63 protein-coding genes and 1 pseudogene (1 of these 64 cut by a window edge) are annotated in these 55517 nt (G+C 45.0%); 16 read left to right on the forward strand and 48 right to left on the reverse strand.

The annotated features are described in order from the left end of the window. Positions 1-201: 201 nt before the first annotated feature. From J7I83_RS08175 to J7I83_RS08185, 3 genes are read right to left on the reverse strand one after another with little or no spacing between them, the layout of a single operon-like run. On the reverse strand, positions 202-924 hold the full coding sequence (locus J7I83_RS08175; RefSeq protein WP_215100208.1) for an alpha/beta hydrolase: 723 nt from the start codon (positions 922-924) through the stop codon (positions 202-204). A gap of 24 nt (positions 925-948) precedes the next feature. Beyond that, positions 949-1563: an NAD(P)-dependent oxidoreductase gene (locus J7I83_RS08180; RefSeq protein ID WP_215100209.1), complete on the reverse strand. Its 615-nt coding sequence runs from the start codon at positions 1561-1563 to the stop codon at positions 949-951. A gap of 46 nt (positions 1564-1609) precedes the next feature. Continuing rightward, positions 1610-2341, reverse strand: coding sequence for an NADPH-dependent oxidoreductase (locus J7I83_RS08185; protein ID WP_215100210.1), 732 nt, complete (start codon positions 2339-2341; stop codon positions 1610-1612). Positions 2342-2446: 105 nt separating this feature from the next. Here J7I83_RS08185 and J7I83_RS08190 point away from each other — a divergent pair, with 105 nt between their 5' ends. Together J7I83_RS08190 and J7I83_RS08195 are read left to right on the forward strand one after the other, a co-directional pair. Further along, positions 2447-3001 (forward strand): M15 family metallopeptidase, encoded by a 555-nt coding sequence (locus tag J7I83_RS08190; RefSeq protein WP_215100211.1) that lies wholly within the window; start codon positions 2447-2449, stop codon positions 2999-3001. 76 nt (positions 3002-3077) lie between these two features. Next, positions 3078-3653: a hypothetical protein gene (locus J7I83_RS08195; RefSeq protein WP_215100355.1), complete on the forward strand. Its 576-nt coding sequence runs from the start codon at positions 3078-3080 to the stop codon at positions 3651-3653. Positions 3654-3702: 49 nt separating this feature from the next. On the opposite strand, the gene J7I83_RS08200 is transcribed toward J7I83_RS08195, so the two are convergent. The 6 genes from J7I83_RS08200 to J7I83_RS08225 form a co-directional block, all read right to left on the reverse strand. Beyond that, positions 3703-4056, reverse strand: coding sequence for a hypothetical protein (locus J7I83_RS08200; protein ID WP_215100212.1), 354 nt, complete (start codon positions 4054-4056; stop codon positions 3703-3705). Positions 4057-4441: 385 nt separating this feature from the next. After that, positions 4442-6121: a sodium:solute symporter family protein gene (locus J7I83_RS08205; RefSeq protein ID WP_215100213.1), complete on the reverse strand. Its 1680-nt coding sequence runs from the start codon at positions 6119-6121 to the stop codon at positions 4442-4444. 84 nt (positions 6122-6205) lie between these two features. Further along, positions 6206-6478, reverse strand: a complete 273-nt coding sequence (locus J7I83_RS08210) for a DUF4212 domain-containing protein (protein WP_215100214.1) — start codon at positions 6476-6478, stop codon at positions 6206-6208. Positions 6479-6523: 45 nt separating this feature from the next. Further along, complete coding sequence (locus J7I83_RS08215; RefSeq protein WP_215100215.1) at positions 6524-6709, reverse strand: hypothetical protein; 186 nt, start codon at positions 6707-6709, stop codon at positions 6524-6526. Positions 6710-6991: 282 nt separating this feature from the next. Continuing rightward, positions 6992-7984, reverse strand: coding sequence for a GNAT family N-acetyltransferase (locus tag J7I83_RS08220; RefSeq protein ID WP_215100216.1), 993 nt, complete (start codon positions 7982-7984; stop codon positions 6992-6994). 6 nt (positions 7985-7990) lie between these two features. After that, the gene (locus tag J7I83_RS08225) at positions 7991-8653 is read right to left on the reverse strand and encodes a Dph6-related ATP pyrophosphatase (protein ID WP_215100217.1); all 663 of its coding nucleotides are present in this window, start codon (positions 8651-8653) and stop codon (positions 7991-7993) included. A gap of 177 nt (positions 8654-8830) precedes the next feature. Here J7I83_RS08225 and J7I83_RS08230 point away from each other — a divergent pair, with 177 nt between their 5' ends. Further along, positions 8831-8995, forward strand: a complete 165-nt coding sequence (locus J7I83_RS08230) for a hypothetical protein (RefSeq protein WP_215100365.1) — start codon at positions 8831-8833, stop codon at positions 8993-8995. 254 nt (positions 8996-9249) lie between these two features. Here J7I83_RS08230 and fumC read toward each other — a convergent pair whose 3' ends face one another. The 6 genes from fumC to J7I83_RS08260 all read right to left on the reverse strand — a co-directional run bounded on the left by fumC (position 9250) and on the right by J7I83_RS08260 (position 14616). Then, positions 9250-10632, reverse strand: a complete 1383-nt coding sequence (fumC, locus tag J7I83_RS08235) for a class II fumarate hydratase (protein WP_215100218.1) — start codon at positions 10630-10632, stop codon at positions 9250-9252. A gap of 82 nt (positions 10633-10714) precedes the next feature. After that, the gene (locus tag J7I83_RS08240; RefSeq protein ID WP_215100219.1) at positions 10715-12214 is read right to left on the reverse strand and encodes a UDP-N-acetylmuramoyl-L-alanyl-D-glutamate--2,6-diaminopimelate ligase; all 1500 of its coding nucleotides are present in this window, start codon (positions 12212-12214) and stop codon (positions 10715-10717) included. A gap of 70 nt (positions 12215-12284) precedes the next feature. After that, positions 12285-12581, reverse strand: coding sequence for a hypothetical protein (locus J7I83_RS08245; RefSeq protein WP_215100220.1), 297 nt, complete (start codon positions 12579-12581; stop codon positions 12285-12287). A gap of 35 nt (positions 12582-12616) precedes the next feature. Then, on the reverse strand, positions 12617-13153 hold the full coding sequence (locus J7I83_RS08250) for an NfeD family membrane protein (RefSeq protein ID WP_215100221.1): 537 nt from the start codon (positions 13151-13153) through the stop codon (positions 12617-12619). A gap of 109 nt (positions 13154-13262) precedes the next feature. Beyond that, positions 13263-13976, reverse strand: coding sequence for a hypothetical protein (locus tag J7I83_RS08255; RefSeq protein ID WP_215100222.1), 714 nt, complete (start codon positions 13974-13976; stop codon positions 13263-13265). A 100-nt stretch (positions 13977-14076) separates the two neighbouring features. Further along, entirely contained in the window at positions 14077-14616 is a 540-nt protein-coding gene (locus tag J7I83_RS08260) for a P-loop NTPase family protein (protein ID WP_215100223.1), read from the reverse strand. Between the two features lie 237 nt (positions 14617-14853). Here J7I83_RS08260 and J7I83_RS08265 point away from each other — a divergent pair, with 237 nt between their 5' ends. Continuing rightward, the gene (locus J7I83_RS08265) at positions 14854-15054 is read left to right on the forward strand and encodes a cold-shock protein (protein ID WP_006830093.1); all 201 of its coding nucleotides are present in this window, start codon (positions 14854-14856) and stop codon (positions 15052-15054) included. Between the two features lie 326 nt (positions 15055-15380). Here the strand turns inward: J7I83_RS08265 and J7I83_RS08270 are convergent, their stop codons facing one another. The 6 genes from J7I83_RS08270 to J7I83_RS08295 form a co-directional block, all read right to left on the reverse strand. Beyond that, a complete protein-coding gene (locus tag J7I83_RS08270; protein ID WP_215100224.1) occupies positions 15381-17030 on the reverse strand; it encodes a serine hydrolase in 1650 nt (549 codons plus the stop codon). An 88-nt stretch (positions 17031-17118) separates the two neighbouring features. After that, positions 17119-17607 carry a GNAT family N-acetyltransferase gene (locus tag J7I83_RS08275; RefSeq protein WP_215100225.1) on the reverse strand — a complete coding sequence of 163 codons (489 nt, stop codon included), beginning with the start codon at positions 17605-17607 and terminating at the stop codon, positions 17119-17121. Further along, entirely contained in the window at positions 17607-18059 is a 453-nt protein-coding gene (locus tag J7I83_RS08280; protein WP_215100356.1) for a hypothetical protein, read from the reverse strand. Before J7I83_RS08280 ends, J7I83_RS08275 begins: the two co-directional genes overlap by 1 nt. A 304-nt stretch (positions 18060-18363) precedes the next feature. Further along, complete coding sequence (locus tag J7I83_RS08285; protein ID WP_215100226.1) at positions 18364-20982, reverse strand: MMPL family transporter; 2619 nt, start codon at positions 20980-20982, stop codon at positions 18364-18366. A gap of 3 nt (positions 20983-20985) precedes the next feature. Next, the gene (locus J7I83_RS08290; RefSeq protein WP_215100227.1) at positions 20986-21429 is read right to left on the reverse strand and encodes a MarR family winged helix-turn-helix transcriptional regulator; all 444 of its coding nucleotides are present in this window, start codon (positions 21427-21429) and stop codon (positions 20986-20988) included. 112 nt (positions 21430-21541) lie between these two features. After that, the gene (locus tag J7I83_RS08295; protein WP_215100228.1) at positions 21542-22624 is read right to left on the reverse strand and encodes an AI-2E family transporter; all 1083 of its coding nucleotides are present in this window, start codon (positions 22622-22624) and stop codon (positions 21542-21544) included. A 145-nt stretch (positions 22625-22769) separates the two neighbouring features. Between J7I83_RS08295 and J7I83_RS08300 the strand changes: the two genes are divergently transcribed. Next, positions 22770-23600, forward strand: coding sequence for an undecaprenyl-diphosphate phosphatase (locus J7I83_RS08300; protein ID WP_215100229.1), 831 nt, complete (start codon positions 22770-22772; stop codon positions 23598-23600). Between the two features lie 104 nt (positions 23601-23704). On the opposite strand, the gene J7I83_RS08305 is transcribed toward J7I83_RS08300, so the two are convergent. After that, the gene (locus J7I83_RS08305; protein ID WP_215100230.1) at positions 23705-24832 is read right to left on the reverse strand and encodes a CAP domain-containing protein; all 1128 of its coding nucleotides are present in this window, start codon (positions 24830-24832) and stop codon (positions 23705-23707) included. Positions 24833-25108: 276 nt separating this feature from the next. Between J7I83_RS08305 and J7I83_RS08310 the strand changes: the two genes are divergently transcribed. Next, positions 25109-25312: a hypothetical protein gene (locus tag J7I83_RS08310; protein ID WP_215100231.1), complete on the forward strand. Its 204-nt coding sequence runs from the start codon at positions 25109-25111 to the stop codon at positions 25310-25312. Between the two features lie 24 nt (positions 25313-25336). Here J7I83_RS08310 and J7I83_RS08315 read toward each other — a convergent pair whose 3' ends face one another. Both J7I83_RS08315 and J7I83_RS08320 read right to left on the reverse strand, forming a co-directional pair. Next, positions 25337-26170, reverse strand: a complete 834-nt coding sequence (locus J7I83_RS08315; RefSeq protein WP_215100232.1) for a DUF368 domain-containing protein — start codon at positions 26168-26170, stop codon at positions 25337-25339. Between the two features lie 99 nt (positions 26171-26269). Then, positions 26270-27340, reverse strand: coding sequence for an NAD(P)H-dependent flavin oxidoreductase (locus J7I83_RS08320; protein ID WP_215100233.1), 1071 nt, complete (start codon positions 27338-27340; stop codon positions 26270-26272). A 142-nt stretch (positions 27341-27482) separates the two neighbouring features. Between J7I83_RS08320 and J7I83_RS08325 the strand changes: the two genes are divergently transcribed. After that, complete coding sequence (locus J7I83_RS08325) at positions 27483-27743, forward strand: hypothetical protein (protein WP_215100234.1); 261 nt, start codon at positions 27483-27485, stop codon at positions 27741-27743. A gap of 37 nt (positions 27744-27780) precedes the next feature. Here J7I83_RS08325 and J7I83_RS08330 read toward each other — a convergent pair whose 3' ends face one another. Beyond that, positions 27781-28632: a VOC family protein gene (locus J7I83_RS08330; protein WP_215100235.1), complete on the reverse strand. Its 852-nt coding sequence runs from the start codon at positions 28630-28632 to the stop codon at positions 27781-27783. Positions 28633-28762: 130 nt separating this feature from the next. On the opposite strand from J7I83_RS08330, the gene J7I83_RS08335 reads away from it, so the two are divergent. Then, complete coding sequence (locus J7I83_RS08335; protein WP_215100236.1) at positions 28763-29092, forward strand: winged helix-turn-helix transcriptional regulator; 330 nt, start codon at positions 28763-28765, stop codon at positions 29090-29092. 201 nt (positions 29093-29293) lie between these two features. Here the strand turns inward: J7I83_RS08335 and J7I83_RS08340 are convergent, their stop codons facing one another. From J7I83_RS08340 to J7I83_RS08350, 3 genes and pseudogenes are all read right to left on the reverse strand, one after another. Further along, positions 29294-30058, reverse strand: coding sequence for an STAS domain-containing protein (locus J7I83_RS08340; protein ID WP_215100237.1), 765 nt, complete (start codon positions 30056-30058; stop codon positions 29294-29296). Positions 30059-30163: 105 nt separating this feature from the next. Beyond that, positions 30164-31682, reverse strand: a pseudogene (gene abc-f, locus J7I83_RS08345) (ribosomal protection-like ABC-F family protein). 97 nt (positions 31683-31779) lie between these two features. Next, a complete protein-coding gene (locus tag J7I83_RS08350) occupies positions 31780-31917 on the reverse strand; it encodes a hypothetical protein (protein WP_215100238.1) in 138 nt (45 codons plus the stop codon). A gap of 170 nt (positions 31918-32087) precedes the next feature. Between J7I83_RS08350 and J7I83_RS08355 the strand changes: the two genes are divergently transcribed. Next, on the forward strand, positions 32088-32399 hold the full coding sequence (locus J7I83_RS08355; RefSeq protein WP_215100239.1) for a hypothetical protein: 312 nt from the start codon (positions 32088-32090) through the stop codon (positions 32397-32399). A 35-nt stretch (positions 32400-32434) separates the two neighbouring features. Here the strand turns inward: J7I83_RS08355 and J7I83_RS08360 are convergent, their stop codons facing one another. The 10 genes from J7I83_RS08360 to J7I83_RS08405 form a co-directional block, all read right to left on the reverse strand. Beyond that, positions 32435-33376, reverse strand: a complete 942-nt coding sequence (locus J7I83_RS08360) for a magnesium transporter CorA family protein (RefSeq protein WP_215100240.1) — start codon at positions 33374-33376, stop codon at positions 32435-32437. Positions 33377-33434: 58 nt separating this feature from the next. After that, on the reverse strand, positions 33435-33602 hold the full coding sequence (locus J7I83_RS08365; protein ID WP_215100241.1) for a hypothetical protein: 168 nt from the start codon (positions 33600-33602) through the stop codon (positions 33435-33437). A 78-nt stretch (positions 33603-33680) separates the two neighbouring features. Continuing rightward, positions 33681-34094, reverse strand: coding sequence for an NUDIX hydrolase (locus J7I83_RS08370; RefSeq protein WP_215100242.1), 414 nt, complete (start codon positions 34092-34094; stop codon positions 33681-33683). A gap of 173 nt (positions 34095-34267) precedes the next feature. Beyond that, positions 34268-34741: a GNAT family N-acetyltransferase gene (locus J7I83_RS08375; protein ID WP_215100243.1), complete on the reverse strand. Its 474-nt coding sequence runs from the start codon at positions 34739-34741 to the stop codon at positions 34268-34270. Between the two features lie 164 nt (positions 34742-34905). Beyond that, positions 34906-35760, reverse strand: a complete 855-nt coding sequence (tatC, locus tag J7I83_RS08380; protein ID WP_215100244.1) for a twin-arginine translocase subunit TatC — start codon at positions 35758-35760, stop codon at positions 34906-34908. A gap of 10 nt (positions 35761-35770) precedes the next feature. Then, complete coding sequence (gene tatA / locus J7I83_RS08385; protein WP_215100245.1) at positions 35771-35995, reverse strand: twin-arginine translocase TatA/TatE family subunit; 225 nt, start codon at positions 35993-35995, stop codon at positions 35771-35773. Between the two features lie 18 nt (positions 35996-36013). Further along, complete coding sequence (locus J7I83_RS08390; protein ID WP_215100246.1) at positions 36014-37726, reverse strand: GMC family oxidoreductase; 1713 nt, start codon at positions 37724-37726, stop codon at positions 36014-36016. Positions 37727-37746: 20 nt separating this feature from the next. After that, positions 37747-38499: a gluconate 2-dehydrogenase subunit 3 family protein gene (locus J7I83_RS08395; RefSeq protein ID WP_215100247.1), complete on the reverse strand. Its 753-nt coding sequence runs from the start codon at positions 38497-38499 to the stop codon at positions 37747-37749. 219 nt (positions 38500-38718) lie between these two features. Further along, positions 38719-39528 (reverse strand): LysM peptidoglycan-binding domain-containing protein, encoded by an 810-nt coding sequence (locus J7I83_RS08400; protein WP_215100248.1) that lies wholly within the window; start codon positions 39526-39528, stop codon positions 38719-38721. A gap of 397 nt (positions 39529-39925) precedes the next feature. Beyond that, a complete protein-coding gene (locus J7I83_RS08405) occupies positions 39926-40915 on the reverse strand; it encodes an NAD(P)/FAD-dependent oxidoreductase (protein WP_215100249.1) in 990 nt (329 codons plus the stop codon). 159 nt (positions 40916-41074) lie between these two features. Here J7I83_RS08405 and J7I83_RS08410 point away from each other — a divergent pair, with 159 nt between their 5' ends. From J7I83_RS08410 to J7I83_RS08420, 3 genes are all read left to right on the forward strand, one after another. Then, positions 41075-41866, forward strand: a complete 792-nt coding sequence (locus J7I83_RS08410; RefSeq protein ID WP_215100250.1) for an SDR family oxidoreductase — start codon at positions 41075-41077, stop codon at positions 41864-41866. Positions 41867-41944: 78 nt separating this feature from the next. Beyond that, complete coding sequence (locus J7I83_RS08415; protein ID WP_215100251.1) at positions 41945-42385, forward strand: peptidylprolyl isomerase; 441 nt, start codon at positions 41945-41947, stop codon at positions 42383-42385. Positions 42386-42817: 432 nt separating this feature from the next. After that, on the forward strand, positions 42818-43642 hold the full coding sequence (locus J7I83_RS08420; RefSeq protein WP_215100252.1) for a transporter substrate-binding domain-containing protein: 825 nt from the start codon (positions 42818-42820) through the stop codon (positions 43640-43642). 153 nt (positions 43643-43795) lie between these two features. Here J7I83_RS08420 and J7I83_RS08425 read toward each other — a convergent pair whose 3' ends face one another. The 7 genes from J7I83_RS08425 to J7I83_RS08455 all read right to left on the reverse strand — a co-directional run bounded on the left by J7I83_RS08425 (position 43796) and on the right by J7I83_RS08455 (position 49317). Next, on the reverse strand, positions 43796-44524 hold the full coding sequence (locus J7I83_RS08425) for an amino acid ABC transporter ATP-binding protein (protein WP_285228681.1): 729 nt from the start codon (positions 44522-44524) through the stop codon (positions 43796-43798). Beyond that, a complete protein-coding gene (locus tag J7I83_RS08430) occupies positions 44521-45165 on the reverse strand; it encodes an amino acid ABC transporter permease (protein WP_215100253.1) in 645 nt (214 codons plus the stop codon). Before J7I83_RS08430 ends, J7I83_RS08425 begins: the two co-directional genes overlap by 4 nt. A 106-nt stretch (positions 45166-45271) precedes the next feature. Next, positions 45272-46057: a transporter substrate-binding domain-containing protein gene (locus tag J7I83_RS08435; RefSeq protein WP_215100254.1), complete on the reverse strand. Its 786-nt coding sequence runs from the start codon at positions 46055-46057 to the stop codon at positions 45272-45274. Between the two features lie 120 nt (positions 46058-46177). After that, on the reverse strand, positions 46178-47269 hold the full coding sequence (locus J7I83_RS08440) for an AI-2E family transporter (protein WP_215100255.1): 1092 nt from the start codon (positions 47267-47269) through the stop codon (positions 46178-46180). 92 nt (positions 47270-47361) lie between these two features. Beyond that, the gene (locus J7I83_RS08445) at positions 47362-47643 is read right to left on the reverse strand and encodes a hypothetical protein (RefSeq protein ID WP_215100256.1); all 282 of its coding nucleotides are present in this window, start codon (positions 47641-47643) and stop codon (positions 47362-47364) included. 94 nt (positions 47644-47737) lie between these two features. Then, positions 47738-48250 (reverse strand): isoprenylcysteine carboxyl methyltransferase family protein, encoded by a 513-nt coding sequence (locus J7I83_RS08450; RefSeq protein WP_215100257.1) that lies wholly within the window; start codon positions 48248-48250, stop codon positions 47738-47740. Next, positions 48247-49317, reverse strand: a complete 1071-nt coding sequence (locus J7I83_RS08455; protein WP_215100258.1) for a type III polyketide synthase — start codon at positions 49315-49317, stop codon at positions 48247-48249. The genes J7I83_RS08450 and J7I83_RS08455 overlap by 4 nt, the downstream gene beginning before the upstream one ends. A 189-nt stretch (positions 49318-49506) precedes the next feature. Here J7I83_RS08455 and J7I83_RS08460 point away from each other — a divergent pair, with 189 nt between their 5' ends. Beyond that, positions 49507-50394 (forward strand): glycerophosphodiester phosphodiesterase family protein, encoded by an 888-nt coding sequence (locus J7I83_RS08460; protein ID WP_215100259.1) that lies wholly within the window; start codon positions 49507-49509, stop codon positions 50392-50394. Here J7I83_RS08460 and J7I83_RS08465 read toward each other — a convergent pair. Further along, a complete protein-coding gene (locus J7I83_RS08465) occupies positions 50391-51086 on the reverse strand; it encodes a type 1 glutamine amidotransferase domain-containing protein (RefSeq protein ID WP_215100260.1) in 696 nt (231 codons plus the stop codon). The two genes, J7I83_RS08460 and J7I83_RS08465, sit on opposite strands and share 4 nt — an antisense overlap. Positions 51087-51254: 168 nt before the next feature. Here J7I83_RS08465 and J7I83_RS08470 point away from each other — a divergent pair, with 168 nt between their 5' ends. After that, the gene (locus J7I83_RS08470) at positions 51255-52358 is read left to right on the forward strand and encodes an S-layer homology domain-containing protein (protein ID WP_215100261.1); all 1104 of its coding nucleotides are present in this window, start codon (positions 51255-51257) and stop codon (positions 52356-52358) included. Between the two features lie 33 nt (positions 52359-52391). Here the strand turns inward: J7I83_RS08470 and J7I83_RS08475 are convergent, their stop codons facing one another. Together J7I83_RS08475 and J7I83_RS08480 are read right to left on the reverse strand one after the other, a co-directional pair. Beyond that, positions 52392-52856: a YaiI/YqxD family protein gene (locus J7I83_RS08475; RefSeq protein WP_215100262.1), complete on the reverse strand. Its 465-nt coding sequence runs from the start codon at positions 52854-52856 to the stop codon at positions 52392-52394. After that, positions 52856-53428, reverse strand: a complete 573-nt coding sequence (locus J7I83_RS08480; protein ID WP_215100263.1) for a DUF1836 domain-containing protein — start codon at positions 53426-53428, stop codon at positions 52856-52858. The genes J7I83_RS08475 and J7I83_RS08480 overlap by 1 nt, the downstream gene beginning before the upstream one ends. A gap of 141 nt (positions 53429-53569) precedes the next feature. Between J7I83_RS08480 and trhA the strand changes: the two genes are divergently transcribed. Next, on the forward strand, positions 53570-54217 hold the full coding sequence (trhA, locus tag J7I83_RS08485) for a PAQR family membrane homeostasis protein TrhA (RefSeq protein WP_215100264.1): 648 nt from the start codon (positions 53570-53572) through the stop codon (positions 54215-54217). 711 nt (positions 54218-54928) lie between these two features. Then, on the forward strand, positions 54929-55517 hold the 5' portion of the coding sequence (locus J7I83_RS08490) for a 2-keto-4-pentenoate hydratase (RefSeq protein WP_215100265.1). 191 nt of this gene lie beyond the right edge of the window; only the first 589 of its 780 coding nucleotides appear in the window; the start codon lies at positions 54929-54931; its stop codon lies beyond the right edge, outside the window.

A 55517-nucleotide genomic window follows, 5' to 3' on the forward strand; every position in this document is an offset into this window, starting at 1 on the left:
ACAATAAGAAAAGCGGAAGCAGCCGTGTAGATTCGACGGGCATAAGACGCTCTGGCGAAGTGGCATCTTTTCAGCCGCACAGCCAGAGTGGCTTATGACCCTAGAATCTGGCTGCTGGAGTCTGGACAATAAGAAAAGCGGAAGCTTAAAACTGTATTTCCAAAACCATAAAAAAACGAAAACTGGCCCGGAATCTCCGGGTCAGTTTTCGTTTATCCATTCCGTTAATGCCTCTACCACCTGATCCTGCTGTTCAATCGGAGTTATTTCGGCTGGGTTATCGCTCTTTTGTTCACCGTATAAACCAAATTGCGCATGATTTCCGCCTTCAATCTCTACAAAAACGCTGTCATCTGAGAACAGTTCACGGCTCGCTTCAATATCTTCAATCGTGGACAAGCCATCCTGTGATCCATATATCGATAACATCGGCAATCCACTCTCCGAAAAATCACCCGCGGGATAAGCCCCCAGAAAATAAAGTCCCGCAAGCTTCGGCGAAGGGTCTTCTGCGTAAAAAGATGCCGCTACACCACCTAGAGAATGGCCGCCAAGAAACCATTCCTCGACTTCCGGATGTTCTTCTATCACAGCATCCGCTGTTCCAGAACCAAGAATCCCAAAATTCAACGGCAATTGAGGAATTGAAACCACAAAGCCTTGGTCACTCAATGATTGGCCAAGATAGGCATAAGCTTCTTTTTCGACTTTGGCACCCTGATACAGGATCACTCCTTTGCCATTCGGCGATTCCGGCTGGAAGATCAGACCTTCTCCGTCACTTTCAACCGTAGACAAATCCACTTTTTCGGCCAGGGTCTCACTTGGCCCATAATCAAATTGGGCGTAAACAACAAAGCTGATAGCTGCAATCACGATTACCGCAATAATTGCCATTACAATACGGAATAGCCATTTTTTCATTAGTGCACCTTCTGTCCCTGCATGTTAGTAAGCCAAGCCGACACGGCTGTGGATAAATTCCTGCGATTCCAGCTGGTGATAGGAGAACTCTGCCGTATCACCAACTGTGATTTCTTTGCCTTCTTCGGGCAGCAAATCTTTTTCTGCACGGTAATTGCCACGGGCCTCGCCGTCCGGCAAGTATGTAGGGCACACAATGGTCCAGTGGAGATCTGTTTTTTCAAACAACCGATAAACCGCCTCATGCTCTTCTGCAGCAAAAGTCAACTTACGCTTGGAATCTCCACCTTCATAACGAAGCAGGCCCGGGCTTAGGCGGCTGTCCAAAATCCCTGCCGTTCCGATGGTAATCACCCGTTTGATGTCGTGGTTTTCCATCGACTTGATGATCAAAGGTGCAGCTTCAGACAAAGTCGTCGTCCGGTCCGTACCAATGGCACTGAAAACCGCATTGGTTCCTGCAATTGTTTTTTCAATATCTTTCACGTTCCGCACATCCCCCACGATAATCTCCAGGTTCGGATGTGCTTCCAGTTTTTTTGAGCGGACCAGGGCCTTAACATGATGGCCATCTGCCAGTGCACGCTTGAGAATTTCGCCTCCTACACGACCCGTCGCTCCGAATATCGCCAGCTTCATTGCTGTTCCCCCTCATCTTTCGTCTATGAAGAAACTTGCCTTATGATCATTTCAAATGATAGCCTTTTTTCGCCAGCGCTTCTTTTAGGTCTTCGCGACGTGGCTTGCCAAGAAAATCTGCCATCTGTTGTGTCCAAGTCGCTGTTTTCTGATTTGAACCGCGGCTGGTGTAATAGGCTTGAATCGTGTTGTCGTATTCAGGCAACAAGGTTTCGTATTTGGCTTCATCGTATTCATTTTCGTGCAGAATCGCTTCTACAGGCAACCGCGGCTTGACTCCATTTGCTTCATTCGGAACACCTACAGTCAGGCCATAAACCGGGAAGACGCCTTCCGGCAAGCCCACCAGGTCGCTGATCGCTTCCACATTGTTGCGGACACCGCCGATATAACAGATGCCGTACCCTTTTGACTCGGCTGCGAGTGTCAGATTCTGCGCCAGCAACCCAACATCGGTTACGGCAACAATCAGGTTTTCTGCACGGTCAAAGACGATTTCCTGCCCCTGCAGCCTGCCCGCCTGCTGCAGCCGATTATAATCGGCGCACATCAGAAAGACCGCTCCCGCACCTTCCATTTGCTTGGCATTCTTAGACAACTCGCCCAACTTTTTGCGTTTCTCGGAATCTGTTACCCAAACAATCGAGTAGGCTTGGACAAAATGGGACGTCGCTGCATGTTGCGCAGCTTCAACCAGTTCACTGACTTCCTCCCGTGACAATTGCTTTTCTTTGTAATCCCGGACAGATGCATGTGCTTTCATTAACTCGATAACCATTGATTGTATCCCCTCTCTGTTCATTTCTTCTATCGTACCAAATTCTCTGCTGCGATACTCTTTTAGTGATTTTTGCTACAATAGAATCTATAGAGGTGAGTAGCTTTGAAAAATACGAAGACCGCTTTTTCTATCCTTTTCTTATTGGTTCTCGGCGGTTTTTTATTCATATGGCTGGAAAAGGAATTGGCGTTTCGCGAAGAACTCGCACAGCGTCCTTTGCCCTCCGGACTGCATCCCATCGTGCAAGAAAAACGCGACTTGTTGGTTTCACAAGCTGCTGAGATTGGTATCGATATTTTGATTACAGACGGCTACCGATCACCGAAAGAACAGGATGGACTTCACAGCCAGGGCCGCAGCACATCAGGATCTATCGTCACACATGCAGAAGCTGGTGAATCCTATCATAACTATGGGCTGGCCATTGATTACGCACTGCGCCTTAATGATGGCTCGGTGGTATGGGATATTGCGCGGGATGATAATGGCAACGGTGAAAGTGATTGGTTTGAAGTCGCAGACATTGGCAAGAAGTTAGGCTTTGATTGGGGTGGTGACTGGCAGCGCTTTAAGGATTACCCACATCTCGAAATGACTTTCGGTTTGTCGATTCGCGAGCTGCAGCAGGGATGGCGCCCTGAAGATAAGATCGAGTAAAAACCTGTGTTTCATCTGGCTTTTGTAACTGACGGACTCACTGCTTCGTCTTATTTACAAAGGAGGTACAAAAGTGATGAAAATAGCCGCGGCAATTTGGATCCCCATTCTCGTTTTGTTGCAGGCAGCTTGTGGCACGGAGGGAACACAGGAAGAAGCCTCAGGTAGTTTAACTGATTTCCAGGTGACTGCTCCTCAGGCCGAGTCGGCAGAAGGTGACTTTATCTATCGTTTGGCAACGGACCAAGAGCAATACATCGAAGGTGAAAAAGTAGCAGTTTATGCTGAATTGGAATACACAGGTAAACTGGAAAGCATTGAAATTTCTCATGCCGCCTCCCCGTTCTATTTCCCGCTTCATGAAGAAACAAGAGATTATTCTGTCGAGTATGCTATGAATGAACCCTTGCTGACCACTGTGCTGGTCAAAGGTGAACCACTGCAGGAACGCTATTCTGGCAGTGGTGGGTACAGTGCAGAAAATGACGATGCCTATATTGCATTTGTCCAAAACATCATGGACAACCAGTTTCCTTCCGGTTACTACAAAGTGGCGGGGTACGCAGACTTTGCTGCGATAAATGCCGATGGTTCCAGCACCCCCCACGAAATCAATGCACAGATCGATTTTAAGGTAGTTCCGAAAAACTAAAGCAACCCGGTTCAATTGAACCGGGTTGCTTTTTGCCAAAATGGCGCCATCATCCATTATTGTAGTGATGCAGGTAAGACAGTGGAGTTATATAGTAAAGTTCCTCAGGACATTTTCGGGAAATTTTATAAAGTTCCCAGAACAGCTCTTCAGAAATTTCATACCGGTTAATCGAGTCCGGCATTCTTTTCATCTTAGGGGTGGCCTGCTCATCCTTGACGTCTTCTATATCTACCCAGATTGTTTTACACTCCTTGGTATTCCTGGATTTTTCAGCAGGAATCTCTACGCTTAAACGTGCAAACAGCGTAATGACGGATTCTCCACCTTCTTCGTATGTGCCCTTAGATCTTGAAAAATAGAAGTTGACTTCTTTATGGTAGGCAGGTGGATTTTTCGGCACGTTCCCTGTCCCCCCTTTCTGATTGAAATATTAGCAATTCGAACAAATAAAAAAGCCGAAAAGCCCCCTATGGAGAGATGCTTATCGGCTTTGCTGGCAGCTCTATTCTCTGCAGCATTGGACCAGATTACTCAATTGCATTTTCCTGTTCATCAGCAAAAAATGTTCATTTGGAAATTATAAGGTGGAAACACTATTAGTTTTCCAGTTATTTTCTACCTTAACGGAGTTTTAAAGATTAGTAAAGGGCTTTGTCTAAATAGTCTTTCAATTTTAAAAAAGCTATTTGCCTAACGGAAATTCCAACACAATCAAAACGGGAAGAAAGAATCAAAGATTCTTTCTTCCCGTTAATTTCATCGAATTGGCGGATGAACTTATTCGATTATTTGTGTACTTTGGTATCTTCTGGACTTTCTTTTAGCCAAACTTCTCCATCTCTATAGACCATTTCCTCTGGATAGCGAAGATCCATAACTTCTTCCTGTGTTTCTTTGGAAGGTGGTTTAGTAGCCAATGAGACCACTATGATCGTGATGATTGCCGATGCAGCGCCAAATACCCCTGCACCTGTGTCGATGATGCCAAATAATGTGAACCCACCATATTGTGCAGCGAAAATATAGATGAGTGTGACGGTCAATCCGACCAACATTCCGGCAATTACCCCCGGACCGTTCGCACGTTTCCACCAAACCCCTAAAATCAATGCAGGAAAGAATGTACCAGAAGCCAAGGCAAATGCCCACGCGACAATTTGTGTAATGGCACCTGGAGGATCCAAGGCAACAATCCCGGCAGCAACAGTCGCAATGATGATTGACCAGCGGCCAACCAATAGACGCTGCCTATCAGTTGCCTTTGGATTGATCGAACGGTAGTAGATATCCTGGGAAATAGATGCGGAAATGGCAATCATCAATCCGCCTGCTGTAGAAAGTGCAGCGGCCATAGCGCCTGCCGCCATCAATCCGACGACAAAAATACCAAGATTTGCAATTTCAGGCGTGGCCATAACAACAATATCCCGGCTGATAACTAATTCAGCCCATTGCAGTATTCCATCCCCATTTTGGTCTGCTACAGATAGCTGTCCCGTATTGACCCAAGATGTGGTCCATGCCGGAAGATCCGCAATTGATGATCCTGCGACCTGTGTCATCAGGATAAAACGAGAAAATGCAGCATAAGCCGGAGCTGAAAGATAAAGCAAACCAATGAACAATAATGCCCATGCTCCGCTCCAACGTGCTGCTTTCATAGTCGGAACTGTATAAAAACGTACAATGACGTGCGGAAGTCCCGCGGTTCCGGCCATCAAAGTAAACATTAAAGCTAAAAACTGCCAACGTGTTGCTTCTGTGAAAGGCACGACGTATTCTGAAATACCCAATTGAACATCCAACACTTGAAGTTCACTGACAATTTGTCCATAAGAAAGCCACGGTATTGGATTACTCGTAAGCTGCAGCGACATGAAAATGACAGGTACCAGGTAGGCGGTGATCAACACAATGTATTGTGCCACCTGTGTCCACGTGATTCCCTTCATCCCACCCACTGCGGAGTAAAATGCAATTAATGCCACACCAATCATCGTACCGATTGCCGTATCCACTTCCAACAAGCGCCCGATTACCACTCCAGACCCTGAAAGCTGGCCGATGGAATAAGTGAAACTGATGATGATTGTAGCGACAGCAGCAATCAAACGGGCTGTGCTGCTCTTATAGCGGTCCCCGATAAATTCCGGCACTGTATAGCGGCCTGATTTTCTCAATTGCGGCGCGAGCAGGAATGTCAACAGCAAATATCCTCCTGTCCAGCCCATAATATAAGCCAGTCCATCATAGCCAAGAAGCATGACTGTTCCTGCCAATCCGATGAAGGAGGCAGCACTCATCCAGTCGGCGCCGATTGCCATTCCGTTGAAGATAGCAGGCACATTGCGTCCTGCTACATAAAAGTCCGATGTCTTTCTAGCCAAGTTATAAAAAGCGATTCCAATATATAACCCGAAGGTTATCAATATAAGTCCTACCGATACAAGAAATTGTGTATCCACTGCCCTTCCCCCTTTTCAAGTCACAAGAAATTTTATCTGGTTGCTTTTTCTCCTTTTTTTCTGAAGTACTTATGCAGCTGGCGATTATTTCTTCTTGCCTTGATCTAGACCGAATTTTTTATCGATATGGTCATTGGTTATTGCATTGATAAATAATAGGAGGATAAAGATCAATACAGCTCCTTGCGCACCCATGAAATAATGGAAAGGAAATCCATTTACGCTGAAACCGGAAAGTTCTTCTGCAAAAAATACTACCCCGAAGGATGCGATAAACCCGATAAGCAAATAAATAGCCACCAGGGTTGTACGAATACGGAAATAAGCATCTGCATCTTTTTTATCAATTTTTTTCAAGAGTTTCACCCCATTCGTTTAATGATGAGCCAACTACTTTGTCGTTCAGCCTTTCAAGTAAAAAATGAAACGGATTGTTTCCATGAAGGGTAAAGGAACCATAATGACCTTCACCAGCATAAAGGCGAAAAGCGATCCAAACGGCACTAAAAAGAAAAGTGGTTTCCGCTTTTTCAATCCTGCTATGACAGAACCCACCGTAATCAAACCAAAAACGATTACCCAGATCATTTCAATCCCCCTTTAAGTTGAAAGCGTACCCATGTAAAAAATATACATGCCCTTTAAAGTTACCTTTGTAACACCTCCTTACCATATTTAGTATTTTCAATACCTTCAATTTTTAATTATTCTAAACTTTCGAACTATTGTCAACCGTTTCTTTTTAATGATACGAAGAGCGTGGGAGCTCGAGAAAATTAAAAAGACGTCTGGTTAGTGGAAAATCACTTAACCAGACGCCTTTTATTTACTAGTAAATTTGAGAGATCAATGCACTCTTTCCGTTTCCCGCTATTCGCCGTGTGCCCACGCAATGCGTGGATCAATCTGTCTGGTCATGCGGACCATAATAGGCTGAAAGCCCATCCGCGGCCAAAAGTAGGAAGCCAATTGGTTTGGTGTATGCCAATCCGCGAAGATATACTCGAATCCCTGCTTCTTCATTTCACCAATGCAATGATTGGCCAATGCACGCCCAACTCCCCTTCCACGAAGGTCGGGATTTGTAGAGGCCGCAGAAAGCTCTGCACAATTCTCGGGCGTTACAAGACTCAGCGGATCTTCTTTACGGAAATACACATGGAACCCAGCAATTCGATCACCTTGCTCAGCCATCCACAAATAAGCGTCCTGATCTTCGGTCAGGGCTTCGTAGCTCTGCTTGACGTCTTCCATCGTTTCCCGCGTTATTGGCAGCCAGGAAGGTGCCGCAGCCTGATGAATGCTGTTCCACATGGCCATTTTTTTTAGCAGGGGTGCATCTTCCCTGCCACCTTTTCGGAACTCAAGCTTTGGCAACGTGCCATTTTTCGGTTCAAAATCATCAAGCGAAAGAATACCGTATTTCTGTTCAAAGCCAAATGATTGATCCAGCCATTGGTCAATGACCGCTTCGTTGCCAAGCGGTGCCAGCAGCATGTGATGGAAATAGCCATGCTTGATCCATTCAGCTCCAGCATCTGCATACAACAGCCTCAACAAACGGGGATTTTCATGCTCGCTGATTGCGATGGATTCATAATCCATCCACACATAGCGGCCATGCTTGGCATCCTCTTTAAATTCATAAAGCAGATAACCGATAACATCAATGCCTCTGACGGCCACGATGCCATTGATGAATGGCCGTTCCAATACCTTCCGCAGGACAGCTTCCGCGTCATCGATTTCTTCAAATCTCGCAGGCAAAAAGCTGAATATTTTCCGTTCCCATTCCTGCCGCTTCGCTAATAGCACTGACATTTGCCGAATATGCTTTTCTTCCATCCCTGTAATTTGAATCATCCACTATCACTCCTCTGAATGAAGTTTCACTTCCAATATTCCGTAATTGCCGACTTTCACTTTTTCACCAAACCGGACTGGAATCGGCTCGACAAAAATAGGGCCATCTATGATGATTGTATGAAATTCCCCTTCTTCACCGCAGGCATCCACGCCCGCAGCTTCCAGTTCACCGATCAGTTCATGGGTAAATTGCCGCCCCAAAAAACGTTCGTCTAGACGCTTCGTATCGACAACAGTAATGACAGCCTGAAATCCTTCGTCAATCAATTCTTCCAACAGTTTTTTTCGCGGCTCCTGCCAAAGGGGATGACTGACATCCATGTCTGCTTCCGCACTGACTTTTTGCACCCACTCCAAATGATCCTGTAAATCGATATCGCCATAAACGCCCATGTCGATGCCCTGCGCTTTAAAGCTCTTCAATTGTTCGATAAATTCCTTTTCATATCCGGACCAGCTGGCTTTGCCGATAACTAAAGGCAAGCCCATGCGCTCAGCCTGCGCTTTCATGACCTCGATCGGCAAACCGTGTGAACGGGATTTGGTGCCATCTTCTTCGAACATCGTAAATAATGCGAGCGGGACATGCCCTTCCAGCACTGCACGGTAATAGGCAAGCGCTGAATCTTTGCCTCCGCTCCATGACATAACAAATGATTTTTGCATAATACACCTCTTCTGTTTTAATTCGCTGTTGTGTTACTAGTTCGCCATCGTCTGATTAAAACCCTTTTGGCCCTCGTGATTTTGATGTTCACAAACCACTGGAACGCATTACAGCCTGACTTAGAGTCCTGTTCATTTCACTAGGTTTTTAATGCGCTAAATTACAGGGGAAAATTTATGAATGGGCCCGGCGAATCAATGGCAAAATTCTGCCGAGTGATCGCCCGAATGAAAATATTCTTCATCTACAAAAAACCAATCGGCGGCGCAGACGGCAAACATGGTATGGAAGATTTTTTGGTCACACAAGTGGTTTATATACAGTACAAGAACGAGAAGTAAATGAACACAAAAAAACACTCTTCCTTTTTCGGAAAAGAGTGTTTTTTACACTATGCAGAATAGCTCTGAAAAAGTCTTCACGCTTTTATTTCGCTTCAGGCAGACGCGTTCGAGCACGGCTTCTGTCGCTCTGTTCGCTCTGCTGCATGATCCACACCCTCTGTAGGGCCAGAAAGCGAGCGGACAGCCTTTGTTAGAAGTTTCTCGACAGCCTAAAAAAGCAGCCGGAAAACTCCCAGCCACTTTTCATCTTTTTATTTACCTACCATGTTCTCCGGTTTAACCCATTCGTCAAACTGATCGGCAGTCAAGTGTCCGCTGTTTACAGCAGACTCTTTTAATGTCGTCCCATCTTTATGGGCTTGTTTGGCAATAGCTGCCGCATTCTCATAGCCGATATGCGGATTTAATGCGGTAACTAGCATCAATGAATTGCTGACGTGGTTTTGAATAATATCCAGGTTGGCTTCAATTCCTACTGCACAATGATCATTGAAGCTGATTAGGCTATCTGTCAGAAGACGGACAGACTGCAGGAAGTTGTAAGCGATGACCGGCTTGAAGACATTCAATTCGAAGTTCCCCTGGCTTGCCGAGAAGCCGATTGTTGCATCGTTGCCCATTACTTGAGCTGCAACCATCGTTAATGCTTCACTTTGAGTCGGGTTGACTTTACCAGGCATGATGGAGCTTCCAGGCTCATTGGCAGGAATCGTAATTTCACCGATTCCGCTGCGAGGGCCGCTTGCCAACCAGCGTACGTCGTTGGCAATTTTCATGGCATCTGCTGCCAATGCTTTGATCGCACCATGTGTGTAAACCATTTCGTCATGGCTCGTCAGTGCATGGAATTTGTTTTCTGCAGAAGTGAAAGAAGTTCCAACCGCTTCACTGATGAACTCCGCAACTGAAGGTCCGAAAGTCGGATCGGCATTGATGCCTGTTCCAACTGCTGTGCCGCCGATTGCCAATTCACGCATATGCTCAACACTTTCGCGAATCATGCGCTCGCTTTTTTCAAGCATGTGCTTCCAGCCACTGATTTCCTGGCCCAATGTCAAAGGCGTCGCATCCTGTAAATGCGTACGTCCAATTTTGATGACTTCGTCGAATTGCTGTTGTTTTTCATCCAATGTTGCCTTCAGCTTTTGAACAGCGGGCACCAGGTTTTCGGTCACTGCCAAAACTCCTGCCACGTGCATAGCTGTCGGATAGGTATCGTTAGAGCTCTGGGACATATTCACGTCATCGTTCGGATGAAGTTTTTCGCCAGAATTCTGCTCTGCTAAAATCTCATTGCCGCGGCGTGCCAGAACTTCGTTCATGTTCATATTGGACTGTGTTCCGCTCCCTGTCTGCCAAACCACTAATGGAAAATGATCGTTCCACTTGCCTTCAATCACTTCATTTGCAGCAAGTTCAACAGCTTTCATCTTCGCTTCGGATAATTTCCCTAGCTTATGGTTCGCTTTGGCCGTCGCTTTTTTCAATTGGGCAAAGGCCATGACGACTTCATGCGGCATGCGTTCTGTACCGATTTCAAAGTTCTGTACGCTGCGCTGTGTTTGAGCACCCCACATTTTGTCCGCTTCAACTTGAATTTCACCGATGGTATCTTTTTCTGTACGATACTGCATTCCATTCACTCCAATTCTGATGTCTATGTATTCTTCTCTTCTATTATAACCACATCCAGCCGCAAAAAAGCGACATATGCAGTTAAAAATCACTGGTTTGGCTGTTGAAAAACTCTTCTATTATCGCTTCATCAGAATGCGGAATATACTCGCCTTTAACGATTTGCGCACCATTAATCGAGCCGCTTGACAACAAGATCAAATCATTCGGACCGCTTTCCTGTAAGGCTGCAAGAACCCCTTCTCGCCTAGAAGTGGCTGTTACGACCTTTTGCTTGTAAGGTACTGTAAAACCTTTTAAAACCGCTTTGATCACGGTACTTGGTTCATAGTCGCCAGGATGATCGACGGTGACCACCAGAACATCGGCCTTTCCTTCAGCTGCTCTAGCCATTTTTGGCATTTTCGAGAAATCCCGTATGCCTATGCCTGTAATCAACGCAATCAACCGATTATGCGACAACTTTTTTACTTCTTGAAGAACAGATGACAAAGCGACTGGTGTATGGGCATAATCCAGGATAACTTTGCGATTTTCCGGGCCGTGGATCACTTGAAAGCGCCCTTCGACCTGAGGCATTTCCGGCAGAACAGCTAAAATGGCTTCCAACTGGACACCTGACAACAGCGCTGTACCAATCGCTGCTGTCAAATTAGCTGCGTTGTATTCACCGTAAAGCGGTACATGCACTGGCCAGCACTTTTCCTGATAGCACAAATCAAATTTCATTCCGGTATCCGAAGACTCGCAAGCCGTCCAAATCAAATCCGCTCCCGAATTCACGCGGTGGCTGTATGTCAAATGAGGATAATCGACAACTTCCAGAATCTCCTTAGCCATTCCTTCATCATCGATATTGACTACGGCAGATTTGGACTGTTCGAATAACAACAATTTAGACTGAAGATAGTGACCAAATGTCTTATGGTATTCCAGATGCTCTTCTGAAATATTGGTATGGATAGCGACGTCAAAATTGATCCCTTCCACCCGTTTTTGGTCAAGTGCGATAGAAGAGACTTCCATTGCCACTGCACGGTCGCCTTCTGTTAGAAACTTCGCAAAAATTTTATGGATATCGGATGAAATCGGAGTGGTGGGAGTGCTTTTGTAGAAAGGAATTTTGCCATTCGCCCCTATAATCCCTGTTGTTCCAATAAATCCGCAAGTGATGCCGAGGAGATTAAACAGATTATAGACGTAGGTGGCAGTCGTTGTTTTTCCATTGGTCCCTGTAACACCAACTTTAAGTAAGCTTTTTTGGGGAGAACTGTAAAAAAAATCAGACATATACGCAAGTGCCACCCGAACATTTTCGACCACTGCAAAAGAAAGGTCCGGGTACTTTTCAGCGTATTGGGCGATTAACCGTTTATTTGACCCAATAATTGTGGAAGCGCCGTTTGCAACAGCTTCCTCAATATACAGATGTCCATCGGTATTTTCACCGGGGACACAAAAGAAAGCACAGTCCTGAGTGACTTGTGTTGAATTGTATTCAATTGAACCGACTTTTGATGTTCCAGGTCCAAATTGATCAGTTATGGGGAAAGACGGAATGCGGGTGAGTTGTATCTCCATTAAAAGGCTCCTTAGGAAAAAAATTATGTCAAATACCTATAGTTTCACAGGAACATGTATCATTATTCTATCATTTCCGCCTGACAGCGCCAACGTTTTCAGTCGAATTAAGTCGAATTTTTCTGAAATAAAGTTTTTTTCCGTGCTTTTTGCGCATAAAAAGAACCCCTTGCCCAAGAACGTCTTTGGGCAGGGGTTGTTCAGCCAGTTCATAGTGCAATTGTTCAATGGTTTGTGCATAATCTGATTTCCCAGTCAGGTTCTCCAGCATTTCCCAGACGTCAATGCCTGACGATTTCTCTTGCATATTCCAGCTGTTTCGATTTCTCCGCTTCTGCGGCTTGTTCAACCGAATAGCTGTCCGCATCCGCTTTCCCCCATTTTAAATCCCTCTTGTGAATTTCATTTTCTTTGTAAAGTCCACGGTTTATAGGCCTGTACGTATAAAGTGCCGTCATTCACTTCAATGATCAATACTTTCTGGTCTTGACCGATGGCTTCATTGTCATAGCCGGTTGCACGCTTTGAAATCATTCCTGCATAATTCTCGAGCACCACTTCTCCGTATCCGTCCACAGGAATTGGAATAATGACACGGCCTACTTGTCCAGGCAGCAAGTCTTCCGAATAGGCAATTGAAGATTCTGCAGAAGAAAGCGGCACTAAAATAAAGACATAAAAAAACAAATCCAATGTAGCCGCAACCCCTGCAGCAATCGCCAAAACTGTCCATTCGTTAAGCTCTGTTGCTGATTCCAGCAACAAGCCGATTGCAGACCCAAATGTAATAAAAGCCAGAATCACGTGCAGATTGAACACCGGCAGAGCTTCTCCAAGATCGGCGATGTCTCCAAAAAAGACATACAACACTGTCAATGCTCCTGCTGCGAGCAGGAGGTACATATAGAGCTGCTCCATGGACAAACTAAAAATAAGCATTCCAAAACATCCCATTCCAGTAATTTAATTTCCATCTTTCTTAATTAATACGCATAACTGGGGAAGAAGTTTCAAAATCCTTTGAAATCCAATTAAAAAACCCGTTCTTTTACAGAACGGGTTTGGCAAATTGAAGTTCATGAAAACCTTGTACCAGCTGAAAACCGATGCCTACATATCCTTCATTGAGCAATTGCTGTTGTTTTTCCAGATCATCCAGCTTTACCGTGACGTAGTCACTATAATGGCCCACTGGATTTTTCAAGTCTTTCACCAGTATATAGCGCTTTAATCCTTCATACTTTTCCTTCAAAGCCGCAATGTGCATCGATTGCGTGAACTTGTCTTTCAGGCTGGGAATATTCATGGGCGCGACCGTACAACAGACATAGCGGAATTCCTCATCCAGATGGAGCAATTCTTTCATGATGACTTCTGCTAATTTTTGCTGCAGGCGATTTCCCCTATACTCAGGAAGAACGACGGAAATTTCCTGGTAAATTACTTTCCTCAGCTGTTCTGGCGGAAGACCGATATCCCAACCTAAATGCTCTTCATCAATTTCCGGGATCAGCAATGCCCTGAAACCAATCAACTCATCTTCGACAAAAGCCCCTACTAGCAATCCACGTTCGTTCAGGATAAATAGAAACTCCTCGGTGGTCAGTGCTTGAAGCGTGGCCTTCTCAGGAAGCGATTCAATTACTTTTTCTTGAATCTGTTCTATTATAGGCAAATCTTCCAAATACAGTCGCTTCATAGAAAAGGGAAGTTTTTTATGAAGCACTTGGTTCGTTATTGTGCCTTCATGGAGCAACTTCATGAGCAATTCTCCTCCGTATGTTTATGTAACTTTAGAATACCACTTCCATCTGCGGACGTCTCCAAGTTTTTTCAATTACCTTATTAATTAAATATCTCATTTAAGAATCAGGAACTACGGCACTTGCCTTGTCCTTTAAAAATCTGTTGATTTCTTTTTGATTGCGCAGAAAAATGACCTGGTTGTGAGGACTTTCTTCTATAAACTGCGCCATCCGCTTTCTCATCTTCACTTTTCGAGCGCTGTAAGTAGAGACGATAAACTTCAAAAAGCCCTTATCCAGCTTTTCCGGACAACCAAAGGCCATATCAGGACGTGTTTCCCCATGATTCATGAGGCGGCGCTTGACCACCCGATACAAGCAGACGGCTAAAGGAAGTTCCAGGTAGATGAGAGTATCCGCTTTTACCCGACGAACCTCGTAGGTGCCTGTGTAGTTCCCTTCGATGATCCAGCTGTCTTGCTCAACCAGTCGCTGCTGTTTTTCACTAAATTCTTCATGGCTGCTTTCCACCCACCCCGGCTTCCAAAAATAAGCATCCAAGTGATGGACCGGAATTCTCAATATGTCTGCCAATTCCATTGAAAAGCTTGATTTGCCAACGCCAGATGACACGCCGAGCACCATAATTTTTTCCATAACTACTCTTTCCTCACTCTCTACCTACTCAGTTTTCTTAGTATAATCCAAGGTGGAAGGAAACAGTAGCAAAAAGAATATTTCATAATCACTTGCAATATACGTACCCCCATGTTATTCTAAGGAAGAATTATTTTTGTTCGGATAACTTTTTACAAAGTGTCAGATGTTCATCTGCAAGATTTGAGCAAGGATAGTAATACAATGTATGCTCACGCATACGAGGAGGAAATACACATGGAACAAGGTAAAGTAAAATGGTTTAACTCAGAAAAAGGATTTGGCTTCATCGAACGCGAAGGCGGCGACGATGTATTCGTACATTTCTCTGCAATCCAAAGCGAAGGCTTTAAATCACTTGACGAAGGTCAAGAAGTAACGTTTGATATCGAACAAGGCCAACGCGGTCTTCAAGCTACTAACGTACAAAAAGCTTAATCCAACTTATCAATGAGCTCTTCTTCGGAAGAGCTTATTTTTTTGTCCATTTAATTTATTAGCCAGCCAGGATTTTCCTGACTGGCTTTTTTGTGATCTTTTTTGGAACAAGGCCTGAGCCCAGCAGTGCAACCAACTTCATATGAATTCTCTGTTATCATCTTTTCTTCCCATCAAAAAGGCGGCGTTTGCCCTTTCAGCAAATACCGCCTCATAGCTTTTTCTAATTCAGCCAAAAATACAGCTGAAAAATTGCGAAAATCAATATAGATACTGCGAGCGTTCCGAAAACGATCGCCATTGCCAATTTCTTTCCGGTCATACTGTCACTCCTTTTTTATTCTCAATTCTTCAATGGTTTCGGTAATTTCATAAGCTCCAGCACCTTTATTCGACAAGACCGTGAGAACGCTGCCCTCTGCTGGGTAAAATCCGGAGTGGAAACTGACGCCAGGGTCGTATCCCATGACATGATATTTCGCAATCCCATCCCTCTGGTCTTGTATCCATAGACCGTAGCCATAATCCCCGTCTTCTCCGGATGCATGAACCTGAAGCATAGTATCCAGCATTTCTTTCGTCACCAAGGTTCCATCCATCAAGCAGTTCCAGAAATTCGCCATATCCCTTGCTGTAACAAAAGCTCCTCCATCAGCACCGCCGCGGACCGGAATAGCATATTGATTTGTACGCCACATTTCATCTTTTTCAATATAGCCCAAAGCCGTTTGCCCTGGCAATCGATCCAAACGGAAATAACCCGAGTTCTGCATCGCAGCAGGACCAAAAACCTGTTCTTCTACTACTGCGGTAAACTCTTTTCCTGCAACTTTCTCAACTATAAGCCCAAGCGCAATAAATCCGGCGTTGTTGTAACGAAACCTCTCTCCTGGATGGAACAGCATTGGCAGGTCTTTGAATAAAGGAAGGAAATCCGAAGCCGTTTGCATCAAATACATTGGCCGCTGCTTCCACAGCTCTTCAAAATCGCCCATCACCTGCTCGTCAAAATAATCCGGAATGCCAGATGTATGTGTCAGTAATTGATGGATGGTGACATTAAAATGCGGAAAAGTCTGTGGCAGCAACTCGGATAGCTTATCGCCGAAATGGAGTTTTCCCGCCTCCACCAATTGGCAAACAACAACCGCTGTGAACAGTTTACTTCCGGATGCGATCCCGAATCTCGTATCGACAGCATTTGGCCGTTCATCAGCGCGATTAGCAAATCCTCTTGCCGCTGTCCAAGTTTCCTTTTTCTGTAGATAGGCGACACCAGAGAAATCGATTTCTTCCATCTTGTCCATGATTGGCGCAGCTGGTTTCGCCTGGTGGAATCGCCCTTCTTCAGTAATATTAATTCGGCGCCCATCAGACAACTCAATCACCAACGGATGGGTCTCGCTTCGCTGTTTTGAAAAATACCACGTGCGCTTCGGTGCCACTAGGATGATATAAGCATGTCCGCTGCCGAGGAAATTCAACGATTTCGGATCGATCCCTTTGTTGCCCCGCACCGGGATGTCCATTTCCTCGATCTGCTCTCCAACTTCTTTAACATAGGGCGTGGTGATACTCACTTCGCTGATATTGAGCAGGGAGTCAACGGTAAAATTGCCCATTCGGTCGACACTCCGCCGCCCAATGAACTCAATGACATTGCCGGCAGGATCCTGGAAATAGAAGGCATCGGCATCAAAGTTAGCATAGAACACTTCATCCATGCCCTCCTGACGGTTCAAAGTCACCCGTTCACTGGCCCACCATTTGGCAAGAGTAAACTGGTTGCCGGGGATGTTCAGCGCAAAATGGTAGACAGCTGCCCGTTCTGATTCCCGGAAGACTAATTGGGATTCCCCAATCGACAACGTAAAGCTACTGTCATCTTCTTCGACAATACGGAAGCCCAATTGATATTCATAAAATCCCTTCATATCCTCTAACTGGTTTGTGTATAAGGTCAGCTTTTTAAACATGTCCTCACTCCTTGCCTTTAGCATACCGAAAAATCCGATCTTTTACCTCTTTTAACCACAAAAAAAGAGCCCGGGGGCTCTTTTTTTGTTACTGCCAGCAATACTCAGGGTCAGCAGTCAATTGCTTACTTGTATAGCGTAGCCTGATCATATCACGGCATTCGATGCCATTCTCAAAAATCGGCTCTGGATAATTTCGCCTAAAAAATTTAGGATCGATCGCACGCATACGAAATCCGCATTTTTGATAAAGAGCGAGCTGGCCCAGGCTTGAATTGCCGACGCTGATTTCCACAAACTCGAAACCGTGCCGCGCCGATTCGGCCAAGGCATGCTGCACAAGCTGTTGTCCATAATCCTGGCCGCGGAAACTTTCTGCAACCGCCACGTTCTTGATTTCCACAGTTGTATCCGATAGCGTGAGCAGGACGTAAACGCCAATTATCTCACCCTTCCGTTTCCCAATCATGCAACAGCCGGAGTCACAATAAGCACGGACCAAGTTTTCGAAAGGGTCCACTTCCAGAAGTAATTCCATCGGCAGCGGTTCTCGCGCCTGCAGCAGATGGAACTCCATTATTTCTTTTCTTTAAAGCCTTGATCAATCAGATAGTCTTCCGCATTATCGAAAGTTCCAAAGCTTTCTTCCAGGTTTTTTCCTGTATAGATATTCCAAAACGGCTCTTCATAGACCAAGTCCAACTTCACATTCTCACGGTTTACCCATGTCTTGTCGTATGGTGGTTCCGGTTCCAAAGACAGGTAATCCAGAGAGTCAGCTAGGACGCTGCGCAATTCCTTTTCCGAAAAGTCACGGATGTTGACGAAGCCTTTTTTGTCCGCTTCGTAATGCGGCAAGTTTCCTACATAGACAAAGCCATTGCCAGTTGGATGTAAATGATAGACGACAATCTTCTTGTCGTACAAGCTCTCTTCATAATGAAAGTTCACGCGTTTCATCGATACATCTTTTCTCGTCAATTCCGGGAAAGACTCGATGACTTCCAACTTTTGCTCAAATGTTAACAATTTCATTACCTCATTTCTTAGTTTCATTTATTTCATCAAAAACCTTAGTTAGATCCAAGACATAGATCTGAGGCTTTATAGTAAGCACACAGACAGATATGGTTACACCCGTTTCGCATTTTTAATTACCATTTAGTATAACACGCCCGGCGCAATCCCACATCCATAGAAAAAAGCTGCGGGAACGCAGCTTTTTTCATACAAGTTAAACTTAAACTGTTCAATTACTGATATTCCTCAAAACGACTATGCTTTCCTGCAAGCTAGATAGTGTATAAAAACGAATTTTTTTCAACTTATATGGTTATTTTTTCTTGCCGAACGGCCACCAGACACCCCGATCAAAGGACACTGAAATCGCTGGTATCAATAGTGGCAGAACAATCAATCCATACAGCAGCAATCCGGTAATAACGATGGTTGCAATCTGTACAAGGCTCAGGACGCCAGAAGGCATCATTGCGCCGAATGTACCCGCCAGAATGATAGCTGCCGTGATGATGACAGTTCCCATCTTCGCCATCGAAGTGCGCATGGCATCGCGAACGGTAATACCATTGAATGATTCTTCGCGGAACCGGTCAAGCAGGAAGATCGAATAGTCAACTCCTAGCGCCACCAGCATGACGAAACCGAAGAATGGCACTGCCCAGCTGATGCCATCATAGCCAAGGCCATTAACAAAGATCAATTCCGCAATGGCAATCGATGTATAATACGTCAGCAAAAGCGATCCGATCATATACAACGGCATGATTAATGAACGGAAAAGAATTGCCAGAACAACGAACAAGCTGATTAGCATGATGACCACGGTATTCGCAAAGTCACTGGATGATACTTCTTCTAAATCACTGTTGATGCTGGAAATTCCGCTGAAGGCAATTTCTGCTTCTTCAAGAGGTGTCGCTGCTACAGTACGTTTCACTGTTTCTTTAATCACAGTAATAATTTCGATGGCTTCAGGAGAATATGGATCTTCCGACAGGATTACTTCCATCATCATTCCTGTGCCATCCGCAAAGGAATAACGCTCCAATACCTGCTCAAAATCATCGCCTTCCAATGTTCCTTCCGGAATGAACAGGCCTGTATCACGTACAGCCTCACTGCCGCTCATTTCCTCCATCATATCGACGGCTTCGGTTAAGCCGGTTTCAATTTCTGCAAGGCCATCGTTTGAAGCACCGACTCCATCTGCCAATTGCGTTAACCCGGCACTAAGTTCTGCCGTTTGGCCAGCTGCTCCAGCCAAGCCTTGCTGGATTTCTGACAACCCTCCACTGATCTGCGTCAAGGCACCCACAGTTTGCGGAATATTGCCTGTTTGCTGCAACCCTTGTGAAACCTGGCCCAGTTGCTGATTGATCTGACCAAGCCCTGCTGCCGCGTCGTTCAATCCACCAGCATCGCCGGCTTGTTCACTGATGGCAGTTAAGTTGGTCTGGACTTCTGTAAGTCCCGCCTGGATTTCGCCGATTCCATCCCGCGCTTCAGTAAGCCCGTCAGCCAATAAGCCAAGCTGTTTGTCTACGTAAAGCTCCTCAATTACGTCCCCTGTTGGACGCGTAATGGATCGGACGGTTTGCACACCCTCAATTTTTTCAATTTCTGCACTTAATGATTCAAAGTAAGGGACAGTCGACCGGTCTGTCAAGGATTCATCTGACTTCACAATTACTTGAACAGGCAGTGAATCGCCTTGCCCAAAGCCTTCTTCAATAGCGCGCAAGCCTTTCACCGATTCATATTCCGAACCGATTTCATCCACTGTATTAAACGACAAAGAATTATCGTATGTAAACAGCAATGGCACTGTAATCAAAGCAACTACCAGCATCGACAATAAGGGACGATTGATCGACAGCTTGCTCATGGTGAGCCATAGTTTGCTGTCGCTGTGAGAAGCAGATTTTTTTGCTGGCCAGAATAACTTTTCCTTCAATAAAGACATGAAGAATGGCACGATTGTATATAGAACCAGCAGCAGGACGAATATCCCAACAGCTACCGCTACAGCAGATTTGAAAATTGGAAATTCGGCAAAACCAATGGCAAAGAAACCGATAAACACTGCGATTCCACTGATTAGCAAGGTTCTCCCCGCTGTTTTATAGGTGTTGATGATTGATTGTTCCACACCATGCCCAGCCGACAACTCTTCTTTATAGCGGCTCAATAGAAGGATACAATAATCCGTCCCGATCCCGAACAAAATCGCTACCAGGAATATCTGCGTATAGTTCGAAACTGGAAAACCGAACCAATCGATGAAAAACGCGACCAGTGATTGGCTTAGCAAATAAGAAATCCCGACTGCCACAAGTGGAATGAATGGCGTCACGATTGACCGGAAAACGGCCAACAATAATCCGAAAATGAGTACTACTGTAATGATTTCGGTACGTTTCAAACCTTCCTGCGCACTGATATTGACATCATTATTAATGATAGCTTCCCCAGTCACATAAGCAGTCAGGTCTTCAGGAATAATGGTTTCCTTGATTGTATCGGCGACGGCATTCACTTCTTCGTCTGTGCCATCAACTGTAATCGGCACCAACACCGTTTGGCGATCCTCCGAAATCAGTTGCTCTTCCAATTCTTCACTTTCGACTGGATTTAATACACTCGTCACCGGATCACCCAATGCTTCGATGTCCGTTACCATCTGTTCGAGTGTTTCCCGTATTGAATCCGTCATTTCACTTTCCAATGGTATGACGAGAGATATGGTTTGTTCTGCGGCATCAGCATCTTTCAGAATGCTTGAAGCGATTTGCGAAGAAGCTTCATCAGACAACTGAAACGACCCCGCCTGTTCTGCCTGCTCTGTTAAATTAGGTGCCAGTAAGAATAACACGATCGTCAATACAATCAAGCCAATGGCAATCGGCCATTTGAATTTCAATACACTGTGCATGTGTTACACTCCATCCATTTTTATAATCGTTTTCAGCTTTCGGAAAATCGTCAGAAATTGGTCTATTTCTTCATCTGCAATATTTTCGGACATTAGCTTCTCGATGTAATCCGTCAACACCTTATCCAGTTCCACTAAAATCGCCTGGCCTTTATCCGTGAGTTCCAGCAATTTTTCCCGTCGGTCTGTAGTCTGGACAACTTGAATTACTTCTTTTTGCAACAACTTTTTTATGCGGCTGGAAATCGCACTTTTATGTACGGCTTGCATGACAGCCAATCTTGCTGAAGTAATCTGTTTTTCCTTGCTGATCAGCTTCAGCAGTTGAATTTGTTCAGGTGAATACTCTTTCCATAGAGGATGATCAACGGATTTGATAACCCGCTCAGTTCCGTAAATCATTACCTCTTGAAAAAGATCCACCGCCTCTTGTATTCGTGCATCCATAGTAGTCTACCCCCTCAACCAATATTAATAGTTTAGGGGGTAAACCTCCTACGGTCAAGAAAGAACCGTCTTTCTATAAAAAAACCTGTGAACAAGAGTTCACAGGTTAGGTTTATTCGATATCACGCGTAGCTGTATCGCGGATTTCAGTTCGTCTTGCATAAACATTTTTCGTGATGGTCTTAATAACGGCATATACAGGAATCGCTAAAATGATCCCCCATAGGCCGGCGATATTTCCAGCCGCCAGGATCAAGGTAATGACCGTCAATGGATGAACATCAAGTGATTTGCCCATAACATTCGGGGTGATGAAATTACTTTCAATCTGCTGTGCAACGAGCATAATGATGGCTACATACACCGCCATAATCGGATCCTGCACAAGTGCAATGATAATCGCTGGAATGACTGCGATGTAAGGCCCCAAAAACGGAATGACGTTGGTGGCCATACCGATTAACGCCAACAACAAAGCATAATCCAGTCCGATGATCAGGTAGCCGATCAGCAGCATAAGCCCTACCAGGAAACTGACAAACAGTTGTCCCTGGATATACGCCTGCAGCGTTTCATCGATATCATGCAAGGTCTTGCGGATCCATCTTTTCCGCTCACCGGAAAAGAAACCGGAAATAAACGGAACAAATTTCTTATGGTCGACCAATAAGTAGACCAGGAAAAAAGGCACTAACACCAATGTTATAACACCAGAGATAAAGCTGGTAATAAACGAAAGAACCCATCCCCCGACATCGCCAAGGCTGTCACCAATTTGTCCAGTCATATCATTCAGCTGCTCTTCAATTGAATCTGGAAGCCGATCACGCTGGTCAAATATGTATTGACCATATTCCTCCACACTTTGAATGATTTCAGGTCCATTATTTACCAGTGCGTTGATTTGGTCTGTAACAATCGGCCCGATCATGACATAAAACAAGTAGAACACTAAAACAATCGCCAGGAGAACCGTAAGGACAGCACTCCACTTCGGAAATCTTTTCTTAATTAAAAAGTTCAGGATCGGTCTTGTCAGATAAAACAAGACACCTCCCAATAGCAAAGGAACAAAAATTGTTCCAGCGATAATGAATAGGGGATCAAAAATTCCTTGTACCTCAATAAATAATCGAATAATGACTAAAGCTAGAATAATTCCTACTCCCACTTGAAACCAAAGCTTGCTCGTCAAGCGTTACACTTCCTTTCTTTCAATAGTATACCCAGTTTATCATGAAAGTATGGTATTATATTTTTTATGTTGTTTGGAAGTTATCGCGGAAAATGACAACATTGACAACTCAAATAAGTGAACGAGCAATGGAGGATTTATGTTAATGGATCAATTATGGCTTACGATTAAATTTTTGCTTCTCGGCCTATTCCAAGGACTTACTGAACCGATTCCCATCTCATCAAGCGGACATTTGTTGATCGCCCAGTATTTCCTGGATGTACAGATTGAAGGAAGTGTTTCAACTTTTGCTTTGCTCGTCAACAGCGCTTCACTGATTGCGGTACTGATTATTTATCGCGACGATATAAAGCGTCTTGTCGTTAACGGTTTAAAATATTTTACAGTTAAAAATGCTGAAACAAAGCGGGATTTCATGTTCGTTGTTTATCTGGTAGTCGCGACAATCCCCGCTGCCGTTATTGGTCTCTTGTTTCAGGATGCTATTGATGAGAGTCTTTCGACCATTGTCACAGTCGGTTTGACTTTAATTGTGACGGGTTTCGGCCTCTGGTGGATCCGCAATACACGCGGACAGCGAAAAGATGGCAATATGACAATGAAGGACGCCGTCATCATCGGCGGTGCCCAGGCAGTGGCACTTATTCCAGGAATCAGCCGAAGCGGTGCTACAATTGTTGCGGCTATGGCACGGAACATCAATCAGGAAACTGCCTTGCGCTTCTCTTTCCTGCTGTTTATCCCAATCAGCCTGGGTGGTGCTGTCCTAAGCGTCACTGATATTGTCAATGATGATAACCTGGCTTCTATGGCAGTTCCTTACATCATGGCGTTTCTGGGATCTCTTGTCGCTTCTTACTTTTCTTTGAAATGGTTTATGAACATTATGGCAAAAGGCCAATTGAAGTATTTTGCCATTTACTGCTTTATCGTCGGTCCGCTCGTCGTTTTGGCATGGATTGTATTGAATTAAGAAAAGCGCAGGAGTCTGGACAATAATAGGAAAGCTACTATGCATATTTTCTTAAGCTCTAAAAAAAGCAGGCTGCCAATTTTCATTGGCAGCCTGCCTTTTTTCTACCGATTAAAAAAATTAGCCGTGTAATACGGTTGATTCTCTGCATTGAACGCTGTGCCTATTCCTAAAAATCCAAACTCTGGTTTGACGATGTTTTCACGGTGCCCCATGGAATTCATCAAACCTTCATGAGCAAAAATGCTGCTGTACTGGCCATATGCCAGATTTTCACCGGCCACATAGAACTCGATGCCGTCTTCATTCATCCGATCAAATGGTGATTGCCCCGCAAGGTTAGTGTGGCTGAAATACTGATTTTCTGCCATGTCATCACTGTGCTTTCGGGCTGTCAATTTTGTCTGCTCGTCCCACTTCAACAAAGGCAAATCGCGTTGAATACGGGCTGAATTCGTTAATTCAAAAAGCAAGTATTCATAGCCTTCCTTCAATTCTGCGTTCGCTTCTGCGTATATTCCAGGACGCGCCTTCTCCAACTCTTCATGGATCACTTGCACGGCTGTCACTGTATCTTCTTCGTGGATATCATAAAAAACGGTCGTGTAAGTATTTTCGGTTTTAAATACATCGTATTCTTCACCGGCATCCAGTATATATTGGATATTCCCTTTTTGAAGACTTTTCAGCGGAACTCCAAGCAACGAACGGACTTCAGATTTAGTGGAATCTATTGTTATTCCTTCCGCAGAGGAAATCAAATCCTGATTGGTGAACATTCCGTTCACTTTCCCATCCTCATCATAGGACAAAAGCACATAGTTCTGATAATCCTGATGATAGCTATGCCAGTCAGTGCCGTACTCATTCCGCATCAAACGAAGCGGCATACCGACTTTTCCCTGCGCTTCGTCCTTGTCCATACCAAGCGTCACATTATGGACAGCAAACAAGGAGTCCGGTTCCGCCAGTTCCGGTTTCGCCACAGCCTCCGGCATTTCAAGCGAGCTGGAAGCGATCATCGACCGCAATTCAGTACTCACACGCGAGGTGAAATCCCAGGCTCCATCAAACGCTTGTGACACTTCCGGATCTTCGGTGATTTTTTCAATTGTGCGATCGACCGAATCCAAGAAACTTAAATCGACATATTCACCAACCGGTTCTTCCCAAATCGGGCGCGCAAAAAAAACGGCCAGCAACAGAATCATCAACCAAAACAGTTTCCGCACAAACATCACCTCTTACCCTACAGTTTAATCGCAAACAGATCATCCACAAAGCAAAAAGCCTTTGACCAAGAAAAGCAGAAGCTGCCGTGTAGATTCGACGGGCATAAGACGCTTTGGCGTAGCGGTGTTTCTTCAGCCGCATAGCCAGAGTGGATTATGACCCTAGAATCTGGCAGCTGGTGCTAGACCAAGAAAAGCGGAAGCGCCCGTGGAGCTCTGACGGGCATAAGGCAGACCGGTGAAGCGGCGCTCTTTGCCGCACAGCTGGGTTGACTTATGACCCAAAGAACTGGGCGCTGGAGCTGGACACCCAAAAAATCGGAAGCTGCCGCTAAGCCCCCACAAGCGCCGGAAGCCTTGTCTGTAATGGCGTCTTTTCCATTGCCGGTAAGGCTTCCAGCGGCTCTAGGGGCTGGCTGCCGGAGTCTGGACGAAGAAAAGCAGAAGCATTCATTAACTCAAAAAGAGGGGCCATCATAAAATGATGGCCCCTCTTTTATCCAATTAAAACTCTTCTGTAATGGCGGTCTTTTTAGGTGAGCTGAAAAGCAAAGTAAATACTAGACCCAGAGCAAACGTCAACAGGCTGGTGATGAATGTAGCTGAATCACCCGAAAACCCAGGGAATACCACAAACAGAGACCCTATAATCAGACCGATAATCGCTGCGTACGTGACATAGGTAAAGTGCTCCAATAAGTACCGGATTACCTTGCTGCTGACAATGAACCCAACGATAACCCCGGCGCCGATAGCCAAGGCAACTGGAATGTTCAACGTGGATAGGGCATTGATAGCGGTCGAATAGACGCCCAATAACAGCAGGATAAAGGAACCGCTGATTCCTGGCAATAACATCGCCATACTGGCTAGCCACCCAGAGAAAAACAGTAAAAAGAATACAGGCATAGTAAGTGAGGTGATCGGCGCTAAATCTTCTTCAGTCGGAATAAAAGCAGTAACTGCCAATGCCGCTCCAATAACCACCAGGATAATCAAATGGCGTGGAGTAAAATTCTTTTTGACTTCCGCCTGTTTCATGATGTACGGAACGACGCCGATGATCAGCCCCATGAAGAAAAACTGGGTCGCTTCATAATGCTGCTCCAACAAGTATTCGATGACCCGACTGAATAGCAGCAGTGTAATGACGACGCCAAGACCGAGCGGCACCAAGAATCCAAGATGTTTTTTCCAATCCCGGCTGAAAAAGCCACTGATAGACTCTAATAAGCGATCATAAATCCCTAAAATAAATGCAATCGTCCCTCCACTGACTCCCGGGATCAAATCACTGATGCCCATTAGGATGCCGCGGTATATGTTCTTCCATTCCATTCGTCTAATCTCCTTGTTTTAAAAATCACTTTAACCAGTATAGCATGTGCGAAATGGAAACTCGAGTTTCACTTTGCTCATTTCAGCCCACAAGCAAAATTAGCTTAGCATCACTTTTGCCTCTTCTATGATAGTCCGGACAATTTCAGCAGCAGCTACTTCTTCTGTCAGGCTCCGTGTGGATTGCCCAGCCCATAACGACATGAACTCAGGATCATCGGCTTTTGCAGCCGCTGCCCGAATGTCTTTAGTGATGGTATTTTGAGAAGGAAATGGCAATGGAGCAATGCCGGTTTGTTCAAACCCCTCAATAAAGCGGTTTTTAATGCCGCGTGCCGGACGACCGGAAAAACTTTTTGTGACGACCGTGCTTTCTTCATCACTGTTAAATATTGCTTGCTTATATGCTCGATGCGCTCCGGATTCTTTAGAGCCGACAAAACAGGTGCCGATTTGCACACCTTGCGCCCCGAGAGCAAGCGAAGCGACCAGCCCTCGTGCATCTACAATACCGCCTGCCGCAATGACTGGAATGTCAACAGCATCCACTACCTGGGGAACCAATGACAAGGTTCCAATCTGTGCACCTGCCGGGTGACGATCAAGCGAAAAACTGCTGCGATGCCCTCCTGCTTCACTTCCCTGAGCCACAATGACATCTGCTCCGGAAGCTTCCGCCTGCTTTGCTTCAGCGACCGTCGTAACCATTGCAATGATTTTGATTTGCCGTTCTTTGGCCGCTTTCATCTGCCCGGCTAGTAAACAGCCAAACGCCGTACTGATGATTGGCACACCTTCTTCAATACAGATATTAAACTGTTCTTCGCTCCAATCAGGTGATTGATAGGAAGATTGAATCTCCTGGATCTCCAGTTGCGAGCGAAAAGGGCTTAATGCCTTTTGCACTTCTGCCAAGCGGCTAAAATCATCTTCCACCGGTGCTGCGAAAATATTAACGCCAAACGGCTTTTGGGTTGTTGACTGAATTTCCTTGATTGCCTGGCGCAATGCTTCTGGTGTCATATACGCAGCTCCCAAGGTGCCAAGACCTCCGGCATTACTCACTTCAGTGACCAGTTCGACTGTCGTTGGCCCCCCTGCCATACCAGCCTGGATAATTGGATAATCGATTTTGAACAATTGACAAATTCCAGTTTCCAATGAAAACATGTAAAGCCCCCCTGTCTTCGAATTGATTGCATTTTGCTGTAGTCCAAGTATCCCGTAAACATCAATATACGGCAACAGGGAACTTTCTTACGTGATGCATCGTTCCTTATAGTAAGAAAAACACAATAAGGCGGGATTTACTATGAAGGGATTCCTTTCACTTTTGGGCATCACTTTAATTGTTGGAGCATGTGGATTAATACTGTTATCTTTTTCTGGCAACCCTTTAGAAAAGGCGGTCAGCCAGGAAAGAATGTACGCATATATCGAAACACGCCAGAATGACCTACCGGAAATACTGCCACAAAATCAGGTGACCTCTGAGATTCCTGAACAGGCAGCTTTCACAACTACAGCTTTTATGGCGATTGACAACAGCTGTGACAGAGCCTCCCTGGAATGATAAAAGCCGACTCGAATGATGAGCCGGCTTTTTCGTATTATTCAACAAATAAGCGAACCAGGTTGCCTGAAGGATCTTTCACTTCCCAGTAATTATCCTGTTTTGTAATCTCAGTGCCCATCGAACACAGCTTATTTTCCAGTTCATTGCGTTTCTCTCTTTCCATAATCAAGGTGTAGTAATGCAGGCCAGCTGTTTTTTCAGGCAATGCTGGTATACCAGTGCCATTCCATACATTCATTCCGATATGGTGATGGTATTTCTGGTCAGCAAGGAATAATGCCTGACCACCCATGCTCGCAACAACTTCAAATCCAAGTCCATCTACATAAAAATCTTTGGCCTCCGTTAAGTTTGATACATGCAAGTGGATATGTCCCATCACTGTAGCAGGGGGCATTCCTTGCCATGGTTCAGATGAGTTCTGAGCCGCTTCCACCAATCCTTGGGCATCAATCGGATCTACTGCCATTGAAACTTCATTATTGCTCCAGTTCCATTGCTGCGGTTCACGGTCACGATAAATTTCAATGCCATTGCCTTCCGGATCCGATAGGTACAATGCTTCACTGACAAGGTGATCCGAAGAACCCAACTGGATTCCCTTCTGATGAAGATGAACAAGAATTCTCCCTAAATCTGCTCTGGCCGGCAATAAAATGGCAAAATGATACAGTCCTGCATAAAGACCTTGTTTTGGTATGATTCCTGCTATTGCTTCGAGCTTAAGCAAGACCTTGCCCGCAACACCCAACTCTACACTATGTTGTTCTTCTGAAATCACTTCAAGCCCAATAGTTTCATGGTAAAATCGTTTCATTTTATCGATATTCATTACTTTTAATCCTACTTCACCTACATAAGTGATAGGTTTTTCATGAAAATTCATCTACATTCCCCTTTTCCATCAGTTACTTAATGTAACAGATTATATTTAAAATACTAAACTCTGTCAAGTAACTTAATTCCTTTAAAGCACCTGATATTTATGCTATCATAATAGAAAAGGAGTGAGGAGTATGGATACTTCCGTCATTTGCCCCCGTTTTGAAACAGCTATTTCTCTGCTCAGCCAACGCTGGACAGGGTTGATTATTTACCAATTATTATCCGGCCCTCAGCGCTTCAGTCATTTAACGGAAGTTATCGGAATCAGCGGCCGGCTTCTATCTGAACGCCTGAAAAATCTGGAAGCCGAAGGGCTTGTTACACGTACAGTCTACCCGGAAACACCCGTACGGATTGAATACGCATTGACCGAAAAAGGGACTTCCTTAAAACCGGTCATGGACGAAATCCAAAACTGGTCGCAGATATGGATAGAACCAACTGAAACAAGAAAAGCGTAAGCGCCCGTTTAGCTCTGACAGGTGTAAGACGATTTGGCGAAGCGGCATGTTTTCAGCCGCACAGCCAGAGTGGCTTACATCCCGAAGAGCTGGGCGCTGGAGTCTGGACATCGAAAAGCGTAGACAGCCTCACAAGTTACTCGAATCATAATTTCCTAAAACAAATAAGAGCTTATCCAATTTACTGGATAAGCTCTTATTTTATTTTGCCTGCAATTGCATGATGTATTTTAATCCTTCGTGGGCTGTACTGAATATTGGAGTCTTGTTGTCCAATTGGACAATCGACATGGCCAGTTTTGGGCTAATGCCGACGAGAATGCAGGTGGCTCCTATCAAGTTCAACGTGTCGGTCATCATTTGAATCTGATAGCGAACCTGGTCTTCAAACTCTTTGATGCCACTTAAGTCGATCAGGACGTATTCGATTTTTTTCTCTGAGCATTCCATCAAAACTGTAGCGATCAATTGATCTGTCCGGTTTCTGTCAAAATCTCCGATCAATGGCAAGGCAATCGTCTTGTCCCAAATGTTCAAAATGGGAATCGACAATTCCTTGATCAATTGCGCACTGCGCTTTTGCTCTTCAGCTTGCATCGTGACATCCATCAGCATGACGATATAACCCTCAGGTTCATTGTTTTTGCTGTCCATAATTGGTGTGACGACAATATCTGTCATTACCTGGTCTCGGATCGTAATGCGCGTCCGGTGAACTCCGGTTAGTTTCTGCATAACTTGCTTCTGGTGCTGCGGACGTTCATGAAAATCGTCCATGTTCATCCCGATCATCGCTTCGCAATCCGGCATGCCGTACAAAGGGGCAATTTCACTCATTAATCGGCAGGCTTCGGAATTCATCCATCTGATGGTATGGGAACTATCCGCAATGATGATGGTTTCCCCGATAACATCCAGGGCGTTCAGTAAAAATATATTTTCGGGGATCTTTCCTATCGCTGGCATTTGTTACCACCTTATCTCTTGATTTCCACTTGCTTGTGTTCATCTATTATGCCACAGCAACACCAAATTAACCGTTGTTTCGAAAACTTTATTTCGCAGCTGCCATCACTTTTCCCGGGCAGCTGAATAGTTTCCATCGAACCGTTCGACTGTGTGATTTCTTAGCCAGTACGTCACTGGAAACAGCTTATCGAGGAAATAACGGTCATGTGAAACCACAATGATGGTACCGGAAAATTCGCTTAAGGCATCTTCCATCACTTCTTTCGCTTCCAGATCGAGGTGGTTGGTGGGCTCATCCAAAATCAGTAGATTGTGGTTTTGGTGCATTAATTGAGCCATGCGGAGCCTCATCTGTTCGCCGCCGCTGAGCTGCCGAACCGGCTGAAAAACCATATTGCCGAAAAACAGGAACTTCGCCAGCATTGGGCGTGCATCATATTCGGAAACGGCAACAGCATCGCGGAATTCTTCAATGATGGTTCTGTCATTGTCCACCTCCACCGCGTGCTGGGACAGATAACCGATGGACAAGCCACTGCCCAGCTTTACTCTACCTGAATCAGCCTCCTCATTGCCCAATATCATATTGAGCAGAGTTGTTTTCCCTGTCCCATTGGCCCCTACAATTGCCGCCCGCTCCCCGTAACGGATATGCATCGAGACGTCATGGAATAAAATCCGATTCCCGAATCCCTTCCAGACTCCATCCAGGAAAATGACGTCTTTTCCGCTGCGCCCATCGATTTTAAAGTCCAGCGCCATCTGTTTTTTTGTTACTAGCAGACGGTCGAGAATTTCGATGCGGTGTAGCGCTTTTTCCACGCTTTTCGCCTGCCGATGCATTCCTGCGTTTGGCGGATTGGCACGGTTGGCCCATTCCTTCAAACGCTTAATGGTTTCTTTCATCTTTTGAATTTTCTTCTGCTGGTCCTGGTATTGTTGGAATTCAATCAGCAGACGGACTTCCCGTTCTTTGACATAGCTCGAATAATTGCCGGCGTATTGAATCAAGTTCCCTTGGTCCAGCTCCCAAATGTGCCTAACGGTTTCATCCAGAAAATAATGGTCGTGCGAAACAAGGACGATCGTCCCTTTGTAATGGTTGATAAATGTGCCTAACCATTCTATAGCTTCCAGATCCAAGTGATTGGTCGGTTCATCCAGCAACAACAAATCCGGTATTAGCAAAAGCAATTTGGCCAGCCCTATTTTCGTTTTTTCCCCGCTGAATAAAATCATCCTGCAGCACACCATAGCGCAGCAGCAGCTGGTCCAACTCCTCTGGAAAAGCATTTTCCATTTGATATTCCATCCCTGTCAGCTGTTGCTGGAGGAAAGTCATTTCCGAAAATACCGCGATCATCAATTGCTCAACAGTCCGTTCTTCCTGTTCATCAGGCGACTGTTCCAGCAAACCGATACTGCAGTCTTTTTTCCACGTCACAATTCCCTCTGTGGGCTGTAAAGTACCAGCCAGAACGTTCAATAAAGTGGTTTTTCCCTCCCCGTTTCTTCCGACAAGACCGATGCGCTGGCCCTGCATCACTTCTCCTTTTATATGATTGAATAATTTTTGACTCGCAAAATGGCACATAGTTTGTTGAAATTGGCTAATGATCATGATTCTCTTCCTCTCCCTTGAAGAGACTCATGCACAGCAAAAAAGGCACGCCAGGGAGGCATGCCTTTGCTAAAATTCGTTTGCAGGCAGATGTCTCTTACTGGTAATTTTCACTCGATGCAGTTGGCTGAAAAAGGACAGACTTTTCCCGTTCGGCTCCTGCAGTGAAAGTGACGCCATGAAGAATGTAGAGATATTGCTGACATTCTGTCATGCGCTTACCAGTTTGATTCATCTTACCCACCTCCTTTATGTATATTTCATATCATACAATTCCTGCTGATTTACGTCAATATTTTAACGGAATATTCTTTTTTATTGCCGCTCTCTAAAAAGTAGGTATAAATTCCTTAGAATCGGGAAACATTAAAGTAACAGCATTTCAGCAGAAAGGGGGAATAGAAAATGTCCATGTATTCAAAGTTGGCTTTTGATAACGATACCCGAAAAGTAGAGAAAGCGTTGAAAAAGTACGAAGACAAAAAGACCGAAGCATTGGTTCTGCTGGCGGAAATTGACATGCTTGAAAAAATGGAAGGTGTCCAGGACGCGGAGCTATGGAGACGGCAGTCGATGAAAGAAAAATTAGTGGCAGTAGAACGCCAGCGAAGAGGGTTAAAAGACACCATTACAAACTACGTAGAAAAGTACGGAGACCAGGATCTGCATCGCTATACTGAACTGCTGCAGGAACTTGAAAATGACAAAGCGAAGTAGACAACAGCGGGAATCCCAAAGATTCCTGCTGTTGTCTACTCTTTTTCAATTTTGCTTCTGCCAATGGATTGCAGGATATCACCCATCCATCCCTTTCGTTTTAAATAAAGGTAGAGGACAAAAGTTGAACCCAGAATCACCAGCAAGGCCCCAATATAGCCCAACTGCCAATTCAATTCAGGCATGTTTTCAAAATTCATTCCCCAAAGGGCTCCCCATGCCATAATTGGTGTGAACAAAGTAGTCAGAACTGTTAAGGTTTTCATGATTTCATTGCCGCGATAATTTGCTACTACATTTTCAATATCGACCATGTTGTTGACTTCGTCTTCATATGAATTGACAAGCATGACGCAGCGTTCAATACGAGTGGCAGTTCGATGATACTCTGTTTCCTCCATCACACGTTTCCCGAAAGTTTCTTCAATCGCCATTTTGATTTCCTGAAACCCCATAATCAGATGCTTCCATAAGAGAATCTCATGGCGGATGTTTTCGATTTCTCCTAAAGTCTTCTTATTGTTCTTCTCTTTGATCGCCCACAGCAAATCATGGAGACGTTCTTCAAAACTGTCTATTTTATGTAATATGGAAGCCACCATTTCACCAAGGATAATCATCATTACTTCTATAGAAGAAGCGGCACTTTCCATTTGGTGTAGAATTTCTTCTTTTTCTAAATCCGCATCTTTTTCAAAATCAATTTTATTGGTGACAAATACATCGCGGGACAAATAGAAATGAAAGACCTCGCGGGAGCCTTGGGATTTGGCGCTTTGCCTGTAAATCAACGACCCCCATAACGACTCCTTGCCACGTGTGACAGTATAGGTATGGAGAATATTGACTGATGGATTTTTTGATTTATCGGCCCAATTATACATCTTTTCATTTTTGGGAAGGTATTTGCGGAAGCTATATTCTTCGGCACTGTCCTCTTCATGCCAAACAGTGTGCCTAAATGTATGTTGCGGCATTATCCAGCCCCCTTTCGATCGCTCTAGGATGCAAAAAGCAAGCCAGTACCTGGCTTGCCTACTCTTTTTGCTGAGTGTTGTCCCGGTATTTTTGGTTCGAGTTTTCCTCGTATTCCAAATCTCTGTCAGGCATAGGATCCACGCCCTTTTCTGGTGGCATATTACGGCGTGGTTCTATCTCAGGAATCAGTTTTTCGCCTTCTTTATTTTCACGGTTTTTCTTCATCCAAAACCCCTCCTTGGATTGCTGTTATTACCGTAATTACCCGTTTTGTTCCTTTATAATCCAAAGAGTCTATTTTGATTAATGAACCGCTAATGATCTAATCAACTCCGCATCATCCGGATAAGCCAGTTCCAGTTCCCCTAGTTCAGAAATCGATTTCCAAGCCACATCCGCAATCCACTCGTCGCCTTCCTGTAAAACAAGTTCGCCGCCAGTCATTTCCACTCTAAAATAGGTAACTTCGAACGATACTGCCGAGTCCTCATATTCACCGGTACGGGTATTCAACCTCTCCAGAACCCTGACCGTCAAGCCAGTTTCTTCGAAGAATTCCCGCCCACAGCATTGTTCGGCAGTCTCACCTTCTTCAAGACCACCCGCTGGCACCGTCCATTTCTTATCCTCACCAGGAACACCCTGCAATACCAGCAACACTTCGTTTTTTCCATTGACGCACACGCCTGCTGCGCCTTTCCAGTTCGACATTTCCATGTAATCTCTCCTATAGCCTATTTTTCGATGTAGCAGTCTTTTTCTTTTTTCAGACCTCACACTGCCAGCTCTTTTTACGTTACCACATATTTTAATAAACCGGGGAAGCTTACACGCAAATAATTCTGGACAAGACAAAACGGCTTACCGGAGCAAGCCGTTTCACCGAGGTTCTACTCAGCCCTTTTTCTGTGTTCCTGTTCCAGCACAATGCCGTGAGTGGCGTCTGGCAGACCGAGATCCCCCGAAAAACCATTTGCCCTGTAGAAGGCATCCGCCGCAGAAGAATCCGTTCGGACAACGAGTTCGCGAAAATGCCCATGCGCATCTTTAAGGAGCTGCTGCAATAACTTTGTGCCGATTCCCTGTCTACGCGCACTTGCAGAAATATAAAATCTCCGAAGCCTGCCAATACCTTCTTTAGTAGAATACGGATCACGGTTCAAGCCGCCAATTGCCACCAGGTGATTGTGGTGGTCCCAGACTCCATACAACACTTCACCTGTTTTATTGAACGTATTGCTGCCATCTTCATACTGATCGACGAGCCTTCTCAGAAAACGATAACCCTCTGCTTCACTTTCTTCCACCAGCTTTGAAACATCCACTTGCTTTAGGTCTGTAATTTCTTTGATTTCTACTGCCATGTCGCATCCTCCTCATTATGGATAACTATTTTCCACTTATGGATTTTCTGACAAGTGCTTGCTCCTCCAGTCTATAGCAGTTGTGATTCGAATACCATAAAATATCAGAATTTTCTTTCAATAAATAAACGATAAAGGCTGCTGTGATACACAGTCTTTATCGTTTATAAAAGTGGATCTTCAATTGCCGATTTCCTGTCTTCCGTCTTCTTGATAATGAAAATGCTGGCTTCATAGAGGCCTGCCATCGGAACGAGGACCAGCAGCTGACTCAAGAAGTCCGGAGGGGTGATCAAGGCCGAAACAATGGCCAGCACAAGATAGGACCATTTTCTGACCTTTTTCATTGAAACCGATGTCAAAACGCCAATAGACGATAAAAATAAGGCGATAATCGGCATTTCAAAAAGCAAACCGAGCGGAACTGTCGTCATAATCAAAAAATGGATGTATTCATTTGCGGAAATCATCACATCAAAGTTTGCCATCCCCATGCCGATCAGAAATTGAAAGCTTAATGGGTTGACGATAAAATAACCGAAAGCAATCCCCAAAACAAACAGCAGAAACATAACCGGCGAATAAAGCCCTAAAAACCGTGCTTCTTTTTCTTCAAGACCCGGCTTCACGAACTGCCAAATGAAATGAATCAAAAATGGCAAAGACAGTCCCAAAGCCAGCGTTGCGGATATGGAAGTATAGAATTTAATGACCTCTAAAGGACCTAAAATAATCAGGTTATTGCCTTTGACGATGTAAGGGAACCAAAAGTTTAAAGTTGAGAACACAACCAGCAGGAAGAAGAGGAAAACAAGCGCACTTTTAATGAGCTGTTTACGCAAATCTCCTAAATGGTCGACTAAGGTTTCCACTTGTATAGCCGGTTCCTCTACCGGCGGCTCCGGTTCTTGAATAGGAGGTTCCGGTACTTTTTCTGGAACCTCTTCCGCAGGCTTTTCTGGCTGTACCGCTTTTTTACGCAACGGACTTGTTAAGTTTCTGTTTCCATACGGATCCATCTAACCACCTTCATAGTTTCTCAGATTTTTTGAGGTCCTTTTCTTCCACGGTTTCTTTTTTCACTGTCTCCTCGTCATCATCATCCATCAGACCCTTGGTCGAACGTTTAAATTCAGAAAATGTTTTTCCGACCGCTCCGCCGATTTCCGGCAACTTTTTCGGTCCAAATATAATCAAGACAATCACCAAAATGATAATCAGTCCTGGCACACCAATTGAAGCTAATCCACCCATATGATTTTTCCTCCTTTGTTAAACAAGTGATCCGCCTTCACGACTGTAACGGATAACTCCCTCAGCACAGCGATAAGCCAGTGCTCCTACAGTGCCGGTCGGATTGTAACCACCGTTGTGGGCAAAGTTGCCTGCTCCTACAACAAATAGATTTTCAGCATCCCAATGCTGCAGGAAGTTGTTGACTACACTCGTTGCGGGATCCGCACCCATAATGGTCCCTCCCGTGTTGTGGGTAGTCTGATAGGGAACGATGTCATAATCTGAAATCGGATTGCCTGCCACAACCGTTTTTGCACCCATCTCTTGCATGATTTCAGCCGCTTTTTCTGTGATGTAGCTATGGAGAGCACGGTCCTGGTCAGTAAAGTTATAAGTCAGCTGCAGCAGCGGAACACCGTAAATGTCTTTATAAGTGCCATCGAGCGCCATAAAATTCTCCCGGTGCGGCATGGAAGCTCCCTGGCCTCCGACGCCCAACGTTCTTGTATAGTTTTCAATTGAAGCACGTTTAAAGTCTGCTCCCCAAGAAGGGGTGTCCGGTGGAATCGGATTGTGGAGAATCGGCCGGGATCCGGTTTGGGTCATGGATAAACTGGCACCATGTATGAAATCCATATCACCATGGTCAAAAGCGTCTCCATTAAAATCATCTACAGACATTCCAAGAGCTCCAGCACCCATAAAGGTGTTCATCTGTTCCTCAAAGAAACCAGATGCTCCCGGCAAAATCTGGTAGGCGTAGTTTTTACCCAGTGTTCCCTGCCCTGATTCCGGATCGTATTGCTGGCCAATTTCGGACACCATCAGCAGTTTGGCATTGTTCAGGACATAACTCGTCAGAACAACGACATTTGCCGGTTGGATAAATTCCTCAAAAGTCTGTGTATCGTAGTAGCGGACTCCTGTGACACGATCGCCTTCCTTCATGACTTCGACCACGTTGGCATTAAACTTGATCTCATAATTGCCTGTTTCTCTGGCTGCGGGGACCACCGTAATTTCCGGGGAGGTTTTCGCTCCATACTCACAGCCGAAGCGCTCACAGAACCCACAATATTGGCATGCATTGATTTGCTGACCATCCGGATTTTCATAGGCTTCTGACAAGTTGGCGGATGGCAACATGAATGGTGACAGTCCCAGGTTAGAAGTTGCTGTTTCAAACCGCTGCAAAATCGGTGTTTTCTTCATTGGCGGCGTGGGGTAGGGACTTGAACGCTGGCCCCAAAACGGGTTGATGTCCTCTCCCGAAATACCAGCTGTCTTTTCAAATCGATCGAAATACGGTTCCAATTCGTCGTAAGTGATTCCCCAATCCTGAATGGTGTACTCAGCCGGCAGTTTATTGGCTCCATACTTTTCATCCGTCATGGTTTTAATCTGGAAATCATAGGGAAGAAAGCGCCAAGTCTGACCGTTCCAGTGTGTTCCTGATCCACCCAATCCTTCACCCAATAGGAAAGATCCCAGCTGGCGCATCGGCAATGCACGCTGCTGCCGATTGTTGCGGAAAGTAATGGTTTCTTTCGATAAATCCTGCATCAATTCATAGCGGATTGCATAGCGGTATTCATCGTGCACAATACTGAAATCCTCAGTGCCACGTTCGCGGCCTCGTTCCAACCCCACAACTTTAAGTCCTTCTTTCGCACATTCAGCGGCGATGATTCCACCTGTCCATCCAACACCTACCGTTACTACATCAACGCTGTCCAAAGTTGTCACCATATAAGTTCCCCCTTTTTCACTTAATGTTCCATACCCAGAGATTGAGGTTCGATGTCCACAAAGTCTTCACTGTCGATTTCATTGATATAGGCAGTTTGATGGCCTGGGAAGTTTTTCATTCGCCATCCCTCCATATTATGGTTGCCGCCATAAATCGGATCTGCATAAGCCCCTTCTAAAGTCGCCTGCCTTAAAAGCCGGAAAAAGAACAGCGAGGTTGTGCCCTTCATCTGGATTTCATCTTCCTGGAAAGCTGTCAGGATTTCATCCATCTGCTCACCTTCCAAATCAACAAAGTTAGCGTTGAAACGGCTTTGAGCTTCCTGCTGCATCAGCTGGATGCCCTGGCGGAACATTTCATTTCTTTTTAACCGGCTTTGGTAGCCCTGTGTAATCCCCCCTTCATAAAAAGGTGGCTGCATGTATTCTTTTGAATTTTCACCATAGCTGCCGGACAGCTGCTGATCGATAAAATAGCCTACTCCTAATCCAATGGCTCCAGGACCTAAATCATCCTCGGGAAAAATCCGTTCAGTGGCCTGGTTTAAAATTTCAAATTCTGCATTGTTCTTAAAGAAGACCAGTCCCCTGACTCCACCGGGAGATCCCAACGATTCCTGAGGAGTTCCAGGAGGGGATGATGCCGTATCCTGCTGATTTGTATTGGCACCGATCAAGCCTCCAATAATCCCGCCCCCAATCAATGCACCCGTAGCAATCCCTGAAGTTTTCAAAAAGTCTCGCCGAGAAAAGTTCTTGTCATTTTTCGCCATCTTACTGTCCCCCTTTATTTAAATAAAAGAAAATTCTGAACATTTAATACCATACCCTTTTATCAATTTCTTATTCAGGATTTTGAAGAAATTTGTGACAATGATTTTTCAAACAAAAAAGACGGTCTCTGAAAAATCTCAGAAACCGTCTCCATATAATTGTTTACAGATAAAAAAGAGCCAAGGGAGTGAACACCTCGGCTTTGTAGCATCATGATATTAGTTTAGAACTTTGATTGTGATGTTTTTGCGGCCAAATTCCAAAGCTGCATCTTGTGATGGAATGAAGACATCAATCTTATTGCCTTTGATTGCGCCGCCAACATCACCAGCGATTGCTTCTCCGTATCCTTCAACCCAAACTTTAGAGCCCAGTGGAATTACTGAAGGATCAACTGCGATAACTTTTTGGTTCGGATTTGAACGAAGGTCAATTCCTGTTGCTGTCGTTCCTGAACATCCTATGCAATAAGCTGTGTAAGCTGTCGCAGATACAGTCATTGTTTTACCAGACTGTGTTGACGCTGCTGCAGGAGCTTTTTCTGCAGGAGCACTTGCTGGTGCTGGAGTTGGTGCCGGTGCTGCTGATTTTGCTGGTGCTGGTGCTGCTGCAGTTTTAGCTGGTGCTTTTTCTGCCACTGCTGTGCCGCCTTTGACAACTAACTGCTCACCAGGATAAATAAGGTATCCGGATACGCCATTCCAGCTCATTAAGCTGTCCAATGCAATACCATGTGCGCTGGCGATTTCAGCTAATGTATCGCCTGATTTTACTGTATATGTTGAGTTGTCCGCTTTCGTTTCTGATGCTGCTTGTCCATCGACTTTTAGTTCCTGGTTAGGCAAGATCAAATCTGAGGATAAACTGTTTAATCCTTTTAAGCTTTCTACTGATACGTTTTTTTCTTGTGAAATTCCCCAAAGAGTGTCACCTGATTGGACTGTATACGAAGATGAAGCACTAGCCGAAGTTGCTGCTCCCACACTTAAAGCTGCGATAGCAGTTAGTGTAACGATTTGCTTTTTCATAAATTGAAATTCCTCCTTTTCACTAACAGGGATGATCATAACACCTCGACATTTCAGGAACATGACAGAATGGCAGATAGAACATAACAATTTAATGACAAGGATCCACATTTTATTACAAGCTGTAATAAAACTAAAAATTCTTCAGACAACTTCCATAAAAGCCAAAGGAAGTGCACTAACTTCTTATCCTTTCCTTAGACGGATTGGCGGTTTGAAGCAAACTGCTTTGTTTCTGCTTCTTCTATTTACTAGACCTTTTTCCGTCGTCATTATTTTAATGGGTGTCTCCTTTCTCAAGGCGGCTTCCCATGATCCACTGGTAAAAAAGAATAGAAGACACTAAAATAACAAAAAAAGATCCGGCACATTTTCATGTGCCGGATCTTTTTTTGAGTTATTTAAAAACGCTGGTACTGTGCAAGGGCTGAACTTTAGATTTTGGATCCAGATAAGATTTCGCGTTATTGATGGCTGTTGGTGCTTCACCGAAACCTACGGCGATCAGCTTGACTTTGCCTTCATACGTTGCAATGTCACCTGCTGCATAAATGCCGGGAATGCTGGTTTCCATTTTGGAATTGACGATCACCGAGTTTTTATCCATCTCAAGACCCCATTCTTTAATGGCACCTAACGATGTAATATTACCGTAGTTGACGATAACATGATCCACATCAAGGCGTTCTTCATTGCCTTCTTTGTCAATCAGCACAAGCTCGCTGACCTGTCCGTTTTCGCCGACCAGTTCTTTAACGCCGTATGGCTTTTTCACTTCCACTTTCGAATCCATCAAGACATCGATGTTCGCCTCGTGAGCAGTCATCTTGTCTCTGCGGTGGCTCAAAGTCACATGGGACGCCACATTTTCGAGCATCATCGCCCAGTCAACAGCTGAATCACCGCCGCCTAAAACAACTACTTTCTTATCGCTGAAGACAGCCAGATCTTTAACGCCGTAATGAAGCGTCTTGCCTTCTTCGAAAACCTCACAACTTTCGACTGCAAGTTTACGCGGCTGGAAGGCACCGACGCCAGCCGTCAGCAGGATAGCCTTCGTGTAATGCAGGCCTTTATCGGTCTGAATCACGAAATGGTCTCCGTTGCGTTCTGCAGCTGTAACGGTTTCTTCCAGACAAATTTCAGGATCTCCGTATTTCGCCTGTTGTACCAAATTACCTACCAGATCTTTCGCCAGAACTTTCGAAAATCCACCTACATCGTAAATGAATTTATCCGGGTACAGCTCAGTCAATTGGCCCCCAAGCTGTGGAAGGCTGTCCAAAATCTTAACTTTCATCTTGCGCATACCACCGTAAAAGGAAGCAAACAGGCCAGTGGGCCCGCCGCCAATAATTGTAATATCAAAAACTTCGCGTTCTTCCATTTATAACACTCCTAATCTAATCAATATCTATATCCTATCATATTTACCCCGGATTCACGCCATTAGACTTATGACGGAAATTTATAAAAAATAAAAGTTTGAATTATCTGTCTGCTATCCTTAAACTGAAGAATGGATAGACAAGAAAGGATGATCACAGTGGATTTAGGAATCAATGAAAAAGTAGTAGTGGTTATGGCCTCAAGTAAAGGATTGGGCAAAGCGACGGCACTCGAGTTTGCCAAGGAAGGCGCTACCGTCATCATTTCAAGCCGAAGCCAACAGGCACTTGACGAAACTGCTGTTGAAATAAAAGAGGCTTCCGGAAATCAGCAAGTGTTCTCCCATGTTTGCGACGTCTCCAAAGAACAAGATATCCAAAATCTATTCCAATTTGTCGCCGATAAGTTTGGCCGCATTGACGTGTTGGTCAACAATACGGGCGGTCCGAAAGCCGGCGGATTTGATGCAGTGGAAGATGCCGACTGGTATAAGGCGTTTGACCAAAACCTGCTGAGCTACATACGCACCTCCCGCACCGTACTCCCTTATATGAAGAAACAACAGTTCGGACGCATCATCAATATCTCTTCTTCTTCGACAAAAGAAGTGATTGATGGCCTGATCCTATCCAATACCTTCCGTGCAGGAATGGTCGGCTTTTCGAAGACACTGGCGCGTGAAGTCGCAAAAGACAATATTCTGGTCAACACTGTTGGACCCGGACGGTTCGGCACAGACCGCGTAGCTGAATTGGATGGGATTGCGGCAGATAAACAAGGCGTTCCAATTGAACAAATCATTGAAAAAAGCAAGGCGAATATTCCAGCCGGACGCTACGGCGATCCTGAGGAATTCGCCAAAGTCATTGTTTTTCTCGCTTCCGCTGCCAACTCCTACCTGACGGGCCAGTCTTTAGTCATAGAAGGTGGTTCATTAAAAGCACTGTAATGTGACAAATGATTATACAGCCAACCCAAAAATCGATATACTGGGAAATGAACCAATTATAAAGGAGATGTTTTTAGAATGGCAAAAAAAGGGCACATCCACATGGAAAACGGCGAAATCATCGAATTCGAACTTTTCCCGAACGAAGCACCCAACACTGCTGCAAACTTTGAGGAGCTTGCAAACTCAGGCTTCTACAACGGCGTAACGTTCCACCGTGTAATTCCTGGCTTCGTAAGCCAAGGCGGCGACCCAACCGGCACTGGTGCTGGCGGCAGCGGCAAAACAATCAAATGTGAAACTGAAGGCAACCCGCGCAAGCACCAAGCAGGAAGCTTATCAATGGCACATGCCGGCAAAGACACTGGCTCCAGCCAATTCTTTATCGTTCACGCACCACAGCCGCATCTTGACGGCGTTCACACTGTCTTCGGACAAGTGACCTCAGGACTTGAAACTGCCAAAGCAATGAGCAATGGCGACAAAATGACTAAAGTTCACGTCTTTGACGAAGAATAAGTCTGTATGAGCTTGACCGGCCTGGATTTTAATCCTGGCCGGTTTTTGTATGGATTTGAATAAGAGAATTTTTCTAACCCCTTCTATTATAATTTAAATGCATCTCCGCCCACCGATGATAAAACCTTGAAAGAAATAAAAAACTGCTAGATAAGTTGATGAATTGAAGAGTCAGCTTTTTTCAAATTGTTTAAGAGATGTAAAGACGAAGTGTCGAAATCAGCTAGATCTTTTAACTTCATTTAGTTCGGCGGCAGACCCATAGGAAAGCAGAGCTGGGTTGCAGAATATCCATAACAAACCAGAAGCTGTTATAAAGGATTGATTCAACTTATATAAAAAAATTCTGAAAATTAAGTCAATTTAATGTCATTATATCAAATAAGTGATATATTAGATGTGAGAAACTTATTAGATAAAGGGGTGGGTAAAGTGAAGAAATTCAGTTTCTTGCTGCTGCTTTTAGCCTTGATAATTGTAGTTGCCGCATGCACGCAGGAAAGTGAACAATCTGAAGAAGAAAGTGGGGCTGCCGGCGAAGAACAAACAGTCGAGAACGAAGAAGGGGCAATGAGCACAGAAGACCAGACGTATGCTGTAGGAATTGACACTTCATATGCACCATTTGAATTTCAAAAAGGCGGTGAATACACAGGAATTGATATTGAATTAATGAATGCAATTGCGGAGCTTCAGGGATTTGAAATCGAATTCAAGCCAATGAACTTTGATGAAATCATCCCCGCCTTGGAAGCGGGTGAATTGGACATTGCCATTGCTGGAATGAGCATCACAGAGGAACGGCAAGAAGTTGTGGATTTTTCAGATCCCTACTTTGATGCCGGGTTGGCTCTTGCAGTAACCGTAGACAATGCTGATATTAATTCGATGGAAGATTTGGAAGAAAAAATAGTAGGTGTAAAAAATGGCACTACCGGATCTAAGTTTCTTCATGATAATAATGAAGAATTCGGCTATAGAATTTCTAGGTTCGATGAAAGCCCTACCATGTTTGCCGAAATGGAGAACGGTCATTTAGATGCAGTCGTTGAGGATTACCCAGTGGTAGCCTATGCAATAAGCACTAAAGATTTGGAGATTAAAATTGCGGAAGAGCGTTTGACTGATGAACAGTATGGCATTGCGGTGTTAAAAGGTGAAAATGATGAACTTCTTGAACAAATCAACGCCGGTCTTCAGGAATTGCGTGACAGTGGTGAATACGAGGAAATTCTTAACAAGTATTATATCCCCTGAATCAATAAATTCTGAAAGCCATATGGACCCGCCCTGAGTTTGTATCCAGGACGGGTTTTGTTTGGTGTTTTAGGGTGATGCGATCCGTCGCTCCGAAAATACGATTCCACTGGCAAAAAAGCAAAAAAAAAAATACGCCCGCAGGCGCATTTTCTACAACACTTTGCTTAAAAAAGCTTTTGTCCGCTCATGCTGTGGGTTGCCGAACAACTCCTTCGGCACATTTTCCTCCACGATATAACCACCATCGATAAACAATACGCGATCGCCCATTTCAGCGGCAAATCCCATCTCGTGCGTCACCACAACCATCGTCATCCCTTCGTGCGCCAGTTGCTTCATGACATCCAGCACGTCCCCTACCATCTCGGGATCGAGCGCGGAAGTCGGTTCATCGAAGAGCATGATTTTTGGGTCCATTGCCAGTGCTCGGGCAATGGCGACACGTTGTTTCTGGCCGCCGGAAAGTTCTCCTGGGTAAGCCTTTGCTTTCTCTCGCAAACCGACTTTATCCAACAGTTCATAGGCCTTTTTCTCGCTGGCTTTTCTGTCACTCTTCTTCACTTTCATAGGTGCCAGGATGACATTTTCCAACACCGACTTATGAGGAAACAAATTGAATTGCTGAAACACCATGCCAACGTCCTGGCGAATTTTATTGATGTCCACTTTCGGATCGGTGATGTCCACCCCTTCGATATAAACATGTCCACCTGTAATTTCTTCCAATCGATTCAAACAGCGAAGAAACGTACTTTTCCCTGAACCCGACGGTCCAATCACGCAAATGACTTCTTTTTCTTCCACTACGGTACTCATATCTTTTATGACTTCCAGATTGCCGAATGATTTTTTTAAATTCTCTACTCTGATCATAGTCATCGTAAGACAAACTTCCTTTCCACAAAGCTCGCCAGCATGGAGAGCAAGTATATGATGACAAAGTAAATAATCCCCAAGATCAAGTACACATTAAACGCATCGAATGTTGCGCTTGCCTGAATGCGGCCTTCCTGCGTCAGATCAGCAACTCCAATGACCGATAGCAGAGACGTATCCTTCAATGAAATGATTGCCTGGTTGGTAATTGTCGGCAGCATCCGTCTGAATGCCTGCGGCAAAATGATGTAGCGCATGTTCTGTGTCGAATTCAAGCCAAGCGATCGTGCCGCTTCTGTTTGCCCTTTATCGATTGACTGAATGCCTGCACGGATAATTTCTGAGAAGTAGGCACCTGCGTTAATGGCCACTGTCACAATTCCAGCTGTGGTATTGTCCAAAGAGATAAAGGCCAGGGAATTCAAGCCAAAGTAGATAAAGAACAGCTGGACAATGAACGGCGTCCCCCGGATGGCATCCACAAAGATTTTGGCAATCCAGTTCAAGATTTTCAGCGGCGCCAATCTGAACAGCGCGACAACCAAGCCGATCAGGAATCCGAAGACGATGGCAATCGCAAAAATATACAACGTAACTTGCAGCCCTTCCATCAAATACGGAAAAGCATTAACAATTGTTTCCATACACCCGTCCCCTTTACATAAAAAAATGCAGCGCACTTTTGCGCGCTGCATTCATTTTTCATCCCGCTTTAACGGTCAGCAATCCCACCGACTGAGTGGAGTTTTCTTATTCCGCGATATACTTTGCCAAAATTTCATCGTATTCTCCACTATCACGTAATTCCTGAAGACCGGCGTTGATTTGTTCAAGCAGCTCTGCATTTTCACCTTTCAATACCGCAATGCCATATTGATCTCCAGTTAAACGCTCTCCCACTGTTTTCAAAGAAAGTTCACTTTCAGCAATTGCATAAGCGATGACCGGATAATCTTCCAGCAGCACATCGGCATTGCCGTTTGAAACTTCCTGGAACATGGATGGGCTGTCTTCAAATTGCGCGATCGTATAACCATATTCCGCTTCATTGTCACGAGCGAATTGAGCACCTGTTGTCCCGCTCTTAACAGCTACAGTCTTGCCTTCAAGATCTTCCAAAGCCATGATTTCCGTGTTGTCTTCAGCTACAACAAGAGACAGTCCAGCATCAAAGTATGGGTCAGAAAAATCGACCACAGCTTTGCGTTCATCCGTAATGCTCATGCCGGCAATTGCGACATCCAATTGGTCCGCCTGCAAAGCCGGAATAATTCCCCCAAAGTCCATCGGGCTGAATTCAATCGTAAAGCCCTGGTTATCAGCAATCGCATTGATTAAGTCAATGTCGATTCCTGTATATTCTCCATCCACTTCAAATTCGAAAGGTGGATAAGTGGTATCGATTCCAACTGTATACGTTTCTCCTTCACTGCCGCCGTCACCGCTTGCCGTATCTTCTGTACTTTCATCGGATCCGCATGCAGCGATTACGAGCATCATTGCAATTAATAGTGCTAAAAGACTCCACTTCTTCATTATAGTTCCCCCTTTTTTTCTTACATCGGTCTTTCTGAATATTAATATATCATAATTTTTCTGATCCTAGAACATTTAATAGAAAATAACCAATATTCAGCCAAAAAAGAAAAGAGGTTACTAAGTAACCTCTTTTTTGGAAACTTCTCTTTTTTTCCGCAATCGGTTGAACAGCCGAAAATTATGGACCAAGGTCTTCACAACCGCATATGCAGGAATAGCGATCAGGATACCAACAAATCCATATAAAGCCCCTGCAATCATCAATAGCAGGATAATGGTCAGCGGGTGGATATTCAGACGGTTGCCCATTATATTTGGCGTGACTAAATTTCCTTCGAGCTGCTGCACGACCAGTAAGACTAAAATCACTTTCACTGCCATCCACATATCACCGCTCATCAAAGCGACAAACAGTGCAGGGATAACCCCGATCAGCGGACCTAAAAACGGTACGATGATTAGGAACATCGCAAAAATAGCCAAGCTAAGAGCATAATCCAGCCCGATGATCAAATAACCGACATACATCAATGCCCCGACTGCAGCAGCTACAATCGCTTGACCAATAATGAACGCAGAAAGTGTCCGATCGACATCTTTCAATAATTTTTCACCTTCAAGCTTATGCTCTTCCGGCAAGTACTTTGTTAGGTGCGGAACGAACTTTTCATCGTCTTTTAATAGGAAGAAAAGAACAAAAGGCACCACGATCAGTACGATGGCGATGTTCATAACCATTGCTAAAATATCCATGACGTTATTCAATAAACTTTCTGAGAGGTTCTCCAAATAGTCTAGAGCACCTGCTTTTATTTCCGTACCGGTGACTCCCCCCAATTGAAAATCAACCAGCATATCGTTCGATTCCTCTGTCACTTCCTCGACCTTCGAGGGCGCCAGGTTCGCCAAGCTTTCGACCTGACTGGTAATGATTGGACCGAAGAAATAAAGCAGGATGGATAAGGTCAAAATGATGGCTGTAAAGACGATCCCGATCCCAGCAATCTTGGACACATAACGCATGAGCAATTTCACAAACGGGCGCAATAAATAATATAGAAGTCCTCCGAACAAAACAGGAGCAAAGATGGTGGCAATAATAATCTGCAATGGTTCAAAAATATAGTCGATCTTTCCAAGAAAAAACAAAGTGACTGCAACGAGTAAAATCGCGGTGGTGTATTCGAAAAATGGTTTTTTAATCCACATGAGTGTTTCTCCTTTCCGACAGCGTCAGGAAATTTGGGCACGCAAAAAAGCGAAAGCAAAAAGAATCTTTGCTTTCGCTTTTTCTGATGCTTTTATTTATCTTCTTCAAGTTCGCGCATTTCTTTGTGAGTTTGTGGAAATGCATTAGCCTGCCATTCATCCCGGTAAGCAGAATCCAATTGAGACAAGCCCTGCTCTGAGGAATCTTCTAAAGCGCTGACACTTTCACGCTTATCCACTGTCGAACTGTTGCGCATATCGGTGTCTTCTTCTACACGCACTGTGTTTTTTTCCTGGTATGCCTTATAAACAAAAATTCCAGAGGCCGCTGCAAGTGCGCTGCCGATAAGTGTATTCATTGTAGATTTTTTCATCTGAATCCCTCCAAAAATACATGGTTTTCTTTCACACTTTCTTGTATACCCTATATATGATTTTCTAACTAGCTGTGTGCATTTTTTTATCCGTTCAGGATTTCAATTGCTGCAAAGCCTTTTCTTCTGCTGGAATGCGCACCATAAGAAGCAAAAGCGCATTTGCAACACTGAAGATTAAAGCCGTTCGCCAAGCGTCGAAAATGAGCGGCAATGCGGCAATCTCCATAGCGACGACAAGATAGTTAGGATGCGGCAGCCAGCGGTACGGCCCCTTTTTCACTAGAGCCGCCCCAGGCAGAATGAGGATTTTGGTGTTCCAAAAGCGGCCCAGAGATGCTAAAGCCCAGAAGCGAAGCAGCTGTGCGATAGCAAAAATCACTAGAAAGATTTGCCAGCCGCTCCCGAGCTCTGTTCCAAACGTCCAGGTTTCGAGAAGCAGGGAAAGGAAAAAAAGTACATGAAGCAAGACGATCCATTTATAATGTCCAGCGCCAAATTCGACGGCTCCTTGCTTTCTCATGGCTTTTTCATTGAAACGCGCGTACACCACTTCCAGTAGCCGTTGCAAAATCACAAAACCGATCAATAGATAAAAGAATGTCATCGCACCGAATCTCCCCATTCAAGCCATAGCATTTCCGAACTGAAACCGGGTCCCAAAGCGGTAAGCAACCCCTCTTCTCCGTGCTGCGGTTTCTTTTCCATAAAGTCCTTCAGTACATAGAGCACTGTCGGCGAAGACATGTTGCCGTATTTAGCGAGCACTGCTCTTGAAATGTCCGTCTTGTCAGTTGTCAGATCAAGCGATTTTTCGTATGCGGTCAACACTTTTTTGCCGCCAGGATGAGCAATAAAATGGGTAATATCCGAAGAAGATCTTGAAATTTTCTCTAAAAAGAGATCTACATTGGGCTTCAGCCATTTTTCTATAATTTTCGGGATGTCACGCGAAAAAACTACATGCAGGCCTTCATCTTTGACGTCCCATCCCATGACATCTTCAGAATCCCGCATTAAAGTTGATTGTGTATCTTTGATGTGAAACCCTTCACCCGGCAAGCTTATTTTATCTCCTGTAACCAACGCACAGGCTGCGCCGTCTGCAAACAGGGATGTTCCGATCAAATTGCTTTTTGAGCGATCAGAACGCTGAAAAGTTAAACTGCAAAGTTCCAGGCAAAGAACCACAACGACAGCTTCTGGATAAGCCCGGCAATAGTCGGCCGCACTACTGAGGCCAGATGCACCGCCTGCACAACCAAGTCCCCATAAAGGAATACGCTTCACATGTGGGGGCATCTCCAAGACATTCATGATTCGGGCATCAATCGTCGGTGTGGACATTCCGGAACTTGATACAAAGACAAATGCATCTACATCCGCTTTATCCACTCCTGCCTCTTTCAGACACTTCGCGACAGCTCGACTCCCCATTTTTACTGCTTCCTCTACATACAATCGGTTCTTTTCTTCTAATCCCCGCTCTTCTTCAAACCAATCCAAAGGAGCAGCAAAATAACGGCCTTCGATCTGGCCGTTTCCAAATACCTTTAAAAGTCTTTCAATGTCATCATAATGGCCGCCAAACAAATTTCGGACCACACTGACAATTTCTGTTTGATCCACGTGATAGGGAGCATTTTCCGTAACTACTTTTCGGATCATGGCCATCAGCTTTTCCTCCTCTGTATTGTAATTTCTAATCGTTTTTTCCTGAAACAGCCGTACGGCGGCATGTTGCCCCTTAACGTTCTGCAGTTTTCCTTACAGGAAGATTCCAAAATTCCCGCTGACGAGCTTCCTAATAAACTTATCCCATTGAACCTTGTATACTTAAGGTGAATCGCAAGGAGGGAGCTTATGGTGGTTGACTATCAGATGTTCGGTTGGCACTTGAACAGCTACACTGATTTTTTAAAAGCTTTACAGGAAAAACAGCACCCACTGAGTCCCATTGCACATCGCGGCCTTTGGAATCCTGCTCCTGAAAATTCAATTCCCGCTGTTCAGCGCTGCATTGACCACAAGATTTATTTAATCGAGTTGGACATGCAATTGACTAAAGACGGCCATATTGTTCTTATGCATGACAGTACAGTTGACCGGACGACAAACGGCTCGGGAGAAGTAGACCAACTGACATTAAGGGAAATAAAACAGCTGTCATTAAAAGAATTGAATGGCGGCCCCAATGCTAAAAGCACCAAAGAGAAAGTACCTACTCTTCTCGAGATCCTGCCCATGATCAAGGGAAAAGCCATGATCAATGCAGATAAGGCCTGGGATTTGCGGCATGAACTTTATGAACTCGTTGAGCGCTATGATTTATTTGATGATTTTCTGTTGAAAAGTGATAAGCCCGTAGAGCAGTTGACTGCATTTTTCGATTTGAATCCACGTAACATGGCTTATATGCACAAGCTGAGCGACAAAAACCTTCATCAACTCGATCTGTTGCTGGAGACCATCTCACCGACAGCGATCGAACTTCTTTTTTACACAGAAGATGACGAAGTCGTTTCGGATAAGGTCATTTCCAAGCTAAAGGGCCAAACAAACTTATGGGGCAATGCACTTGATTTTGCTGAAAATGCCCGGCACTCAGATTCCCTGTCCCTATTGGACCCTGATCAAGGGTGGGGTTGGCTTTTAGACCGCGGCATCAGCCTGATTCAAACCAGTTATCCCCTGCAGTTCATGGCTTATGCAGAAAGGAAAATGAAGATAAACGACCCTGCTGAAGATTAAGCCGGGTTCACCGCTTTCAACAATTCCTTCACCTTTTTTCCAACAAGACTTGCTGAAGCCGGATTTTGTCCGGTAACCAAACGCCCGGATTCGATGACACAAGCAGTGAATGGCAGCTGCGCTATTTGAAATAAGGTACCCTGATCCCGTAACGCCTGCTCAAGTGAAAATGGAATATCACTGTACATCCCGATCATCTTTTCCTCCAGATCTGAAAAGCCGGTCACAACATGGCCCGCCAATAGGTTTTGTCCATCGGATAAATGAATGTTCTGCAAAGCGCTCGCTCCGTGGCAAACGGCTGCCACTACACCACCGGTTTCGTAAACAGCCGCCGTCAACTGCTGTAAGCCTGGATGATTAGGAAAATCCACCATCGTGCCATGGCCGCCGGTAAAGTAAATAGCGGCATAGTCCCGGCCTTTCACCTGCTCCGATGTCAGCGGCTTTTTCAACTTATCCATCAGTCCATCCTCTAAATAATACTGGCGTGTCTGCTTATGGACCACACCTTCAATCAGACTTAAGGGATCAATCGGAATCCGGCTGGGGGCGGTGCTGATAATATCCACGTTGAAATCATCTTTAATTTCATGATAAAAATCAGTTAATTCCCTCAGCCAAAGACCTGTTTTCCTGCCTCTTACTCCGACTTTGGCTTCGTTTGTCGCAACAATCAATATTTTCTTCATAACGATCTCCTTTCGCATCGACTTAGCGTATTCCCTCTTTTATTCCCCATCCTTCGAAAAACTACTCTTTAGCCGAATTTCACTCATTATATTATTTTATATAACAATTTATTATTACTTTTTACTTTCTTCTGTGGTAAAATAAGATCAAATAGGGAGGGATGAATTATGAAGACTTTGTTGTCTTTAATCGCAGCTGCCATCCTGATGTTCAGTTCGTTTTTGTCTCCCGCCAAAGCGATTGTTTTGTTCGATGACGTATTTGCCACCCACCCCTTCGCTTTTGAGATCGCTTACCTGTACGAAGAAGGAATCATCAATGGCTATCCTGATGGCACCTTCAGACCAAACGACCCTGTGACCCGGGCTCATGCCGTAGCCATGATTGGACGCGCCTTGAATTTGGATGACACATCCCGCTCCACCGGCTTTAAGGATGTACCGGCAAGCCATCCGTTTTCCGGTTACATCGCATCAGCTGCTGAAGAAGAGATCATTGTCGGTTTTCCGAATAATTATTTCCGTCCAGATTGGACTGTCACCCGTGGCCAAACTGCCGCAATACTGGATAGAGCCTTCTACTTCCCAGAAGCGCCCGATAATGAGTTCCGGGACATGACGGAAAATCATTTCGCATTTGATGCCGTGTCAAGACTTGCCTACCAAGGAGTTGCACGCGGTTATCCGGACAATACCTTCCGTCCTGATATTCCGGTCACACGTGCTCAATTCTCCGCATTTCTGGCACGCACCGTCGAGCCTGCTTTTATTCCTGAAAAACAGGAATTGCTTATGACAGCCAATGAAATTTTGGCTGAGCTGCAGGCTGAGGACTTTGGCGATGTTGCAGCTTATGTAAGCTCCTCTGAGGGTTTGACATTCTGCCCTTACAGCGGAGGCTGCATTGACAATGGCGGCGTTACTTTCACCAAAGCCCAGCTGCCTGGCTTCATGAATGATGCCAATGATTATTTATGGGGTTATCAGGACGGCAGCGGTTTTGAAATCAATTTGACACCTGCTGAATATTACGATGAGTACTTGATGGATGCGACTTATACCGCCAAAGAACGCTATGGACGAACCGTCCAGCCAACTACACATGAATTTATTCACCGCGTGTATCCCGAAGCGACCATTGTCGAGTACTACTTCCCTGGCACAGAGCAATATGACGGGATGGACTGGCAAAGCTTGAATATGGTTTTCGAGAAAAACAGCAATGGCGACTGGGTATTGGTGGCCATTATCAATGACCGTTGGACCATCTAACTCAAAAAAGCAGACAAAGAAAGACCCGGCATTTCATCTGCCGGGTCTTTCTTCGCTTTCCTTTGTTTTTTTCAACAGTAACGTTAAAGCCGTTCCGAATTTCTCGTTATCTTCAGGACGACGTTTTTTCGGTCCTTTCATCCTGCCTCCACCCTGACGGATCTTTTTGGCAACATGCCGGCCGTGGAGCAGCTGCTCAATGTTTTCGTCTGAATAGATGCGGCCATTTTGATCGATCGGAATACCGCGTTTGGCAAGCACCATTGCCGCCAGTCCGTAATCCTGAGTAACGACAATATCCCCTTTGTCGACCCGGTTAACAAGGACGAAATCAACAGCATCCGCCCCTTTTGACACGGTGATGGTTTCCGCGCCCTCCCTGTGCATTTCGTGGGAAGTATCGCAAATCAATATAACCGATAGGCGGTATAATTTAGCCAAATCGATTGTCTGCCCGACGACCGGACAGCCGTCTGCATCAATGAGAATTTTAACCATTACTCTTCTGCCCCTTTCACCATTCTATCCACCAGGTTCTCGGCAGCTCTCCGGTAAAGGTTGCTGGTGTGCACCAATGATGCAATGAGCAATACGCGTTCCAACTCCTCGGAATCTTCGACACCTGCGATTTGTCCGGCAGCCGCTTCCACTTGCTGTTTTAAGGCATCCTCGAAGATTTCCGTGTTGTCCTGTTGGAGATTTAAGTAACTTCGATAAAATTGCTCCAGGTCCAACTCTTTTTGTGCCGCCTTTTCGTTAATGCCATTCAATACCAGCTTGACGTCATTAATCGACAACGCGCTTTTCATCTGATAAATAAGGCTGATCAACATGATGTGGTTGCGGCTGTATTTTTTATTTTGGACCGGATAAAATAATTTTCCTTTGGCGTAATTGTTGATCATGGTTTTGGTCAGGATTTTCTCATCCGGATGCCGTTTCGATTCGGCAAAACTGGATTCGAACAATTGAATGACCTGATCAATATACAGGTCGATCTTTGGAATGTCTTCCGGCAGAATCTGATTATGGAAAGCCATCTCACCGATGATTTCGTTTGCTTTTTCCATGTGTTTCCACGCTCCCTGCAGTATTTCATACTGGCTATTTTACCCCATTATCAAAATTTCTCCAAACTTGACTCTAATAATTAATGCGAGTATCTTTGTATGTAGTTTCAATAACTACATACAATAAGGAGTTGTTTCGCAATGAACACATATATTCGAGAACCCTTTAACGCCCTATCCCATTTAGCGGGCGCTGTATTGTCACTGGCTGCGCTTTTAGCAATGGCCATCAAAGCCGCCTATGCTAATGAACCTGCTTTGCATGTAACAGCTGTCACCATTTTCGGCATCAGCCTGATCTTGTTGTATACGGCTTCCACCATCTACCATTCAGCGATTTCACAGCCTTATATCATTGCGTTCTTGCGAAAACTCGATCACTCGATGATTTTCGCTTTAATTGCAGGTTCCTATGCCCCTTTTTGTCTGATTGCGCTTGGGGGAACACTCGGTTGGACCTTGTTTTCCCTTGTCGCCATTTTAGGGCTGAGCGGCATCTTCTTTAAAATGATCTGGTTTCATGCTCCAAGATGGCTTTCTACGGCAATCTACATTGCCATGGGCTGGATCATTATTTTCGCTGTCGTGCCCCTCGCAGACAGCTTGTCCCTGACCGGTTTGTTGTTACTTGTTGCAGGTGGAATTTCATATACAGTGGGTGGAATCATCTACGGAATAAAACCCGCCTTCCTATCTTCCAAGTATTTGGGCTTCCATGAAATTTTCCACCTCTTCATCCTATTCGGCAGCCTCTGCCATTTCTTATCTGTTTACTTTTATGTTTTGTAAAAAGAAAAGCGCAAGCGGCCATGTAGGTTCGACGGGCATAAGACGCTCTGGCGAAGCGGCATGTTTTCAGCCGCACAGCCAGAGTGGCTTATGACCCAAGGACCTGGCCGCTGGAGTCTGGACAAAAAAGAAAAGCGCAAGCGCCCGTGTAGCTCTGATGGGCATAAGACAGACCAGCAGAGTGGCGTTCTTTGCCACGCCGCTGGGTTGGCTTATGACCCGAAGAGCTGGGCGCTGGAGTCTGGACAAAAGAAAAGCGCAAGCGGCCATGTAGGTTCGACGGGCATAAGACGCTCTGGCGAAGCGGCATATTTTCAGCCGCACAGCCAGAGTGGCTTATGACCCAAGGACCTGGCCGCTGGAGTCTGGACAAAAAAGAAAAGCGCAAGCGCCCGTGTAGCTCTGATGGGCATAAGACAGACCAGCAGAGTGGCGTTCTTTGCCACGCCGCTGGGTTGGCTTATGACCCGAAGAGCTGGGCGCTGGAGTCTGGACAAAAAAAAGCGCAAGCGGCCGTGTAGGTTCGACAGGCATAAGACGCTCTGGCGAAGCGGCATATTTTCAGCCGCACAGCCAGTGTGGCTTATGACCCGAGAATCTGGCTGCTGGAGTCTGGACAAAAAAGAAAAGCGCAAGCGCCCGGAACATTCAAAATAAACTGCCATAATGATATGATAAGGATCAAATCATCCGAAAGGGGCACACTTACTTATGCGAAACTTGGACTCTCAACAAACTGAAATGGCGGCAGTTTTATACGATGCATACAAAACCGGAGAAGCCATCCCGAAAGAGCAGATACCCGCCTCTTTAGAGAAAATCCCGGCATACACAATTCAGCATGCAGTTACTGCCCATAAAACCCGCGGGAAACAGGAAGAATTAAAAGGCTATAAAATCAGCTTAACGAGCAAAGAAACACAAAATCTTTTCCAATCAGAAACTCCGCTATATGGTGCTCTCACCACTTCCGCTTTGTCGGATGGCGTCATTGAGCTTGACTCCTTGTCTTCCCCTTTAATTGAAATCGAATTGATTTTCATTGCCAAGGAAGATTTGGCTGCGGCTGATGATGTCCATGCACTGCTTGAGAAAACCCTGGTCGCCCCTGGCATTGAAGTACCGGATTCCCGCTTTGACGACTGGTTTCCTAAAATCACACTCGGCCAAGTTATCGCAGACAGTGCAGTAGCTGGAAGGATCATTACAGGCTTGCCGCTCGATAATATCCGCTACGACCAACTGGAGAAATTGCCGGGCAATCTGACATTGGACGGTAAAACAATTGCTGCTGGGAATT

This window comes from Planococcus sp. ISL-110, from assembly GCF_018613575.1.
Lineage (GTDB): Bacteria > Bacillota > Bacilli > Bacillales_A > Planococcaceae > Planococcus.

Excerpts from the sequence above, each read along its gene's own strand:
- J7I83_RS08365 (WP_215100241.1), bottom strand. The coding sequence starts at position 33,602 with ATGAAGAAAAACCGTGAAAATAAAGAAGGCGAAAAACTGATTCCTGAG.
- J7I83_RS08220 (WP_215100216.1), bottom strand. The coding sequence starts at position 7,984 with ATGATTCAAATTACAGGGATGGAAGAAAAGCATATTCGGCAAATGTCA.
- J7I83_RS08415 (WP_215100251.1), top strand. The coding sequence starts at position 41,945 with ATGGCAAAAAAAGGGCACATCCACATGGAAAACGGCGAAATCATCGAA.
- J7I83_RS08255 (WP_215100222.1), bottom strand. The coding sequence starts at position 13,976 with ATGAAGTTGCTCCATGAAGGCACAATAACGAACCAAGTGCTTCATAAA.
- tatA (WP_215100245.1), bottom strand. The coding sequence starts at position 35,995 with ATGGGTGGATTAGCTTCAATTGGTGTGCCAGGACTGATTATCATTTTG.
- J7I83_RS08480 (WP_215100263.1), bottom strand. The coding sequence starts at position 53,428 with ATGGAAAAAGCAAACGAAATCATCGGTGAGATGGCTTTCCATAATCAG.
- J7I83_RS08470 (WP_215100261.1), top strand. The coding sequence starts at position 51,255 with ATGAAGACTTTGTTGTCTTTAATCGCAGCTGCCATCCTGATGTTCAGT.
- J7I83_RS08215 (WP_215100215.1), bottom strand. The coding sequence starts at position 6,709 with ATGATCTGGGTAATCGTTTTTGGTTTGATTACGGTGGGTTCTGTCATA.
- J7I83_RS08185 (WP_215100210.1), bottom strand. The coding sequence starts at position 2,341 with ATGGTTATCGAGTTAATGAAAGCACATGCATCTGTCCGGGATTACAAA.
- tatC (WP_215100244.1), bottom strand. The coding sequence starts at position 35,760 with ATGGATCCGTATGGAAACAGAAACTTAACAAGTCCGTTGCGTAAAAAA.
- J7I83_RS08445 (WP_215100256.1), bottom strand. The coding sequence starts at position 47,643 with ATGAAAAAATCTACAATGAATACACTTATCGGCAGCGCACTTGCAGCG.
- J7I83_RS08450 (WP_215100257.1), bottom strand. The coding sequence starts at position 48,250 with ATGACATTCTTTTATCTATTGATCGGTTTTGTGATTTTGCAACGGCTA.
- J7I83_RS08455 (WP_215100258.1), bottom strand. The coding sequence starts at position 49,317 with ATGGCCATGATCCGAAAAGTAGTTACGGAAAATGCTCCCTATCACGTG.
- J7I83_RS08315 (WP_215100232.1), bottom strand. The coding sequence starts at position 26,170 with ATGGAATGGAAGAACATATACCGCGGCATCCTAATGGGCATCAGTGAT.
- J7I83_RS08310 (WP_215100231.1), top strand. The coding sequence starts at position 25,109 with ATGACCCAAAGAACTGGGCGCTGGAGCTGGACACCCAAAAAATCGGAA.
- J7I83_RS08230 (WP_215100365.1), top strand. The coding sequence starts at position 8,831 with ATGAATGGGCCCGGCGAATCAATGGCAAAATTCTGCCGAGTGATCGCC.
- J7I83_RS08250 (WP_215100221.1), bottom strand. The coding sequence starts at position 13,153 with ATGCTTATTTTTAGTTTGTCCATGGAGCAGCTCTATATGTACCTCCTG.
- J7I83_RS08320 (WP_215100233.1), bottom strand. The coding sequence starts at position 27,340 with ATGTTTTCATTGGAAACTGGAATTTGTCAATTGTTCAAAATCGATTAT.
- J7I83_RS08475 (WP_215100262.1), bottom strand. The coding sequence starts at position 52,856 with ATGGTTAAAATTCTCATTGATGCAGACGGCTGTCCGGTCGTCGGGCAG.
- J7I83_RS08430 (WP_215100253.1), bottom strand. The coding sequence starts at position 45,165 with ATGGAAACAATTGTTAATGCTTTTCCGTATTTGATGGAAGGGCTGCAA.
- J7I83_RS08340 (WP_215100237.1), bottom strand. The coding sequence starts at position 30,058 with ATGCCAGCGATAGGAAAGATCCCCGAAAATATATTTTTACTGAACGCC.
- J7I83_RS08465 (WP_215100260.1), bottom strand. The coding sequence starts at position 51,086 with ATGAAGAAAATATTGATTGTTGCGACAAACGAAGCCAAAGTCGGAGTA.
- J7I83_RS08405 (WP_215100249.1), bottom strand. The coding sequence starts at position 40,915 with ATGGAAGAACGCGAAGTTTTTGATATTACAATTATTGGCGGCGGGCCC.
- fumC (WP_215100218.1), bottom strand. The coding sequence starts at position 10,632 with ATGCAGTATCGTACAGAAAAAGATACCATCGGTGAAATTCAAGTTGAA.
- J7I83_RS08440 (WP_215100255.1), bottom strand. The coding sequence starts at position 47,269 with ATGTGGATTAAAAAACCATTTTTCGAATACACCACCGCGATTTTACTC.
- J7I83_RS08245 (WP_215100220.1), bottom strand. The coding sequence starts at position 12,581 with ATGCGGACAGCTATTCGGTTGAACAAGCCGCAGAAGCGGAGAAATCGA.
- J7I83_RS08325 (WP_215100234.1), top strand. The coding sequence starts at position 27,483 with ATGAAGGGATTCCTTTCACTTTTGGGCATCACTTTAATTGTTGGAGCA.
- J7I83_RS08265 (WP_006830093.1), top strand. The coding sequence starts at position 14,854 with ATGGAACAAGGTAAAGTAAAATGGTTTAACTCAGAAAAAGGATTTGGC.
- J7I83_RS08390 (WP_215100246.1), bottom strand. The coding sequence starts at position 37,726 with ATGGTGACAACTTTGGACAGCGTTGATGTAGTAACGGTAGGTGTTGGA.
- trhA (WP_215100264.1), top strand. The coding sequence starts at position 53,570 with ATGAACACATATATTCGAGAACCCTTTAACGCCCTATCCCATTTAGCG.
- J7I83_RS08360 (WP_215100240.1), bottom strand. The coding sequence starts at position 33,376 with ATGCCGCAACATACATTTAGGCACACTGTTTGGCATGAAGAGGACAGT.
- J7I83_RS08400 (WP_215100248.1), bottom strand. The coding sequence starts at position 39,528 with ATGAAAAAGCAAATCGTTACACTAACTGCTATCGCAGCTTTAAGTGTG.
- J7I83_RS08175 (WP_215100208.1), bottom strand. The coding sequence starts at position 924 with ATGAAAAAATGGCTATTCCGTATTGTAATGGCAATTATTGCGGTAATC.
- J7I83_RS08195 (WP_215100355.1), top strand. The coding sequence starts at position 3,078 with ATGAAAATAGCCGCGGCAATTTGGATCCCCATTCTCGTTTTGTTGCAG.
- J7I83_RS08275 (WP_215100225.1), bottom strand. The coding sequence starts at position 17,607 with ATGGAGTTCCATCTGCTGCAGGCGCGAGAACCGCTGCCGATGGAATTA.
- J7I83_RS08350 (WP_215100238.1), bottom strand. The coding sequence starts at position 31,917 with ATGAATCAAACTGGTAAGCGCATGACAGAATGTCAGCAATATCTCTAC.
- J7I83_RS08290 (WP_215100227.1), bottom strand. The coding sequence starts at position 21,429 with ATGGATGCACGAATACAAGAGGCGGTGGATCTTTTTCAAGAGGTAATG.
- J7I83_RS08425 (WP_285228681.1), bottom strand. The coding sequence starts at position 44,524 with ATGACTATGATCAGAGTAGAGAATTTAAAAAAATCATTCGGCAATCTG.
- J7I83_RS08225 (WP_215100217.1), bottom strand. The coding sequence starts at position 8,653 with ATGCAAAAATCATTTGTTATGTCATGGAGCGGAGGCAAAGATTCAGCG.
- J7I83_RS08395 (WP_215100247.1), bottom strand. The coding sequence starts at position 38,499 with ATGGCGAAAAATGACAAGAACTTTTCTCGGCGAGACTTTTTGAAAACT.
- J7I83_RS08375 (WP_215100243.1), bottom strand. The coding sequence starts at position 34,741 with ATGGCAGTAGAAATCAAAGAAATTACAGACCTAAAGCAAGTGGATGTT.
- J7I83_RS08300 (WP_215100229.1), top strand. The coding sequence starts at position 22,770 with ATGGATCAATTATGGCTTACGATTAAATTTTTGCTTCTCGGCCTATTC.
- J7I83_RS08180 (WP_215100209.1), bottom strand. The coding sequence starts at position 1,563 with ATGAAGCTGGCGATATTCGGAGCGACGGGTCGTGTAGGAGGCGAAATT.
- J7I83_RS08330 (WP_215100235.1), bottom strand. The coding sequence starts at position 28,632 with ATGAATTTTCATGAAAAACCTATCACTTATGTAGGTGAAGTAGGATTA.
- J7I83_RS08370 (WP_215100242.1), bottom strand. The coding sequence starts at position 34,094 with ATGGAAATGTCGAACTGGAAAGGCGCAGCAGGCGTGTGCGTCAATGGA.
- J7I83_RS08435 (WP_215100254.1), bottom strand. The coding sequence starts at position 46,057 with ATGAAGAAGTGGAGTCTTTTAGCACTATTAATTGCAATGATGCTCGTA.
- J7I83_RS08335 (WP_215100236.1), top strand. The coding sequence starts at position 28,763 with ATGGATACTTCCGTCATTTGCCCCCGTTTTGAAACAGCTATTTCTCTG.
- J7I83_RS08355 (WP_215100239.1), top strand. The coding sequence starts at position 32,088 with ATGTCCATGTATTCAAAGTTGGCTTTTGATAACGATACCCGAAAAGTA.
- J7I83_RS08270 (WP_215100224.1), bottom strand. The coding sequence starts at position 17,030 with ATGTTTAAAAAGCTGACCTTATACACAAACCAGTTAGAGGATATGAAG.
- J7I83_RS08460 (WP_215100259.1), top strand. The coding sequence starts at position 49,507 with ATGGTGGTTGACTATCAGATGTTCGGTTGGCACTTGAACAGCTACACT.
- J7I83_RS08285 (WP_215100226.1), bottom strand. The coding sequence starts at position 20,982 with ATGCACAGTGTATTGAAATTCAAATGGCCGATTGCCATTGGCTTGATT.
- J7I83_RS08240 (WP_215100219.1), bottom strand. The coding sequence starts at position 12,214 with ATGGAGATACAACTCACCCGCATTCCGTCTTTCCCCATAACTGATCAA.
- J7I83_RS08260 (WP_215100223.1), bottom strand. The coding sequence starts at position 14,616 with ATGGAAAAAATTATGGTGCTCGGCGTGTCATCTGGCGTTGGCAAATCA.